This window comes from Streptomyces sp. NPDC107581 (assembly GCF_055657175.1).
On the sequence record NZ_JBVKBH010000031.1, the window covers coordinates 1 to 42181 of the forward strand.

The following is a 42181-nucleotide window of genomic DNA, read 5'->3' on the forward strand; positions in this document are numbered from 1 at the left end:
AGTTGGTGGTGCGTGGTGGGGTTGCGTATGGGAGGCGGCTGGTTCGTCCGTCGGGTGATCTGGTGCCGGTGGAGTGGCCGGTTGGGGTGGGGGCGAATGGTGCTGCTCGTTCGGTGTTGGTGACGGGTGGGACGGGTACGTTGGGTGCTCTGGTGGCCCGGCATCTGGTGGTGACGGGTCGTGCGGGTGGTGTGGTGCTGCTCAGCCGCTCCGGACCGGCATCCGCCGACGTGGCCGTTCTGGTGGCGGAGCTGGCCGAACTGGGCGTGTGGGTCCAGGTGGTCGCGTGCGACGTGGCCGACCGTGCCGCACTGTCCGCGGTGCTGCAGAGGATTCCGGCCGAGTCCCCGCTGGGCTCCGTCATCCACTCCGCAGGGGTCGTCGACGACGGAGTGATCCCCTCCCTGACGCCGGAGCGGCTCTCGGCGGTCATGCGGCCCAAGGTCGACGCGGCCTGGCACCTGCATGAACTCACCGCTCACATGGATCTCGAACGCTTCGTCACGTTCTCCTCGGCGGCGGCCACGTTCGGCGCGCCCGGCCAGGGCAACTACGTGGCAGCCAACTCCTTCCTCGACGCCCTCGCGGGATACCGGCAGGCGGCCGGCCTCGCCGGGCTGTCACTGCAACTCGGCGCGTGGGTGCACGAGTCGGGCATCGGCCGGAACCTGGGCGAACGGCTGCTCTCCCGCATCGACCGCTCGGGCTTCGTGACGATGGGTGCCGAAGAGGGCCTGGTCGTGTTCGACGCGGCACTGGCCCGGGACGAGGCACTTCTGGTGCCCGCCCGGCTGGACGTGGCGGGACTGCGCGCACAGGCCGCCCGCACCACGGACATTCCGCCGCTGTGGCGCGCGCTCGTCGGCGCCGGCGGCTCCGCCAGGCGTACGGCCGCCTCCGGAGCGGGCACCGCTGCGGGTGCCGGCGCGGCGGAGGCACTGCGGCGTCAGCTGGCGTCGGTGTCGGCCGCGGAGCGCGACCGGCTCCTGCTGGACCTGGTGCGCGCACATGTCGCCGCGGTCCTCGGGCACGCCTCCGCGGAGGCCATCGAGGCGACCCGGGCCTTCACCGACCTGGGCTTCGACTCGCTGACCTCGGTGGAACTGCGCAACCGCCTGAACACGGAGACCGGACTGCGGCTGCCGGCGACCCTGGTGTTCGACTACCCGACACCGGTGGCGCTGGCCGGGCTGCTGCGCTCGGAAGTGACGGGGGACCTGCCGGCGATCGCGGCACCCTCCGGTCCGGTGGTGACGGGCGTGGCGGACGAGCCGATCGCGATCGTGGGCATGGCCTGCCGGTTCCCGGGCGGTGCGGTCAGCCCGGAGGACCTGTGGCAGTTGCTGGCCTCGGGCTCGGACGCGATCGGCCCGTTCCCGCAGGACCGCGGCTGGAACCTCGAAGCGCTCTACGACCCGGACATGGAACGTACGGGAACGCTGTACACGCAGGCGGGCGGCTTCGTCCGCAACGCGAGCGGGTTCGACGCCGGGTTCTTCGGGATCAGCCCGCGTGAGGCGCTGGCGATGGACCCGCAGCAGCGGCTGCTGCTGGAGACGTCGTGGGAGGCGCTGGAGCGGGCCGGCATCGACCCGGCGACGCTGCGCGGCAGCCAGACCGGCGCCTTCGTCGGCGGCTCCACCTCCGGATACGGCATCGACGTGCCGTTGGACGGTGCGGGCGTCGCCGAGAGCCACCTGATGACCGGCACGGCGGCCAGCGTGATGTCGGGCCGGCTGTCGTACACCTTCGGCCTGGAGGGCCCGGCCGTCACGGTGGACACGGCCTGCTCCTCGGCGCTGGTGGCCCTGCACATGGCCTGCCAGGCGATCAGGTCCGGAGAGTGCTCGCTCGCGCTCGCCGGCGGTGTCGCGGTCACCGCCACCCCCGCCGTCTTCGTGGCCTTCTCCCAGGCGCGCGGCGTCTCCGTGGACGGACGCTGCAAGTCGTTCGCCGCGTCGGCCGACGGTTCGGGCTTCGCCGAGGGCGCGGGCATGCTCGTCGTGGAGCGGCTGTCCGACGCCCGGCGCAACGGCCACAAGGTACTGGCGGTGATCCCCGGCTCGGCGATCAACCAGGACGGTGCCTCCAACGGCCTGACCGCGCCCAACGGTCCCTCCCAGCAGCGGGTGATCCGCGCCGCGCTGGCGAGCGCCGGGGTGCGCGCCGACGAGGTCGACGTGGTCGAGGCCCATGGTTCCGCGACCACCCTCGGCGACCCGATCGAGGCTCAGGCCCTGATCGCGACCTACGGCCAGGAGCGCCCCGACGGCCGGCCGCTGTGGCTCGGCTCGGTGAAGTCGAACATCGGGCACACCCAGACGGCCGCCGGCGCGGCCGGGATCATCAAGATGGTGCTGGCGCTGCAGAACGAGCAGCTGCCGCAGACGCTGCACGTGGAAGAGCCCACGCCGCACGTGGACTGGTCGGCCGGTGAGGTGCGGCTGCTGACCGAGCCGGTGCCGTGGCCCACCGGGGAGCGGGTGCGGCGCGCGGGTGTGTCGGCGTTCGGGATGAGCGGCACCAATGTGCACATCATCCTGGAGGAGGCCCCGGCCGCCGACACCGAGGAGGCAGACACCCCGGCGGAACCCGCTGACGCGACGGCGTCGGAAGGCGCCCCCGCCGTGATCGAGGCCGACGGTGTGAGCGCATGGCTGGTGTCGGGCCGTACGGCCGAGGGGCTGGCGGCCCAGGCGGAGCGGCTGCGCGAGTGGAGCGCGACACGCCCTGGGCTCGACCCTGCCGAAGTGGCGTGGTCGTTGGCGGCGACGCGGTCGGTGTTCGAGCACCGGGCCGTGGTGATCGGCGGCGACCGTGGGGAGTTGGTGACCGGTCTGGAGGGTCTGGCGGCCGGGACGCCCGCGCCGTCGGTGGTCTCCGGGGTTGCGCGTTCCGGTGCGCGGACGGTGTTCGTGTTCGCGGGTCAGGGGACGCAGTGGGTCGGTATGGGCCGGGAGTTGGCCTTGTCGAGTCCGGTGTTCGCGGCGCGCCTGGCGGAGTGCGGGGCGGCGCTGGCGCCGTTTGTGCCGTGGTCGTTGTCCGATGTTATGTCGGGTGTTGAGGGTGCTGCGGGGCTGGATCGTGCGGATGTGGTGCAGCCGGTGTTGTGGGCGGTGATGGTGTCGCTTGCGGCGGTGTGGGAGGCCGCCGGTGTCAGCCCGGATGCGGTCGTCGGCCACTCGCAGGGTGAGATCGCGGCGGCGACGGTGGCGGGGATGCTGTCCCTTGAGGATGGTGCCCGGGTGGTGGCGGTGCGCTCGCGTGCGTTGTCGGGTCTGTCGGCGCAGGGGTCGATGGTGTCGGTGGTGATGCCGTCGCAGTCGGCGCGGGAGCTTGCCGGGCAGTGGGGCGAGCGCCTGTCGGTGGCTGCGGTCAACGGTCCGGCGGCGGTGGTGGTGTCCGGTGAGCCGGAAGCCTTGGGTGAGTTCGAGCGGGAGCTGGCGAAGCGGAAGGTGTTGCGCTGGCGTATTCCGGAGACGGACTTCGTGGCGCACTCTCCGGCGGTGGAGCCGCTGGCGGCGGTGCTGGAGGAGGAGCTGGCCGGGATCGCCCCGCGGGCGGGCCGGGTGCCGATGGCCTCCACGGTGACCGGTGAGTGGGTGTCGGGCACCGAGGTGGACGCCGGGTACTGGTTCGCGAACCTGCGCCGCATGGTCCGTTTCGAGGAGGCTGTACGGAGCCTGCTTTCCGGGGGCTTCGGGGCGTTCGTGGAGGTCTCGCCGCATCCGGTGCTGACCGCCGCGGTGATGGAGACCGCCGAGGACGCGGGCGTCACGGATGTGCTGACGGTGGGGACGCTGGAGCGGGACAACGGCGGTGCCGCACGGCTGGTCACCTCGCTCGCGCAGGCGTACGCCGGCGGGCTGGGCGTGGACTGGAAGACCGTCCTGCCCACCGCAGACTGGGTCGACCTGCCGACCTACGCCTTCCAGCAGCAGCGGTACTGGCTGCAGGCCGCCGCCCCCACCGCGCCCGCACTGGGCGGCGACGGGGCGAGCACGGCTGCCGAGGCCGAGTTCTGGGCCGCCGTCGAGGGCGGCGACCTGGCCCGGATCGCGGACACGCTGGCCATCGAGGACCAGAAGCAGCTCAGCGAGGTGCTGCCGGCGCTGGCCTCCTGGCGGCGCCGCGAACAGGACCGGTCGGCGACGGCGGGCCTGCGCTACCGCGTGGGCTGGGCGCCGGTCGCCGAGCCCGGAACCGCACGGCTGTCGGGACAGTGGCTGGTCGTGATCCCCGCCGGGTCGGCCGGAGCCGAGGTGACACAGGGCTGCTTGGCGGCGCTGACCTCGCGCGGCGCCGGATCCGCGGTCGTCGAGATACCGGCCGCAACCCTGGACCGCACCGACGTGGCCACGCTGCTCGGGCAAGCGCTGCAGAGCGCCGGCGCGGAACCCGACGCGGTGTCCGGCGTGGTGTCACTGCTGGCGCTGGACGAGACGCCGTTGCCGGACCACCCGGTGGTGACCGGGGGCCTGGCCGCGACGCTGGCTCTGGTGCAGGGCCTGGGCGACGCCGGGATCGGCGCACCGCTGTGGATCCTCACCCAGGGCGCCGTCGCCGCAGGGCCCGGCGAGGTGCTGACCAGCCCGCTGCAGGCACAGGTCTGGGGCTTCGGACGCGTCGTCCCCCTGGAATACCCCGACCGCTGGGGCGGGTTGATCGACCTGCCCGCCGAACTGGACGAACGCACCGGCGCACAGCTGGTGGCCGTGCTCGCCGGCTGCGACGAGAACGCGGTCGTCATCAGGCCCGCCGGGCTCCAGGGCCGCAGGCTGATCCGCGCCCCGCAGCCCACGGCGAACGGGACCTGGCGGCCCGAGCACACGAGCGCGCTGATCACCGGCGGCACCGGAGCGCTCGCCGGGCACGTGGCACGCTGGCTGGCCGGACGCGGCGCGGACCGCCTGGTGCTGACCAGCCGCTCCGGGCCCGGTGCCCGGGGCGTCGCGGCGCAGGCCGCCGAACTGGCTGCCCAGGGCACCCGCGTGGACGTGGTGGCCTGTGACGTCAGCGACCGTTCCGGCCTCGCCGGGCTGGTCGACTGGACCGGTACGAGCGGTCCGGCGCTGTCCGCGGTGGTGCACACCGCGGGCGTCCTGGACGACGGCGTGATCGACCATCTCTCGCCGAAGCGGCTCGAGACGGTGCTGGCGGCCAAGGCGGCGAGCGCCGCCCACCTGGACGAGCTGACCGCGGACCTGGACCTGGACGCCTTCGTGCTGTTCTCCTCCGTGGTGGCCACCACGGGCGGCCCGGGCCAGGCCAACTACGGTGCGGCGAACGCCTACCTGGACGCCCTCGCCGAGAACCGGCGCAGCCGCGGACTGGCCGCGCTCGCCGTGGCCTGGGGCCCCTGGTCGGGCGGCGGCGTGGCCGAGGGCAACGAGGCCGCACGGCAGCGACTGGCCCGCAACCCGTGGGAAGGGATGATGGATCCGGACCTGGCGGTCCGGGCCCTGGCCGAGGCGCTCGACAGCCCCGACACCGTGCTGACGGTGACGAACATCGACTGGTCGATCATCCTGTCCCAGCCGCAGGCGGCGGCAGGCCTGCTGCAGGTGCCGCTGATGCGGGACCTGCCGGAGATCCACCAGCTGGCCGCGCTGCTCACGGACGTCTCGGTCGCACCGGCCGAAGGCGATCTGGCACGCCGGCTGGCCGGGACGGGCCGGGCCGAGCAGCACCGGATCCTGACCGAACTGGTCCAGGCCAAGGCCGCCCAGGTGCTGGGCTACTCCTCGCCCGAGGAGGTCGAGGCCGGCCGCGCCTTCAGCGAACTGGGCTTCGACTCCCTGACCGCCGTCGAGCTGCGCAACGACCTCAGCTCGGCCACCGACCTGCGCCTGCCCGCGACCCTGCTGTTCGACTACCCCAGCCCGGCCGCCCTGAGCGAGTACCTCCAGACGGAGCTGCTGGGCACCCTGCCCGACGACACCGCGGCCCCGACGGCGGCCCCGGCCCCGTCCGTCGCCGACGAGCCGATCGCGATCGTCGGCATGAGCTGCCGCTACCCCGGCGGCGTGGTCGACCCCGACGGACTGTGGTCGCTGCTGACCTCCGGCGGGGACGCGATCTCCGGCTTCCCGGAGGACCGCGACTGGGACCTGGAGGCCCTCAGCGACCCCTCGGGCGAGGGATACACCTCGTACGTGCAGGCCGGCGGGTTCATCCAGGACATGAGCGGCTTCGACGCCGGATTCTTCGGGATCAGCCCGCGCGAGGCGCTGGCGATGGACCCGCAGCAGCGGCTGCTGCTGGAGGTGTCCTGGGAGGCCCTGGAGCGGGCCGGCATCGACCCGGAGTCGCTGCGCGGCAGCACGACCGGCGTGTTCGCCGGCGGGTACGCGTCCGGGTACGGCTACGGCGTGGACGTCGAAGGCGCCGCCCACCTCATCACCGGCAACGCGACCAGTGTGCTGTCCGGCCGGGTGTCCTACGCGCTGGGCCTCGAGGGTCCGGCGGTGACGGTGGACACGGCCTGCTCGTCGTCCCTGGTCGCCCTGCACCTGGCCGCGCAGGCGCTGCGGTCCGGCGAGTGCTCGATGGCGCTGGCCGGCGGTATCACGATCCTGGTGACCCCGGACGGCTTCGTCGGCTTCAGCGAGCAGAGCGGCCTGGCGATGGACGGACGCTGCAAGGCGTTCTCCGCGCAGGCCGACGGCATGGGCTTCGCCGAAGGCGCGGGCATGGTGGTCGTGGAGCGGCTGTCCGACGCGCTGCGCAACGGCCACAAGGTGCTGGCGGTGGTGCGCGGCAGCGCAGTGAACCAGGACGGCGCGTCCAACGGTCTCACCGCCCCGAACGGCCCCTCGCAGCAGCGGGTCATCCGCGCCGCCCTGGCCAACGCCGGAGTGGGCGCGGACCAGGTCGACGTCGTCGAGGCGCACGGCACCGGCACGAAACTGGGCGACCCGATCGAGGCGCAGGCGCTGCTCGCCACCTACGGCCGACAGCGGCCCGAGGCCCGCCCGCTGATGCTGGGCTCGGTGAAGTCCAACATCGGCCACACCCAGGCCGCCGCCGGCGTGGCCGGTGTGATCAAGATGGTGCTGGCGCTCCAGCACCAGCACCTGCCCAAGACCCTGCACGTGGACGAGCCCTCGCCGCACGTCGACTGGACCGCCGGCGACGTCCGGCTGCTGACGGAACCGGCACCGTGGCCCGCCAACGGCCACCCGCGCCGCGCCGGCGTCTCCTCGTTCGGCCTGAGCGGCACCAACGCGCACATCATCCTCGAGGAAGCCCCGGCCGCCGAGGCCGGCCCGCTGGAGAACGACGGCCGGGGCGACGCCACCGACGAGGGCGCGCCCACCGGGGCCGACACCCCGACAATGGTCGAGGCCGAGGGTGTGAGGGCGTGGCTGGTGTCGGGCCGTTCCGCCACCGGTCTGACGGGGCAGGCGGACCGGTTGCGCGAGTGGGTGAGCACGCGTCCGGAGCTGGAGTCCGCGGATGTGGCGTGGTCGCTGGCGGTGACGCGCTCGGCGTTCGAGCACCGGGCGGTTGTGGTCGCCGATGCCCGCGGTGAGCTGGTGTCGGGCCTGGAGAGTCTGGCGGCGGGTGTTCCTGCGGGTTCGGTGGTGTCGGGGGTGGCCCGGTCCGGTGGTCGGGTGGCGTTCGCCTTCGCTGGTCAGGGTTCGCAGTGGCTGGGCATGGGGTGTGAACTCGCCCGGGTCAGCCCGGTGTTCGCGGAGCGGCTGGCGGAGTGTGAGAAGGCGCTGGCTCCGTATGTGCCGTGGTCGCTGTCCGATGTCCTGGCCGGTGCGGAGGGTGCTCCCGCGCTGGAGGCGGCGGATGTGGTGCAGCCCGCGCTGTGGGCGGTGATGGTGTCGCTTGCGGCAGTGTGGGAGGCCGCGGGCGTGACTCCGGATGCGGTGGTCGGTCATTCGCAGGGTGAGATCGCGGCGGCGACGGTCGCGGGGATGCTCAGCGTCGAGGACGGCGCCCGTGTGGTGGCTCTGCGCTCGCGGTCGTTGAAGGTGCTGGCCGGTGCGGGCGGAATGCTCTCGGTGAGCCAGTCGGCCACGGCGGTCGAGGAGCGGCTCCCGCGTTGGGGTGAGCGTCTGTCGCTGGCGGCGGTGAACGGCCCTTCCGCTGTGGTGGTCTCCGGTGAGCCGGAGGCGTTGAAGGAGTTGCAGGCGGAGCTGGAGGCCGAGGGCGTTCGTGCCCGGATGGTCGCGGTGGACTACGCCTCGCACTCGGCTCAGGTGGACCGGCTGGAGACGGAGATCGTCTCTGTCCTGGCGGGGATAGCTCCGCGTCAGGGCCGGGTGCCGATGGTCTCCGCGATGACGGGCGAGACCCTGTCCGGGCCCGAGCTGGATGCCCAGTACTGGTACGGGAGCCTGCGGGCCTCGGTGCACTTCGACCGGGCGGTGCGGATCCTGGCCGGTCAGGGGCACCAGGTGTTCGTCGAGGTCACTCCGCACCCGGTGCTGATGGGTGCGATGAACGACACCCTCGAAGAGGTCGCGCAGGGCTCCGGCTCGGGTGCGGTGGCCGCCGCTGTGTGCGGGACGCTGCGGCGGGACGACGGTGGTGCGCAGCGCCTGGTCACCTCGCTGGCCGAGGCGTTCGTGAACGGTGTGGCGGTGGACTGGACCGCGGTGCTGCCGAGCGCCGATCGGGTCGAGCTGCCGACCTACGCCTTCCAGCACGAGCGGTACTGGCCGCGTCCGGCCAAACCGGCCCTCGGCGGGGACGCCGTGTCGCTGGGCCTGGGTACGGTGGATCACCCGCTGCTGGGTGCGGCGGTGGAGCTGGCCGGCGGCGCCGGGCTGGTGTGCACGGGCCGGCTGTCGCTGCGTACGCATCCGTGGCTGGCGGACCACGCGGTCGGTGGTGTGGTGCTGCTGCCGGGTACCGGTTTCGTTGAGCTGGCGGTGCGTGCGGGTGACCAGGTCGGGTGTGGTCTGCTGGAGGAGCTGACGCTGCAGGCGCCGCTGGTGCTGCCCGCCGACGGCGGTGTCCAGGTGCAGGTCGTGGTTGCTGCGGCCGACGGTGACGGGCGCCGGACGGTCGAGGTGTTCTCCCGTCCCGACGGCACCCGGCAGGAATGGGTCCAGCACGCCGGCGGCATGGTCGCCCCCACCGGGCCGACCGCAGCCGCGGCGGAGGACCTGTCCGTCTGGCCGCCGCGCGACGCCACGGCGGTGGACATCAGCGGCATGTACGACGCCCTCGCAGGGGCGTACGGCTACGGTCCGGCATTCCAGGGCCTGCGAGCGGTGTGGCGCCGTGGCGAGGATCTCTTCGCCGAGGTGGCACTGCCCGAGGTCGTGGCCGAGGACGCGGGAGCGTTCGGCCTGCATCCGGCGCTGCTCGACGCGGTGTTGCACGCCAGCGTCCTGGTCGGTGGGGCCGTGGAGGGTGAGCCGGGTCAGGTGCGGCTGCCGTTCGCGTGGACGGGTGTGGAGCTGCATGCCGGTGGTGCCTCGGTGCTGCGGGCGAAGCTGCGCCGCGATGGTCAGGGCAGTCTGACGGTGACGGCGGCGGATGCCACGGGTGCTCCGGTGGTGTCGGTGGCCTCGCTGATCACGCGCCCGGTGACCGCGGACCAACTCCAGGCCGCCGACACCGGAGTTGCGGACTCCCTGTTCACCGTCGAGTGGGCCCCGATCGCCGAGGCGCCGGTCCCGGTGGGGGAGTGGGCGCTGGTCGGTGCCGACCGCTTGGGTCTGGTGGAGGCTCTGGACGTGGCCGGGGTGCCGGTGCGTTCCTTCGCCGGCCTGGCGGAGGTTGCGGTCGCTGCCGAGGCGGGCGAGTTGGACCCGCGGGTGGTGCTGGTCTGCGCCGGTGGTGAGGGTTCCGGTGGTGATGTGGCGGAGGCCGCTCGGCGGGCGGTCGGCGAGGCTCTGGGCCTGGCCCAGGAGTGGCTGAGCGAAGAGCGTCTGGAATCGGCCCAGTTGATGGTCGTCACCCGGGGTGGTGTGGCCGCCTCGGCCGGCGAGCGGGTGGCCGATCTGGCCGCGGCCGCGGTGTGGGGTCTGCTGCGTTCGGCGCAATCGGAGAACCCGGGCCGGCTGGTCCTGGCCGACCTGCCCGCCACCGGCACCGACGACCAGGCGGCTGCCGTCCTGCCGACGGCGCTCGCCGCCGGGGAGCCGGAGCTGGCCGTCCGGGCCAAGGTGGCTTATGGGCGGCGTCTGACGCGTCCGTCGGGTGAGCTGGTGGTGCCTGAGGGGTTGTGGCGGCTGGAGCCGGATGCGGGCGGGTCGTTGGAGGGTCTGGCGTTGGTGGAGGCGCCGGGGGCCGGTGGTCCGTTGGCGGCGGGGCAGGTGCGGGTGGCGGTCCGGGCGGCCGGGCTGAACTTCCGGGATGTGCTGATCGCGCTGGACATGTATCCGGGTGGCGGTCTGATGGGCAGTGAGGTCGCCGGTACGGTGATCGAGGCCGGTCCGGATGTGAGTGGTCTGGCGGTCGGTGACCGGGTGATGGGTGTTGCCGCGGGCGGGTTCGGGCCGGTGGTTGTCACCGACGCACGCCAGGTGGTGCGCATCCCGGACGGCTGGTCCTGTGCCGAGGCCGCGTCCGTGCCGTCCGCCTTCATGACGGCCTGGTACGCGCTGGTCGAGCTGGCCGGTGCGCGTGCCGGTCAGAAGGTGTTGATCCATGCTGCTGCCGGTGGTGTGGGTATGGCCGCGGTGCAGATTGCGCGGCATCTGGGTCTGGAGGTGTTCGCGACGGCGAGTGCGGCCAAGTGGCCGGTGCTGGCCGGGATGGGGCTGGACGAGGCGCACATCTCGTCGTCGCGTGGTGCCGGGTTCGAGGCGGAGTTCCTGGCCGCCACGGGCGGTGCGGGTGTGGACATCGTGGTGAACTCGCTGGCGGGCGAGCTGACCGACGCCTCACTGCGGCTGCTGCCGAACGGCGGCGCCTTCATCGAAATGGGTCGCACCGACCTGCGGGACGCCGAGGCCCTGGCCACGGAGCACCCGGACGTCACCTACCGGCCGTTCCAGCTCGGTGAGGCCGGGGCCGGGCGGTTGGGGGAGATGCTCGGGCGGATCGTGGAGCTGATGGCGGCCGGTGGGCTGTCGCGGCTTCCGGTGCGGGCGTGGGACGTGCGGCGGGCGCGGGAGGCGTTCCGTTTCATGTCGCAGGCCCGGCACACGGGCAAGCTGGTCCTGACGGTTCCCGCCGTTCCCGCCGTTCCTTCTGTTCCTTCTGTTCCTGTCGTCTCCCGACCGGTCGGTTCGGGGCCGGTGGGGCGGTCGGCGCTGGTGACGGGTGGTACGGGCACGCTGGGTGGTCTCGTGGCCCGGCACCTGGCCGAGACGGGCCGTGCCGACCGGCTGGTGCTGACCGGCCGTTCGGGCCCGGCTGCGCCGAACGTGGCTGCTCAGGCAGCCGAGTTGGCGACGCTTGGCGCGTGGGTGCAGATCGTCGCCTGCGACGCCGCGGACCGCGACTCCCTGGCGGGCGTGGTGGCGGGGGTTCCCGAGGAGGCCCCGCTGACGACGGTGGTGCACACGGCGGGTGTCCTGGACGACGGGACGATCGCGTCGTTGACGCCGGAGCGGGTGGCGACGGTGATGCGGCCCAAGGCCGACGGCGCCTGGAACCTGCACGAGCTGACCCGGCACCTGGACCTGGAGCACTTCGTGCTCTTCTCCTCGGCGGCGGCGACGTTCGGGTCACCCGGCCAGGGCAACTACGTCGCGGCCAACGCCTTCCTCGACGCCCTTGCCGCCGACCGTCGAGCGGCCGGTCTGCCGGGCACGTCCCTGGCCTGGGGCCTGTGGGCCGAGGTCAGCGCCCTGACCGGGCAGCTCACCGACGCCGAACGCGCCCGTATCAACCGGGGCGGCGTCACCGCGCTGAGCGCCGATGACGGTCTGGCTCTGCTGGACCTGGCGCTGACGCGCGACGAGGCGGTGCTGGTCCCGGCCCGGCTGGACCTGGCGGGGTTGCGGGCCCAGGCGGCTCGCAGCACGGAGATCCCGTCGCTGTGGCGGGCGCTGGTCAGCGGTGGCCCGGGCCGTCGCACGGCCGCCTCGGCCGGTGCCGGTGCCGACTCCCTGCACCAGCAGCTGGCCGGGCTGTCGGCGCAGGACCGGGAGCGGAAGCTCACCGACCTGGTCCGCACCCATGTGGCCGCGGTCCTCGGACACGCCTCCTCCGCCGCGATCGAGGCGGGCCGGGCCTTCACCGACCTGGGCTTCGACTCGCTCACCGCGGTGGAACTGCGCAACCGTCTCAACGGCGTGACCGGCCTGCGCCTGCCGGCCACCCTCGTCTTCGACTACCCCAACCCCTCGGAACTGGCCGTGTTCCTGCAGGAAAAGCTGCTGCCGGAGATCGGCGAACGCAGCGAGACAGACCCTGGTGAGGCGAAACTCCGGAAGGCGCTCGCGGCCGTTCCGCTGTCCAGGTTCCGTGAGGCCGGGCTCATGGAGGTACTCATGCAGCTCGCCGATGTCCATGACGACGCCCTCGTGAACGAGAAGGGCGAAGAGGCCGAGGACATCGACGCGTTGGATGCCGAAAGCCTCATTCGCCTGGCCTTGGACAGCGAGACGGAGTGAAGTTGATGATGCTCGATGCGTGGAGGCAGCGATGACCGGACAGGCTGACAAGCTCCTTGAAGCTCTGCGCGCCTCCGTGAAGGAAACCGAGCGGCTGCGGCAGCGCAACCGCCAGCTCGTCTCGGCATCATCGGCGCCGTTGGCGATCGTGGGCCTGAGCTGCCGTTACCCGGGCGGGGTGACGACTCCCGAAGAACTGTGGGAGCTGCTGGCCGCGGGCGGCGACGCGATCTCCGGCTTCCCGACGGACCGGGGCTGGGACACCGAGGGCGTGTACGACCCGGACCCGGACAACCAGGGAACGTCCTATGTGCTCGAAGGCGCGTTCCTGAAGGACGCGGCGAGTTTTGACGCCGGGTTCTTCGGGATCAGCCCGCGTGAGGCGCTGGCGATGGACCCGCAGCAGCGGCTGCTGCTGGAGACGTCGTGGGAGGCGCTGGAGCGGGCCGGAATCGACCCGGCAGCTCTCCGGGGCTCGCAGACCGGTGTGTTCGTCGGCGTCGCCCCCTCGGACTACGTCGCACACCAGTCCCTGCAGAACATGGAGGGCCTCGACTGGCATCTGATGACCGGTGGTGCGGCCAGTGTGATGTCGGGCCGCGTCTCCTACCTGCTGGGGCTGCAGGGACCCGCGGTGTCCATCGACACGGCGTGCTCGTCGTCGCTGGTGGCACTGCACCTGGCCTGCCAGGCGGTCCGTTCCGGCGAGTGCTCGCTGGCCCTGGCCGGCGGCGTCACGGTCATGGCCTCTCCCATGGGGTTCATCGGATTCTCCCGGCAACGCGGTCTGGCCGAGGACGGGCGTTGCAAGGCCTTCTCGGCCGCGGCGGACGGCATGGGCATGGGCGAGGGCGCGGGCATGGTGGTCGTGGAGCGGCTGTCCGACGCGCTGCGCAACGGCCACAAGGTGCTGGCGCTCGTGCGCGGCAGCGCCGCGAACCAGGACGGCGCCTCCAACGGCATGACCGCCCCGAACGGCCCCTCGCAGCAGCGGGTCATCCGGGCGGCGCTGGCCGGCGCCCGCCTGTCGGCGGCCGATGTGGACGTGGTCGAGGCGCACGGCACCGGTACGACGCTGGGCGACCCGATCGAGGCCCAGGCGCTGCTCACCACCTACGGCCAGGACCGGCCCGAGGACCGGCCGCTGTGGCTCGGTTCGGTGAAGTCCAACATCGGACACGCCCAGCAGGCGGCCGGCGTGGCCGGCGTCATCAAGATGGTGCTCGCCCTCCAGCACGAGCAGCTGCCGCAGACACTGCACGCGGACGAGCCCTCGCCGCACGTCGACTGGACGGCCGGCGACGTCAAGCTGCTGACCGAACCGGTGCCGTGGCCGTCGGGTGAGCGCACACGCCGTGCAGGTGTGTCCTCGTTCGGCCTGAGCGGCACCAATGTGCACCTCATCCTGGAGGAAGCCCCCGCCGAGCGGGGCGAGTCCAAGGACACCGCGCCCGAGACCGGCGACACCGAGGCCGCCGACGGCGACACCCCGGCGACGCCTCCGGTGGTGTCCGGGGCGGACGCGTGGCTGGTGTCGGGCCGTACGGCCGCGGGCCTGTCGGCTCAGGCGGGTCGGTTGCGTGAGTGGGTGGGTGCGCGTCCGGAGCTTGAGTCCGCGGATGTGGCGTGGTCGCTGGCGGTGACGCGGTCGCTGTTCGAGCACCGGGCGGTCGTGGTCGCCGATGCCCGCGATGAGCTGGTGTCGGGTCTGGAGAGCCTTGCCACGGGTGTTCCCGCGGGTTCGGTGGTGTCGGGGGTGGCCCGGTCAGGTGGTCGGGTGGCGTTCGCCTTCGCGGGGCAGGGTTCGCAGTGGCTGGGTATGGGACGTGAACTCGCGCAGGCCAGCGCGGTGTTCGCGGAGCGGCTGGCGGAGTGTGAAGCGGCCCTGGCGCCGCTCGTGCCGTGGTCGCTGTCCGATGTCCTTGCCGGTGCGGAGGGTGCTCCCGCGCTGGAGGCGGCGGATGTGGTGCAGCCCGCGCTGTGGGCGGTGATGGTGTCGCTGGCCGCGGTGTGGGAGGCCGCGGGCGTGACCCCGGATGCGGTCGTCGGTCACTCGCAGGGTGAGATCGCCGCTGCGACGGTCGCGGGGATGCTCAGCGTCGAGGACGGCGCCCGTGTGGTGGCCTTGCGCTCGCAGTCGTTGAAGGTCCTTGCCGGTGCCGGCGGGATGATGTCGGTCACCCAGTCCGCCACGGCGGTCGAAGAGCGCATCGCACGCTGGGGCGAGCGTCTGTCGCTGGCGGCGGTGAACGGGCCTTCCGCGGTGGTGGTCTCCGGTGAGCCGGAGGCGTTGAAGGAGTTGCAGGCGGAGCTGGAGGCGGAGGGTGTCCGCGCCCGGATGGTCGCGGTGGATTACGCCTCGCACTCGGCTCAGGTGGACCGGCTGGAGGAGGAGATCGTCTCCGTCCTGGCGGGGATAGCCCCCCGGCAGGGCCGCATGCCGATGGTGTCGGCCATGTCCGGGGAGGTGCTGTCCGGTCCGGAGCTGGATGCCGCGTACTGGTACGCGAGCCTGCGGGCGCCGGTCCACTTCGACCGCGCGGTACGGACCCTGGCCGGTCAGGGGCACCAGGTGTTCGTCGAAGTCACCCCGCACCCGGTGCTGATGGGTGCGATGAACGACACCCTCGAAGAGGTCGCGCAGGGTTCCGGTCCCGACGCGGTGGCCGCTGCCGTGTGCGGGACGCTGCGGCGCGACGACGGCGGCGCGACGCGGATCCTCACGTCCCTCGCGGAGGCCTTCGTCCACGGTGTGGCGGTGGACTGGACCGCGGTGCTGCCGAGCGCCGATCGGGTCGAGCTGCCGACGTACGCCTTCCAGCACGAGCGGTACTGGCCGCCGGAGGCGGGCCCGGCCGTGGGCGGGGACGCCGTGTCGTTGGGCCTGGGAGCCGTGGACCATCCGCTGCTGGGTGCGGCGGTGGAGCTGGCCGGCGGCGCCGGGCTGGTGTGTACGGGCCGGCTGTCGGTGCGTTCGCATCCGTGGCTGGCCGATCACATGGTCGGTGGTGTGGTGCTGCTGCCGGGTACCGGTTTCGTTGAGCTGGCGGTGCGTGCGGGTGACCAGGTCGGGTGTGGTCTGCTGGAGGAGCTGACGCTGCAGGCGCCGCTGGTGCTGCCCGCCGACGGCGGTGTCCAGGTGCAGGTCGTGGTTGCTGCGGCCGACGGTGACGGGCGCCGGACGGTCGAGGTGTTCTCCCGTCCGGACGAACCGGGCACGCAGCAGGCGTGGATCCAGCACGCGGGCGGTGTGATCGCCCCCGCCGGGCCGGTCGGTACGGCGGACGAGGACCTGTCCGTCTGGCCGCCGCGCGACGCCAAGGCGGTGGACATCAGCGGCATGTACGAGGCCCTGGCGGCGGCGTCGTACACCTATGGTCCGGTGTTCCAGGGGCTGCGGGCGGTGTGGCGCCGCGGCCAGGACGTCTTCGCCGAGGTCGCCCTGCCCGAGACGGTGGCACAGGAAGCCGGGGTGTTCGGGCTGCACCCGGCACTCCTCGACGCCGTGCTCCAGGCCGGTGCTCTCGCCAGTGCACCCGGTGGGGCCGTGGAGGGTGAGCCGGGTCAGGTGCGGCTGCCGTTCGCGTGGACGGGTGTGGAGCTGCATGCCGGTGGTGCCTCGGTGCTGCGGGCGAAGCTGCGCCGCGATGGTCAGGGCAGCCTGACGGTGACGGCGGCGGATGCCACGGGTGCTCCGGTGGTGTCGGTGGCCTCGCTGATCACGCGCCCGGTGACGGCGGACCAACTCCAGCCTGCGGACAGCGGAATTGCCGACGCGCTCTTTGCGGTGGACTGGGCTTCCGTCGCCGAGGCGCCGGTCCCGGTGGGGGAGTGGGCGCTGGTCGGTGCCGACCGCTTGGGTCTGGTCGAGGCTCTGGACGTGGCCGGGGTGCCGGTGCGTTCCTTCGCCGGCCTGGCGGAGGTTGCGGTCGCTGCCGAGGCGGGCGAGTTGGACCCGCGGGTGGTTCTGGTCTGCGCCGGTGGTGAGGGTTCCGGTGGTGATGTGGCGGAGGCCGCTCGGCGGGCGGTCGGCGAGGCCCTGGGCCTGGCCCAGGAGTGGCTGGCTGAGGAGCGTCTGGAATCGGCCCAGTTGATGGTTGTCACCCGGGGTGGTGTGGCCGCCTCGGCGGGCGAGGGTGTGGCCGATCTGGCGGCGGCCGCGGTGTGGGGTCTGCTGCGTTCGGCGCAGTCGGAGAACCCGGGCCGGCTGCTCCTGGCCGACCTGCCGGCCGGCGACACGGGTGCCCAGGCCTCGGTACTGCCGTCCGTGGTGGGCAGCGGGGAGCCGGAGCTGGCCGTCCGCGGCAAGGTGGCTTATGGGCGGCGTCTGACGCGTCCGTCGGGTGAGCTGGTGGTGCCTGAGGGGTTGTGGCGGCTGGAGCCGGATGCGGGCGGGTCGTTGGAGGGTCTGGCGTTGGTGGAGGCGCCGGGGGCCGGTGGTCCGTTGGCGGCGGGGCAGGTGCGGGTGGCGGTCCGGGCGGCCGGGCTGAACTTCCGGGATGTGCTGATCGCGCTGGACATGTATCCGGGTGGCGGTCTGATGGGCAGTGAGGTCGCCGGTACGGTGATCGAGGCCGGTCCGGATGTGAGTGGTCTGGCGGTCGGTGACCGGGTGATGGGTGTTGCCGCGGGCGGGTTCGGGCCGGTGGTCGTCACCGACGCACGCCAGGTGGTGCGCATCCCGGACGGCTGGTCGTTCGCGGACGCGGCCTCCGTGCCCGTGGCTTTCATGACGGCCTGGTACGCACTCGTGGACCTCGCCGGTGCGCGTGCCGGTCAGAAGGTGCTGGTCCATGCTGCTGCCGGTGGTGTGGGTATGGCTGCGGTGCAGATTGCGCGGCATCTGGGTCTGGAGGTGTTCGCGACGGCGAGTGCGGCCAAGTGGCCGGTGCTGGCCGGGATGGGGCTGGACGAGGCGCACATCTCGTCGTCGCGTGGTGCCGGGTTCGAGGCGGAGTTCCTGGCCGCCACGGGCGGTGCGGGTGTGGACATCGTGGTGAACTCGCTGGCCGGTGGGCTGACCGATGCCTCACTGCGGCTGCTGCCGAACGGCGGCGCCTTCATCGAGATGGGCAAGACGGATCCGCGCGATCCGGACATCCTGGCCGCGGAGCACCCGGGCGTCACCTACCGGCCGTTCGATCTCGGTGAGGCCGGGGCCGGGCGGTTGGGGGAGATGCTCGGGCGGATCGTGGAGCTGATGGCGGCCGGTGGGCTGTCGCGGCTTCCGGTGCGGGCGTGGGACGTGCGGCGGGCGCGGGAGGCGTTCCGTTTCATGTCGCAGGCCCGGCACACGGGCAAGCTGGTCCTGACGGTTCCCGCCGTTCCCGCCGTTCCTTCTGTTCCTTCTGTTCCTGTCGTCTCCGGGCCGGTCGGTTCGGGGCCGGTGGGGCGGTCGGCGCTGGTGACGGGTGGTACGGGCACGCTGGGTGGTCTGGTGGCCCGGCACCTGGCCGAGACGGGCCGTGCCGACGGGCTGGTGCTGACCGGCCGTTCGGGTCCGGCTGCGCCGAACGTGGCTGCTCTGGCAGCCGAGTTGGCGACGCTTGGCGCGTGGGTGCGGATCGTCGCCTGCGACGCCGCGGACCGCGACGCGCTCGCCACGGTCATGACGGCCGTCCCTGCCGAGGCCCCGCTGACGACGGTCGTACACACCGCGGGTGTCCTGGACGACGGGACGATCGCGTCGCTGACGCCGGAGCGGGTGGCGACGGTGATGCGGCCCAAGGCCGACGGCGCCTGGAACCTGCACGAGCTGACCCGGCACCTGGACCTGGAGCACTTCGTACTCTTCTCCTCGGCCGCGTCCGCATTCGGCGCGCCCGGCCAGGGTAACTACGTGGCGGCCAACGCGTTCCTCGACGCGCTGGCGGCCGAGCGTCGTGCGGCCGGTCTGCCGGGCACGTCGCTGGCCTGGGGCCTGTGGGCCGAGGTCAGCGCCCTGACCGGGCAGCTCACCGATTCCGAGCGGGACCGGCTGTCCCGTGGCGGCGTCAGGGCGCTGAGCGCCGCCGAAGGCCTCGCTCTTCTGGACCTCGCGCTGACGCGCGACGAGGCGGTGCTGGTCCCGGCCCGGTTCGATCTGGCGGGGTTGCGGGCCCAGGCGGCTCGCAGCACGGAGATCCCGTCGCTGTGGCGGGCGTTGGTCAGCGGCGGTCCGGGCCGACGCACGGCCGCCTCGGCCGGTGGCGGTGCCGACTCGCTCCAGCAGCAGCTGGCCGGGCTGTCGGCGCAGGAGCGGGAGCGGAAGCTCACCGACCTGGTCCGCACCCATGTGGCCGCGGTCCTCGGACACGCCTCCCCCGACGCGATCGAACCGACCCGGGCCTTCACCGACCTGGGCTTCGACTCGCTCACCGCGGTGGAACTGCGCAACCGTCTCAACGGCGTGACCGGACTGCGCCTGCCGGCCACCCTCGTCTTCGACTACCCCAACCCCGTCGCGCTCGCCAGGCACCTCCGGGCCCGGCTCGTGGGCGACGGCGAGCAGGCCGTGGAGCTCCCGCCGGTCCGCACGGCGGAGGCGGTCTCCGACGAGCCGATCGCGATCGTCGGGATGGCCTGCCGGTTCCCCGGCGACGTGAACGACCCCGACACGTTCTGGCAGCTGCTCGCCACCGGAACGGACGCGATCTCCGGCTTCCCGGCCGATCGGGGCTGGGAAGCGGAGGGCCTCTACGACCCGGACCCCGACCACACGGGTGCCTTCCACGACCAGGCCGGTGGATTCGTCGCGGATGCCGGCGGGTTCGACCCCGGATTCTTCGGGATCAGCCCGCGTGAGGCGCTGGCGATGGACCCGCAGCAGCGGCTGCTGCTGGAGGTGTCGTGGGAGGCGCTGGAGCGGTCCGGTATCGACCCGGGCGCGCTGCGCGGCACCCAGACCGGTGTCTTCGTGGGCGGTTTCGCCTCGGGATACGCGCTCGGCGTCGCCAGCGGCAGCGAGGGCTCCGAAGGGCATCTGACGACAGGCTTCGCGACGAGTGTGATGTCGGGCCGGGTGTCGTACGCGCTGGGTCTCGAAGGTCCCGCGGTGACGGTGGACACGGCCTGCTCGTCGTCCCTGGTCGCCCTGCACCTGGCCACCCAGGCGATCCGTGCCGGGGAGTGCTCGATGGCGCTGGCCGGCGGGGCCACGGTCATCGCAAGCCCCGACGGGTTCGTGGGGATGAGCCAGCAGGGCGGCCTGGCGGCCGACGGACGCTGCAAGGCGTTCTCGGCCGAAGCGGACGGTATGGGCTTCGCCGAGGGCACCGGCATGGTGGTCGTGGAGCGGCTGTCCGACGCGCTGCGCAACGGGCACAAGGTGCTGGCGGTGGTGCGCGGGTCGGCGGTGAACCAGGACGGCGCGTCCAACGGTCTGACGGCCCCGAACGGCCCCTCGCAGCAGCGGGTGATCCGGGCGGCCCTGGCCAACGCCCGCCTGTCGGCCGCCGATGTGGACGTGGTCGAGGCGCACGGTACCGGTACGACGCTCGGCGACCCGATCGAGGCCCAGGCGCTGCTGGCGACCTACGGCCAGGACCGGCCCGAGGACCGGCCACTGCTGCTGGGCTCGGTGAAGTCCAACATCGGCCACACCCAGGCCGCCGCCGGGGTCGCGGGCGTGATCAAGATGGTGCTGGCGTTGCAGCACGGCGAGTTGCCCCGGACCCTGCACGTCGACGAGCCTTCGCCGCACGTCGACTGGACGGCCGGCGACGTGCGGCTGCTGGGCGAACCGGTGCCGTGGCCGGCCGGTGGGCGCACACGCCGTGCAGGCGTGTCCTCGTTCGGTATCAGCGGCACCAATGTCCACCTGCTCCTGGAGGAAGCCCCGCCGGAGGAAGCCGCGTTGGAGACCGCCGACGCCGAACCCGCCGACAGGATCGGCGAGTCGACAGATGCCCCCACGGTGGTCGAGGCCGACGGTGTGAGGGCGTGGCTGGTGTCGGGCCGTTCCGCCACCGGTCTGACGGGGCAGGCGGACCGGTTGCGCGAGTGGGTGGGTGCGCGTCCGGAGCTTGAGTCCGCGGATGTGGCGTGGTCGCTGGCGGTGACGCGCTCGGCGTTCGAGCACCGGGCGGTTGTGGTCGCCGATGCCCGCGGTGAGCTGGTGTCGGGTCTGGAGAGTCTGGCGGCGGGTGTTCCTGCGGGTTCGGTGGTGTCGGGGGTGGCCCGGTCCGGTGGTCGGGTGGCGTTCGCCTTCGCGGGGCAGGGTTCGCAGTGGCTGGGCATGGGCCAGGAGCTGGCCCGGGTCAGTCCGGTGTTCGCGGCACGGCTGGCGGAGTGCGAGAAGGCGCTCGCTCCGTATGTGGACTGGTCGCTGTCCGATGTCCTGGCCGGAGCGCCGGGTGCTCCCGCGCTGGAGGCGGCGGATGTCGTCCAGCCGGTGCTGTGGGCGGTGATGGTGTCGCTTGCGGCGGTGTGGGAGGCCGCGGGCGTGACCCCCGATGCGGTGGTCGGCCATTCGCAGGGTGAGATCGCGGCGGCGACGGTGGCGGGGATGCTGTCCTTGGAGGACGGCGCCCGGGTCGTGGCCCTGCGCTCGCGGTCGTTGAAGGTGTTGGCCGGTGCCGGCGGGATGATGTCGGTCACCCAGTCCGCGGCAGCCGTCGAGGAGCGCCTCCCGCGCTGGGGTGAGCGTCTGTCGCTGGCGGCGGTGAACGGACCGGCGGCCGTGGTGGTTTCCGGTGAACCGGAGGCGTTGAAGGAGTTGCAGGCGGAGCTGGAGGCCGAGGGTGTCCGGGCGCGGATGGTCGCGGTGGACTACGCCTCGCACTGTGCCCAGGTGGACCGGCTGGAGGAGGAGATCGTCTCCGTCCTGGCGGGGATAGCCCCGCGGCAGGGCCGGGTGCCGATGGTGTCGGCGATGACCGGGGAGGTGCTGTCCGGTCCGGAGCTGGATGCCGCGTACTGGTACGCGAGCCTGCGGGCGCCGGTCCACTTCGACCGTGCGGTGCGGTTCCTGGCCGGTCAGGGTCACCAGGTGTTCGTCGAAGTCACCCCGCACCCCGTGCTGATGGGTGCGATGAACGACACCCTCGAAGAGGTCGCCGAAGAAGCCGGTCCCGGTGTCGTTCCGGGCGCCGTGTGCGGGACGCTGCGGCGTGATGACGGTGGTGCACAGCGCCTGCTGACCTCGCTGGCCGAGGCGTTCGTGAACGGTGTGGCGGTGGACTGGGCGGTCGTACTGCCGTCCGCTGGCCGGGTCGAGCTGCCGACGTACGCCTTCCAGCACGAGTGGTACTGGCCGCGTCCGGCCACACCGGCCCTCGGCGGGGACGCGGTGTCGCTGGGTCTGGGTGCGGTGGACCATCCGCTGCTGGGTGCGGCGGTGGAGCTGGCCGGCGGCAGCGGGGTGGTGTGTACGGGCCGGCTGTCGGTGCGTTCGCATCCGTGGCTGGCCGATCACATGGTCGGTGGTGTGGTGCTGCTGCCGGGTACCGGTTTCGTGGAGCTGGCGGTACGTGCGGGTGACCAGGTCGGCTGCGGTCTGCTGGAGGAACTGACGCTGCAGGCACCGCTGGTGCTGCCCGCCGACGGCGGTGTCCAGGTGCAGGTCGTGGTTGCTGCGGCCGACGGTGACGGGCGCCGGACGGTCGAGGTGTTCTCCCGTCCCGACGGCACCCGGCAGGAATGGGTCCAGCACGCCGGTGGTGTGGTGGCCCCGGCCGGCGCGCCGGTCCAGGCGGAGGAGGATCTCTCGGTGTGGCCGCCGCGGGAGGCGACGGCGGTGGACATCGACGGCATGTACGAGGCCCTGGCCGCCGCGTCGTACGGCTACGGTCCGGCGTTCCAGGGCCTGCGGGCGGTGTGGCGCCGCGGCGAGGACGTGTTCGCCGAGGTCGCGCTGCCCGAGGCCGCCGCGCAGGATGCGGGGACGTTCGGACTGCATCCGGCGCTGCTCGACGCGGTGCTCCAGGCCGGTGCTCTCGCCGGTGCACCCGGTGGGGCCGAGGAGGGTGAGCCGGGTCAGGTGCGGCTGCCGTTCGCGTGGACGGGTGTGGAACTGCACGCCGGTGGGGCCTCGGTGCTGCGGGCGAAGCTGCGCCGTGACGGTCAGGGCAGTCTGACGGTGACGGCGGCGGATGCCACGGGTGCTCCGGTGGTGTCGGTGGCCTCGTTGATCACCCGCCGGGTGACGGCGGACCAGCTCCAGGCCGCCGATGGTGCAGTGGCGGAGGCGCTGTTCGCGGTCGAGTGGGCCCCGATCGCCGAGGCGCCGGTCCCGGCCGGTGCCTGGGCCGTGGTCGGTGCGGACCGGTTCGGTGTGGCCGACGGGCTGAACGTGGCCGGGGTGCCGGTGCGTTCCTTCGCCGAGCTGGCGGAGGTTGCGGTCGCTGCCGAGGCGGGCGAGTTGGACCCGCGGGTGGTGCTGGTCTGCGCCGGTGGTGAGGGTTCCGGTGGTGATGTGGCGGAGGCCGCTCGGCGGGCGGTCGGCGAGGCTCTGGGTCTGGCCCAGGAGTGGCTGAGCGAAGAGCGTCTGGAATCGGCCCAGTTGATGGTTGTCACCCGGGGTGGTGTGGCGGCGTCGGCGGGTGAGGGTGTGGCCGATCTGGCGGCGGCCGCGGTGTGGGGTCTGCTGCGTTCGGCGCAGTCGGAGAACCCGGGCCGGCTGGTCCTGGTCGATCTGCCGGTCGGCGACACGGGTGCCCAGGCCTCGGTACTGCCGTCCGTGGTGGGCAGCGGAGAGCCGGAGCTGGCCGTCCGCGGCAAGGTCGCCTACGGACGGCGCCTGACCCGTCCGGCCCGTCCTGCGACGGCAGTTGAACAGCCGTCGGGCCCGCGGCAGGCACGGTCGGCTCTGGTCACCGGCGGCACGGGCACCCTGGGCGGACTGGTGGCCCGGCACCTGGTGACCACCGGGCGGGCCGACGGCCTGGTGCTGACCAGCCGTACGGGTCCGGCCGCCGCCGGGGTGGCCGTACTGGCCGCCGAGTTGGCGGAACTGGGCGCGTCGGTCGACGTGGTCGCCTGTGATGTCGCGGACCGGGACGCCCTGGCCGCGCTCCTCGGGACGATCCCGGCCGAGCGGCCCCTCGGATCCGTCGTCCACGCCGCCGGCGTCCTCGACGACGGGGTGATCGCGAAGCTGACCCCGGAGCGGGTGGCGGCGGTGATGCGGCCGAAGGCCGACGCCGCCTGGCATCTGCACGAACTCACCCGGGACATGGGCCTGGAGCACTTCGTCCTGTTCTCCTCGGCGGCGGCGACGTTCGGTGTACCCGGCCAGGGCAACTACGTGGCGGCCAACGCGTTCCTCGACGCGCTGGCGGCCGAGCGCCGTGCGGCCGGTCTGCCGGGGACGTCGCTGGCCTGGGGCCTGTGGGCCGAGGTCAGCGCCCTGACCGGGCAGCTCTCCGACGCCGAACGGGACCGGATGACCCGGAGCGGGACCACCGCGTTGAGCGCGTCCGAGGGCCTGGCCCTGCTGGACCTGGCGCTGGCCCGCGACGAGGCGGTGCTGGTCCCGGCCCGGCTGGACCTGGCGGGGCTGCGGGCCCAGGCGGCCCGCGGGGCCGGGATACCGGCGCTGTGGCGGGCGCTGGCCGGGGGACCGGCCCGGCGGACCGCCGCCTCCGGCGAGGCGGGCGCGGACTCGCTGCGCCAGCAGCTCGCCGCGCTGCCCGCCGCGGACGGCGACCAGTTGCTGCTGAACCTGGTGCGCGCACACGTCGCCGCGGTGCTGGGCCACGCCTCCGCCGACGCCATCGAGCCGGGCCGGGCCTTCACCGACCTCGGCTTCGACTCGCTCACCGCCGTCCAGCTGCGCAACCGGGTCAGCACGGCCACGGGGCTGCGGCTGCCCGCCACCCTCGTCTTCGACTACCCCAACCCGATCGCGCTCGCCGCGCACCTGCGCGGCCGGCTCGGCGGGGTGCCCGCCGAGGGCGCGGCCGTTCCGGTCGCCGTCGGGGCCGCGGCCCACGACGAGCCGATCGCGATCGTGGGGATGAGCTGCCGGTTCCCGGGCGGCGTGAGCGGTCCCGAGGACCTCTGGAACATGCTCGCCGACGGACAGGACGCGATCTCCGGGTTCCCCGCCGATCGCGGCTGGGACCTGGAGGCCCTGTACGACGCGGACGCCGCTCACACGGGGACCTCGTACACGCAGGCGGGCGGGTTCGTCGCGGACGCCAGCGAGTTCGACGCCGGGTTCTTCGGGATCAGCCCGCGCGAGGCGCTGGCCATGGACCCGCAGCAGCGGCTGCTGCTGGAGCTGTCCTGGGAGGCCTTCGAGAGGGCCGGGATCGACCCCGTCTCGCTGCGCGGCAGCCAGACCGGCGCGTTCGTGGGCGGATACACGTCCGGGTACGAGATGAGCGTGCTCGCGGAGGGCGGTTCCGAGGTCGAGGGACACCTGATGACCGGGATCGCGACCAGCATCCTGTCCGGCCGTCTCGCATACACGTTCGGTCTGGAGGGGCCGACGATGACGGTCGACACGGCCTGTTCGTCGGCGCTGGTGGCCCTGCACCTGGCAGCGCAGGCACTGCGGTCCGGCGAGTGCTCGATGGCGCTGGCCGGCGGTGTGACGATCATGGCCACCCCCGGGACGTTCGTCGAGTTCTCCCGGCAGCGCGGGCTCGCGCCGAACGGAAGGTGCAAGGCGTTCGCCGCCTCGGCGGACGGCACCGGCTTCGCCGAGGGCGCGGGCATGCTCGTGGTGGAGCGGCTGTCCGACGCACAACGCAACGGCCACCATGTCCTGGCCGTGCTGCGCGGCAGCGCGATCAACCAGGACGGCGCGTCGAACGGTCTGACCGCGCCGAACGGCCCCTCGCAGCAGCGGGTGATCCGCGCCGCGCTGGCGAACGCCGGGGTCCGCGCGGACGAGGTCGACGTGGTCGAGGCGCACGGTACGGGTACGACGCTGGGCGACCCGATCGAGGCGCAGGCGCTGCTGGCCACGTACGGTCAGGGGCGGCCGGAGGACCGGCCGTTGTGGCTGGGCTCGGTGAAGTCGAACATCGGGCACACCCAGGCGGCCGCCGGTGTGGCGGGGGTCATCAAGATGGTCCTCGCCCTGCAGCACGGCCGGCTGCCGGCGACGCTGCACGTGGACGAACCCACGCCGCACGTGGACTGGTCGGCCGGCGAAGTGCGGCTGGCGACCGAGCCGGTGCCGTGGCCGGCCGGCGGTCGGCCACGGCGGGCGGGCGTGTCCTCCTTCGGGATCAGCGGCACCAACGCGCACGTCATCGTGGAAGAGGCCCCGGTGACCGCGGCGGCAGAGGCTCCCGCGGGGCCGCCGGCCGCCCCGGCGGCAGTGCCGTGGGTGCTGTCCGGGCGGACCCCCGAGGCGCTGCGGGCCCAGGCCGGGCGGCTGCGGGAACTCCTCGTCGACCGGCCGGACGTGGACCCGGCGGACGTGGCGTTCTCGCTGGCCACGACGCGCACGGTGTTCGACCGCCGGGCGGTCGTGCTCGGCGAGGACCGGGACGGCCTGCTCGCCGGGCTGGCCCTGGTCGCCGCGGACGTCCAGACCGGGGACGTGCTGACCGGCACCGCGGGGGCGGACCAGAAGGCGGTCTTCGTCTTCCCGGGCACCCCCGGCGACGGGTCCGGCTGGCTCGGCTCCGCCGCGGAACTGCTGGACCAGGCACCCGTGTTCGCCGCCCGGATGGCCGAGTGCGAACAGGCCCTGGCCCCGTACGTGGACTGGAAGCTCACCGAGGTGGTGCGCGAAGCGACGGACGGTCCGGAGCCCGACCGCCCCGACGTCCTCCAGCCGGTCCTGTGGGCGGTGATGGTGTCGCTCGCCGCGCTGTGGCGCTCGGCGGGCGTGCACCCGGCGGCGGTCGCCGGCCACGCCGTGGGCGAGATCGCGGCCGCGCAGGTGGCCGGCGCGCTGTCGCCGGCCGACGCGGCCAGGATCGTGGCGCTGACCGGCCGGACGCCGGCCGGGACCGGGCCGAGCCGCGAGGAACTGGCCTCGATCCGGCCGCAGTCGGGAACGGTCCCGCTGTTCTCCACCCGGGACGCGGCCTGGATCGACGGCGCGGACCTGGACGCCGGCCACTGGTGCCGCGGCCCGCGGGACACGATGCCGGTGCAGGAACTGGTGGACGCCCTGCCCGAGGGCGGGTTCGGGGTGTACATCGAGGTCGGCCCGGAACCGGTACTGACCGCGGCCCTCGTGGGAGCGCTGGACGCCCAGGCCCGGCCGAACGGGTCCCCGGCCACGGTCACCGGCACACTGCGCCGCGGAGAGGCCGGTCTGCGGCCGTTCCTGGCCGCGCTGGCCGCCGTGCACGTCGGCGGGCCCGCGGTGGACTGGGCCGCGGTGCTGGGCGGCGGGCGCCAGGTCGACCTGCCCACCTACGCGTTCCAGCGGCAGCGGTACTGGCCGGCGGCGCCGGCCCCGAAGCCGGAGACGGCACCGGCCGCGGACGGCACGGCATCCCCGGGCGAACGGCAGTTCTGGACCGCCCTGGAACAAGGGGACATGGCCGCCCTGGCCGGAATGCTGGGTCTGGCCGAGCCGCTGCGGGAGGACATGCCGCTGGGCACGGTGCTGACGGAGCTCTCCGCATGGCGCCGGCGGGAACGCGAGCAGGCGCCGCTCGGCGACCTGCCGGGCGCCGACGGCGAGTCCGCGGCCGGTCCCGAGGCCCTGGGGTGGGTACAGCAGCTGGCCGGTCTCGCCCGGCCCGAGCAGCGGGAGCTGATGCTCGAACTGGTCCGCCAGGAGATCGCCGACATGCTCGGCTACCCGTCCGTCGACTCGGTCCACCCCGTCGGCGACGTCTTTGAGATGGGAATGACGTCTATGTCCGCTGTTCAACTGCGGGAAAGGATAAACGAGCAGACTGGGCTTAAACTGCCGGAGGGATTCGTCTACGACCTCTATATGCCGGAAGCCATCGCGGACTTCCTGCTGAACGAGCTGTCGACAGCGTCCTAGGAAGGCACCCCGGGGGATATGCAAGGGTTCCCCCGGAAGTCCGGATCATGCTAGCGTCCAACCGGTTTCGGTGGACTGTGATTACCCGCCCGACTCCGATGATTGGGATGAACAAGTGCCGAACGAAGGATCGTGGAGCGTCATCTCAGCTCCCACGTCGAACCGTCTTGTTCTCTGTGTCGATTTCCCTGCCGTCGGGCGGCGTGAGGCGGGGTTCGAGGACCTCGTGGCCACCATGGGATCAGCCTGGTCCGACTACGGGTTCGTACAGACCAGGCTCCCTTCCCTGAGCCCGTCCCAGCGTCCGGCCGGCGACTTCTACACCGAGCACTGGATGCGGGACGGGGACTGGGAGAAGTACGAGGTGGTGGCCGTGCTCGGCTACTGTCTCGGCGGCGTCTACGCGGCGGAGATCGCACAGCGCCTGACCCGGTCGCAGGGCACCGCGCCCAAGGTGATCCTCTTCGACGGGCAGGTCACCGACATCCAGCTGCTCGCCGCCGAAATCAACAAGATGGTCGGCCTGGCCGGTCCGGTCTTCTCCGAGGAAGAGGGGGAACGGGCCCGCGAGAGGGCCGCCGAGATCGTCGAAACCCCCTCGATCGGCCTGGCCGACGCCGCCATCGAGATCGTCGGACTCTATCGTGAGATAGCGGCCACCGCGTTCAAGCGGATCGGACTCGCCGATGCCCGCAGGGACGAGGTCGTCCAGCTTTTCGAGACGTATATGGCGTGGCTTTCCGCAGCCGTGGATATCGACCCCGGGCCGGTCTGGAAGCATTCCCTCGCCATTACCTCATCGGATTACGCCACCCTGGAGAAGAACGGGGCGGCAACAGCCGTCAACGCCAGCAAGATGCTCGGCCGGAGGATCCCGCTGGAGGTCAGCCACGCCGACCTCTTGCGCGCCGACGCCACGGTTCGCACCCTGCTCGACCACGCCGAATTCTGATCGTGATGAACCCTGACTTGGGCGGGCCCGTCCGGTCCCCGGGACCGGCCACCGCGAGAACAGCGACCACCAGCAAAGAAAAGGCCCTGTGGCTGATGGAGGAGTTGGTCCCGGAGACCGGGATCAACAACCTGGGCCTCGCCCTCCAGGTGAGCGGCCGGCTCCGGCCGGACGTGCTGAAGGCGGCCCTGGCCATCGTGCTCAGCCGCTACGACGTACTGCGGACGGTGTTCCACGCGACCGGTGCGGAACTGCTCAAGGAGGTCGTCCCCGCAGGCGCGTTCAGGACGGAGATCGAGCCCCTCGACCTGTCGGGTGAATCGCTGGAGAAGGACCTGACCGCGTTCGTCGACCGGCCCTTCAGGCTCGACGGCCGCCCCCTGGTCAGAGTCGGGCTCGCCGCCCACCCGGACGGCGACGTCCTCTGCGTGGGCGTGCACCACCTGACCTTCGACATGATCTCCGCCGCCCTGTTCCTGCGGACGTTCATCCCCGTCTACGACGCGATCGCGGCCGGCCGGCCCGTACCGGCACAGGCCACCGCACAGACCCCGGCACTCGCCGAACCCGAGCCGCAGCCCGCCGATCTGGCCTACTGGCGCGAGACCCTGCAGGGATTCACGCCGGGCGCCCTCGACCTGTGGTGCAGCAGACCGCGCAGCCGCCAGCCGCTGATGACCGGTGAGATAGCGCGCCACACACTCTCCCCCGAGGCGCAGCACGCCGTGCTGCAGTTGCAGCGCGTCGCCAGAACCCCGCTCGCCGCCGTGATGCTGGCCGCCTACACCGCCCTTCTCGCGTCGCACGGCGCCGGCCCCGACATCGTCGTAGGCTCCCCGGTCGACGTCCGCGGGACGAACACCTCCGCCATCGGATACCACGTCAACGTCGTCCCGGTCCGGATCCGGGTCGACCTGGCCGAGGGCTTCCGCGTGCTCGCGCGCCGCGCCCGGGACGCCTTCCTCGGTGCGATGGCGCACGCCAACACCTCCGTCGACGAGCTGACCGGGGAACTCCCCGAGGTCGGCTCGTCCTGGCAGACCGCGCTCTTCCGGCATCTGTTCAACTTCCTGCCCGGGGCGGCCGTGGACGAGCTGTCGCTCGACGGCATGCCGGCCCGGCTGCTGACGGTCGAGAACCCCTACAGCAAGTTCGACCTCGAACTGGTCGGCTCGCCCTCCGAGGCGGAGATATCGTTCCGGTACTCCTCCGAGACCCTGGCCCGCGCCGATGTCGAGGCGCTGCTGCGCCGCTTCGACGCCCTGCTGGTCGCGGCCGCACACGACCCGGACCGGCCGCTCGGCGAGACGGCGGGCTGGAGCGAGACCGACCGCCGCACAGTCGACGGGGCCAACGACACCGCGGCCCCGGCCGAACAGCCCACGGTCCCGGCCCTGTTCCGGTCATGGGTGGAGAGCACACCGCAGGCCCGGGCCGTGGCCGACGGCGAACACAGCGCCACCTACCGGCAGGTGGACGAGACCGCGTCCGCGATCCGCGCCCTGCTGGCCGGCGCCGGCATCGGCGCGGGCGACGTGGTGGCACTGGCCGTGCCCCGTCGCGAGGCGGCCGCGGCCGTCCTCGGTGTGTGGCGGGCCGGCGCCGTCTGCCTGCCGCTGGACTCCGGGCACGCCCCGTCCTGGCTGGTCCGGCAGCTCACCCGCTCCCGGGCCAGGGCCGTCCTCACCGGGACCGGCGTGCTACTGCCCGCCGACGCGGAACTGCCCCCCGTCCTGCCTCTGGACACCGCCCCGGCGCCCGCTCCCGCCGCGCCGGACGACTCCGTCGAACCCTCGGCGCCCGCCTGCCTGATCCACACCTGCGACGACGACGGACAGCCGGTCGCCACCGTCCTGAGCCACGCGGGAATCGCCGACACGGTCCGCCACTTCGCCGCCGAACTCTCCCTCCGGCCCGGCACGGGCGTCCTGACGCTCGCCGCGCCCGCCACGGTCGGTTCGCTCCTCGACCTGTGCCTGGCGCTGAGCGCGGGTGGCCGGGCCGTGATCGCCCCCGAGGAGGCCCGCGCGGGCGGACCCGCCCTCCGCGAGGCCGCCGACCGCCATGACGCGACCGTGGTCACCGTCCCGCCCGGCACCCCGGCCCGCATCCTGGAAGACCTGGCCGGCCGGCTGCAGGGCCTGACCGTCCTCGCCCAGGGCGAGGAGATGTCCCGCGCGACCGCACAGCGGCTCCTCGCCGCCGGCTGCCGGCTGCACTGCGCCTACGGCACCCCGGAGACCACCGGCTGGGCCGTGTCGGGCCGGGTGGACGCCCCCGACGCCGTGACCCGGGGACGGCCCGTCACCGGCACGCAGGCCTTCGTCGCCGCGCCCGACGGCCGGGAACTGCCCGTCGGCCTGCGCGGAGAGCTCCGCATCGCCGGGACCGGGCCGGCCCTCGGCGGCCCGGACGACCCCGCGTTCCCGACGCACGAGCGCTACGGACGCCACCACCGCACCGGGGAACTCGCCCGCTGGCGACCCGACGGAACCATCGAGTGGCTCGGCCCGATCAGCCGTCAGGTCGTCACCGGCGACGGCCCGGTCCGCCTCGGCGACATCGAGGCGGTCCTGCTCGACCACCACGCCGTGACCGCGGCCGCGGCCCTCGCCGTGACACAGCCCGACGCCGAACCCGTCGTCCTCGCCTTCGCCGAAACGGCCGAGTCAGCCGAGACGACCGGGACCGCCGAGTCAGCAGGGACGACCGGGTCCGCCGGGACGGCCAAGACGGCCGAGTCAGTTGGGACGACCGGGACCGCCGGGACGGCCGAGTCAGCCGAGACGACCGGGACCGCCGACGGCGCCGACGGACTCGGCCGGCGCCTGCTGGCCCACGCACGGGCCGGCCTCGCCACACCCGCCGTCCTGCGACAGGTCGTCCCCCTGGACGCACTGCCCAGGACCCCCGACGGCCGTACCGACCGGGACGCCCTCGCACGGCTCGCCGAGAAGGCACTCGAACAGGACCCCGGCCGGCAGGACCCCGCAGCGGACGACGCACTCGTCCGCGACCTCGTCGAGATGTGGGGGCAGCTCCTGGGCACCGAGGCGACCGCCCACACCAACTTCTTCGAAGCGGGCGGTCACTCACTGCTCGCCGCCGTGCTGGCACAGAAGATCGAAGAACTCACCGGCACGTCCCTCGGGCTCACCGAGGTGTTCGAGCATCCGACTCCCGCAGCGCTCGCCGCGAGGGTGCGCGCGTGACATGCGAGGCAGGGCAGGCCGCGTCGCCATGACGGGGCCTGCCGTCAGGAAACGGCTCACGTAACCGCAGGGAAGAATCTATGAGCACTGCTTTTGAGGAGCACCGCCTCGCCGTCTTCGGCGCCGGCGTGATGGGCACGAACATCTCGACGCTCGCCATCGGCCACGGCGTCCCGGTCGTGCTGCTGGACGTCGACGAGTCCGTGCTGGACCAGGCACGCCAGACCATCAAGCAGAAGCTGCGGCACGCCCAGCTCATGGGCGTGCTGCCGGCGGACCGTCCGCAGGGCACGCTGACCACCACCGTGTCCGTCGGCGACATCGCCGACGCCACCACGGTCATCGAGGCCGTCACCGAGGTCGCCGAGGTCAAGGAGAAGGTCCTCAGCGCGGCCTCCGGGATCGTCCGGCCCGGCACGACCCTGATCTCCAACACCTCCTGCATCCCGATCGACGAGATGGCCTCCTGGGTCGCGCGCCCCGAGGAACTCGTCGGCGTGCACTTCATGAACCCCTCCTACATGATCAAGATGGTCGAGGTCATCCGCGGCCCGCGCACGGCCCCCGCCGTCCTGGAAGCGGCCACCGGACTGCTCACCGCCCTCGGCCGCGAGTCCCTCGTCATCCAGGACTCCGCCGGCTTCGTGATCAACCGGCTGCTGCACCCGCTGATCAACACCGCGGCCATGCTCGTCCAGGAGGGCGTCGCATCCGTGGAGACCGTGGACGGCCTGCTGGAAGGCTGCCTCGGGCACTCCACCGGCCCGCTGCGCACCGGCGACCTCATCGGCCTGGACAACCTGGTCGACTCCCTCAACGTGCTCTACGAGCGCCGCGGCGACGAGAGCTGCCGCCCCTGTGACCTCCTGCTCGCCAAGGTGCAGGACGGCCACCTCGGCCGGAAGACCGGACGAGGCTTCTACGACTACGGAAAGGTCGCGTCATGACCGTCGAAGAGGAAACCTCTCCCCTCACCGCCGAGACCCTCGAGAAGGAACTCCTCGACTTCCTCGCGGAGCGCATCAAGACCACCGTCGAGGTGGACCAGGACCTCTTCTCGTCCGGCCTCGTCTCCTCCATGTTCGCGATGCAGCTCGTCGTCCACCTCGAGGAGGCGTACGACATCGCCATCGTCGGCGGGGACCTCAAGCTCGACAACTTCCGCACCGTCCAGACCATGACCGGCCTGGTGCTGCGACTGCGGGACACATCGGAATCGGCCGAGAATGCCTGAGCGTCCGGCCGACGAGCGCGCCGTCATCGGCGAGCTCGTCGGCAGCCGGGCGGCCGCCTGGGACGTCGCCGGCGAGCTGCCCCTGGACGTCCTGCGCAAGCTCGGCGCCCAGGGCCTGCTGTGTGCCCAGGTCCCGGCCTCCTACGGCGGGCCCGGACTGAGCAGCCAGGACAACGGTGAACTCACCGCCTACGCGGGCAGCCTGTGCAGCTCCCTGCGCTCCGTCATGACCTCGCAGGGCATCGTCGCCTGGACGATCCAGCGGTTCGGCGACCGCGCCCAGCGACGCACCTTCCTCGCCGAGCTGACCAGCGGGAAGCTCACGGCGGTCGGCTTCAGCGAGCCGGGGGCCGGCAGCGACCTGGCCGCCATGCAGACCCGGATCCGGCCCGACGGGGACGGCTTCGTCGTCGACGGCGAGAAGAAGTGGGTCACCGGCACCCGCTACGCCGACTTCGTCCTGATCGTGGGCCGCCACGGCGACGGCGACGGCGCCGCCGCGGCGGTGGTCCCCGTGGACACGCCCGGCGTGCACATCGAGCTGGTGCCCCACCCGATGGGCTGCCGGGCCGCCGGACACGCCAACATCCGCCTCGACAACGTCCGCCTCCCCGCCTCCCACGTACTGGGCGGCGGCGGGCAGCCCCTGTCGATGCTGTTCACCACGGCGCTCTCCTACGGCCGCATGTCGATCGCCTGGGGCTGCGTCGGCATCCTGCGAGCCTGCCTGGACGCGGCGGGCAACCACGCCAGGCACCGCACCCAGGGTGACGTTGCCCTCGCCGAACACCAGCTCGTCCGCGGACACCTGGCCGACATGCTCGTCGCCGAACAGGTCTCCCTGCGCGCCTGCGAACACGCCAGCAGGTGCTGGGACTCCGCCTCCCCGGACATGGGCGTCATGGCCGTCCTGGCCAAGCACGTCAGCGCCGGCCACGCCGCCCGGAGCGCGGCCACCGCCGTCCAGCTGCTCGGCTCGGCCGGCGCCGAGGACGGCCACGTGGTGGCCCGCGCCTTCCGTGACGCGAAGCTCATGGAACTCATCGAAGGCAGCAACGAGATCTGCCAGTTGATCCTGGCGGACCACGCCCTGTCGATTTCCGACCGACACAAGACCCTTGACGAGAGTGAAGCTGGTGGGAGGACCCGTGGCTGACAAGCCAACCCTCGTGAAGTGCCTGGTCTGGGACCTGGACAACACCGTCTGGGACGGCACGCTGCTGGAGGACCCCGACGTCGAGCTGTTCCCCGGAATCCGCGACGTCATCGTCGAACTCGACTCCAGGGGCATCCTGCACTCGGTCTCCAGCAAGAACGACCACGACCTCGCCTGGCCGCACCTCGAAAAACTCGGCCTTGCCGAGTACTTCGTCCACCCCCGGATCGGCTGGGGACCCAAGTCCGACTCGGTCAAGGAGATAGCGGAGCGCCTCAACTTCGCGCAGACCACCATCGCCTTCATCGACGACCTGCCCACCGAGCGCGCCGAAGTGAACTTCCACGCGCCCGACGTCCGCTGCTATGCGGCCGACCGCGCGACCTCCCTGACCGGCCTGCCCGAGTTCAGCCCCGAGATCGTCACCGTCGACGCCCGCCGCCGCCGCGAGATGTACCAGGCCAGTTTCCGCCGGGACGCCGAGAAGGACACCTTCAAGGGCCCCGACGAGGACTTCCTGCGCACCCTCGACCTCGTGATGGAGATCAAGCGCGCGGACGAGGAGGACCTCTCCCGGGTCGAGGAACTGACCCTGCGGACCAGCCAGATGAACGCGACCGGGGTGCACTACTCCGACGCCGCGCTGCGCGCCCTGCTGGCCGACCCGGACCACGACGTCCTCACCGTCACCCTCACCGACCGGTTCGGGCCGCACGGCGCCGTGGGCGTGATCCTCCTGGAGCGCCACCCCGGCCTGTGGCACCTGAAGCTCCTCGCGACCTCGTGCCGCGTGGTGACCTTCGGAGCCGGCGCGGTCATCCTCAACTGGCTGATCGACCAGGCGGCCAGGTCCGACGCCCACCTCGTGGCCGACTTCCGGCCCACCGACCGCAACCGCATGATGGACATCGCCTACCGGTTCGCCGGCTTCACCGACGAGTCCTGCGCCTGCCTGACCTCGCTGCCCGCGCCCGGCGATGCGGGCGTCCAGCGGCTGCACCTGCTCGCCACCCCGCGCGAGGCGCCCACCACGATGCGGCTCACCTCGCCCGAACTGGCCGAGGCCGCCGGCGACCAGGACGCCGTCGCGCACCGGTAAGGGACGCGAGGTTCCGCAACCGGCCGGGATATGGCGCACCGCTCAACCGAAGCGGCATCACGGTTGAACACGTGGTCCACCGGGTGGACCAGCCCATATCCTGGCCGTCGCCGGCTCCGGCGCGCCCTTTTGCGCAGCCGGCACTTTCCTTGGCGGAAGACTCTTTACCAGGTATCTCACTCGACCTCAGGAATGCCGAGGGAATTGTGAACGAGACTCATGCGCCGGCCCCGACGGAACTCGCCGTAGAGGGCACCGAACCTCTGGCGATCGTCGGCATGAGCTGCCGATACCCTGGCGGAGTCCGCTCACCCGAGGGCCTGTGGAAACTCCTGTCCGACCAACGGGACGCCATTGCCGGCTTCCCCACGGACCGGAACTGGAATCTCGAATCCCTCTACGGTGAGAACCCGGAGAGCCCCGGCAAGACATATCTCACCCGCGGCGGATTCCTTGAGGACGCCGCCGGTTTCGACGCAAGCTTTTTCGGCATCCCGCCGCGCGAGGCGCTGGCGATGGAGCCCCAGCAGCGCCTGCTGCTCGAAGCCTCCTGGGAGGCCCTGGAGCGCGCCGCCATCACCCCCGCCGCGATCCGGGGCACCAGGACCGGCGTGTTCGTCGGCGCCGAGCCCCGGGAGTACGGCCCCAGGCTGCAGGAGGCACCGGAGAGCGTTAAGGGCTACCTGCTCACCGGCACGACGACCAGCGTGATGTCCGGCCGGATCTCCTACCTGCTCGGACTGCACGGGCCCTCCATCACGGTCGACACCTCCGCGTCCAGCTCCCTGGTCGCCATCCACCTCGCCGCACAGGCCCTGCGGCACGGCGAGTGCTCGCTGGCCCTGGCGGGCGGCGTCTCCGTGATGGCCACACCCGGCAACTTCGTCGCGTTCAGCGGGCTGCGGGCGCTGTCCCCCGACGGCGTGTGCAAGCCCTTCTCGGCCTCCGCCGACGGAACCGTGTGGTCGGAAGGCGTCGGTCTGATCGTCCTGGAACGCCTGTCCGACGCCGTACGCAACGGCCACTCCGTCCTGGCCGTACTGCGCGGATCGGCGATCAACTCCGACGGCACCAGCGACGGCCTGACCGCCCCGAACGGCCAGGCCCAGCAGGCCGTCATCCGCCGCGCCCTGGCCAACGCCGGCCTCACCTCGGCGGACGTGGACGCGGTCGAGGCACACGGCACGGGCACCCGGCTCGGCGACCCGATCGAGGCACAGGCGCTGCTCGCGACCTACGGCCAGGAGCGCCCTCAGGACCGGCCGCTGTGGCTGGGCTCGGTGAAGTCGAACCTCGGACACACCCAGGCGGCCGCCGGTGTCGCCGGTGTCATCAAGATGGTGCTCGCCCTGCAGCACGGCCGGCTCCCGGCCACGCTGCACGCGGACGAGCCGTCGCCGCACGTGGACTGGACGGCCGGCGACGTGCGGCTGCTGTCGGAACCGAAGCCGTGGCCGGCCGGAGAACGCACCCGCCGCGCCGGTGTGTCCGCGTTCGGGATCAGCGGGACCAATGTCCACGTCATCGTGGAGGAGGCCCCGGCCACCGGGTCCGCCGGCACGGGTGCCGCCGCCACGTCACCCGTGCTGCCGGGCGCCGCCGCCTCGGTGGTGTCGGGCCGTTCCGCGCAGGGGCTCACGGCACAGTCCCAGCGGCTGCGCGAATGGATGACGGCACGGCCGGAGCTGGAACCGGCGGACGTCGCCTGGTCACTGGCGACGACACGATCGGCGTTCGAACACCGCGCCGTGGTGATGAGCGGCGACCGCACGGAACTGGCCGCCGCACTGCAGCAGTTGGCCGAGGACACGCCCGCGGCGACGGTGGTGTCGGGTGTGGCCCGCCCCGGCGCGCGCGTGGGTCTGGTCTTCGCGGGCCAGGGCTCGCAATGGGCCGGCATGGGCCGGGCGCTCCACGCGGGCAGCCCGGTCTTCGCCGAGACTTTCGACCGGGCATGCGCGCTGCTGGAGCCGGAGTCGGGCATCTCCGTCCGGGACGTCGTCCTGGGCGCCGACGGTGTAGACGGCGACATGGCGAACCAGACGCTCTACGCACAGACCGGCCTGTTCGCGTTCGAGATCGGCGTGGCGGCGGTGCTGAAGGCCGCCGGAGTCGTGGCCGACGCGGTGGTGGGCCACTCCGTGGGTGAGATCGCCGCGGCACATGTGGCCGGCGTGCTGTCGTTGGAGGACGCCTGCCGGCTGGTGGCGGCGCGTGCCCGGCTGATGCAGGCGCTGCCCGCCGGTGGGGCGATGGCGGCGGTCAACGCGTCCGAGGCCGAGGTGCTCGCCGCTCTGGCCGACGTGCCCGGAGTGTCGATCGCCGCCGTCAACGGCCCGCAGTCCGTCGTCGTCTCCGGTGAGACGGACGCGGTCGAGCACGTGGTGGAGATGTGGCGGGAGCGGGGCCGCCGGGTCCGGCGGCTGCGCGTGTCGCACGCCTTCCACTCCCCGGCGATGGACCCCGTCCTCGACGAACTCCACGCCGTGGCCGCCGGATTGCGGCACCGGGAGCCGCAGGCGGTGTGGGCGGGCGCGCTGACCGGCGAGGTGCTCACGGAGTGCGAGGCCGACTACTGGCCCGCGCAGGCACGACAGGCGGTGCGCTTCGCCGACGCCGTCGCCGCCCTCGCGGCGCAGGGCGTGTCGGTGTTCATCGAGGTCGGCCCCGACGGGTCGCTGTCGACCCTGGGACCGGACGCGGTGGCCGGCACCGCGGCGGAGGAAGCCGTGTTCGTCCCGCTGCAGCGACGCGACGAGCAGGGCGTGACCGCTCTCGTGGCAGGACTGGCACGCGCCTACGTCCAAGGCGTGCCCGTCGACTGGAGCAAGGTGCTGCCGGCCGGCCGGCAGGCGGAACTGCCGACGTACGCCTTCCAGCACGAGCGCTTCTGGCTCGACAGCGGTGCGCCGTCGGACATCATGGAACTCCCGCAGCCCACCGCCGGCCCGGCCGTACCACCCCCGCTCGACGCGGGCGCGGCCACCGGAGTGCTGCGGCAGCTCGCGGGACGACCGCGCTCCGAGCAGGACCAGATGGTCCTGGACCTGATCCAGACGCACGCCGCGGCCGTCCTCGGACACAGCTCACCCCAGGCGATCGATCCCGGACACACCTTCAAGGAAATCGGGTTCGACTCGGTGACCGGGGTCGAGCTGCGCAACAGACTGACGGCCGCGGTCGCCATGCGGCTGCCCACCACCCTGACCTTCGACCACCCCACCCCGGCGGAACTGGCCGAGTTCCTGCGGACACAGGCACTGGGACACCCGGACCCGGCACAGACCCCGGCCCGAGCAGCCGCAACGACCGACGAACCCATCGCCATCGTGGCGATGAGCTGCAGGCTCCCCGGCGACGTACGCTCCCCGGAACAGCTGTGGGACCTGCTGAGCGAAGGCGGGGACGCGGTCGGGCAACTCCCCACCGACCGGGGCTGGGACCTGTCGCAGCTGTACGACCCCGACGCCGCGCGGCCCGGCACCTTCTACGCCCGCGGAGGAGGATTCATCTCGGGAGCGGGCGAGTTCGACGCCGCGTTCTTCGGGATCAGCCCGCGCGAGGCACTGGCGATGGACCCGCAGCAGCGGCTGCTGCTGGAGATCTCCTGGGAGGCCTTCGAACGGGCGGGCATCGACCCGAGGCAGCTGCGCGGCTCGGCGACCGGGGTCTTCGTGGGCGCCGCCTCCTCCGGCTACGGTGCCAACGCGCCCGAAGCACTCGAGGGCCATCTGCAGTCGGGCATCGCCCCCAGCGTCATATCGGGCCGGGTCGCCTACACGCTCGGACTCGAGGGACCGGCCCTGACGGTGGACACGGCGTGCTCCTCGTCCCTGGTGGCACTGCACCTGGCAAGCCAGGCACTGCGCTCCGGCGAATGCTCACTCGCACTCGCGGGGGGCATCACCGTGCACGCCACCCCGTCCTGGCTCGTGTGGTTCAGCCGGCAGCAGGGCCTGGCCGCCGACGGACGCTGCAAGGCCTACTCGGAGCAGGCCGACGGCATGGGCATGGCCGAGGGAGCCGGCGTCGTCCTGCTCGAACGGCTGTCGGACGCCAGACGACTCGGACACCAGGTGCTGGCCGTGGTGTCCGGCAGCGCGGTCAACCAGGACGGCGCCTCCAACGGACTGACCGCGCCGAACGGCCCCGCGCAGCAACGAGTCATCCGTGCCGCCCTGGACAGCGCCGGTCTCGCCGCGGACGACGTGGACGTGGTCGAGGGCCACGGCACCGGCACCCGGCTGGGCGACCCGATCGAGGCGCAGGCCCTGCTGGCGACATACGGCCAAGGACGCCCTGAGGACCGCCCGTTGTGGCTGGGCTCGGTCAAGTCCAACATCGGACACGCCCAGTGGGCCGCGGGCGTGGCCGGCATCATCAAAATGGTGCTGGCGCTCCAGCACCAGGAACTTCCCCCCACCCTGCACGCCCAGGAACCGTCCTCGCACGTGGACTGGGACGCCGGAGCGGTCCGCCTGGCGACCGAGGCCGTGCCGTGGCCGCAGACCGCGCGCCCCCGGCGCGCGGGCGTGTCCTCGTTCGGCATCAGCGGCACGAACGCGCACGTGATCATCGAGCAGCCGCTCACCGAAGACACGCCCGCCCCCCGCGCCGCCCCGGCCGACGGTGTCCCGTCGGTGGCTCTGCCGGTGGTGCCGTGGGTGGTGTCGGGTCGGTCGGTGGCGGGTCTTGCGGGTCAGGCGGAGCGCTTGGCGGGGTTCGTCGGGCAGCGTCCGGACGTGGACCTGGTGGACGTGGGCTGGTCGTTGGCGGCCTCTCGTGGTGCGTTGGAGCATCGTGCGGTCGTTGTGGGGGCGGATGTTGGTGAACTGGCGGCCGGTTTGGGGGCGTTGGCCGAGGGCCGTGAGGTTCCGGGGGTGGTGTCCGGGGCTGTGAGTGGTGCGGGCAAGGTCGGGTTCGTCTTCACGGGGCAGGGTGCGCAGCGCCTGGGGATGGGTCAGGGGCTGTATGAGGCGTTCCCGGTGTTTGCCGAGGCCTTCGATGCGGTGTGTGCGGGGCTGAGTGGGCATCTGGAGGGCTCGCTGGCGGCGGTGATTCGCGGTGAGGGCGATGAGTCTTGGCCGGGTGGGGGCCGGATCGACGAGACGGTGTGGGCGCAGGCGGGGTTGTTCGCCGTTGAGGTGGCACTGTTCCGGCTCCTGGAGTCGTGGGGTGTGGGTCCGCAGGTGGTGGCGGGTCATTCGATCGGTGAGCTGGCTGCGGCGCATGTGGCCGGGGTGTGGTCGCTGGAGGATGCGTGTGCGGTGGTGGCCGCGCGTGGCCGGCTGATGCAGGAGCTGCCCGCTGGTGGGGCGATGGTGGCGGTCGAGGCGACCGAGGATCAGGTCGTCGAGGCGCTTGCGGGTCGGTCGGGTGTGGGGGTTGCGGCGGTCAATGGTCCTCGGGCTGTGGTGATTTCCGGTGTTGAGGACGACGTTCTGGCGGCGGCTGAGGTGTTGGCGGGGGGTGGGGCGCGTACTAAGCGTTTGACGGTGTCGCATGCGTTCCATTCGCCTTTGATGGAGCCGATGCTGGAGCGCTTCGCCGCGGTCGTCGGTGCGGTCGAGTACCAGGTGCCGAAGGTGACGTTTGTGTCGGCGTTGACCGGGTGTGTGGTGAGTGATGAGGTGACTGACCCGTCGTACTGGGTGCGGCATGTGCGTGAGGCCGTTCGCTTCTTCGATGCTGCAGGGGCGTTGCGCGACGCCGGTGTGCAGACCTTTGTGGAGATCGGTCCGGACGGGGTGCTGTCGGGCATGGGTCCGCAGACGCGTGCGGAGGCTGTTGGTGAGGTGGCTGCTGCCGAGGTGTGGCTGCCGGTGTTGCGTCGTGGTCGGGATGAGCCTCGGGCGTTGCTCACGGCGCTGGCGAAGGTGTTCGTGCGGGGCGTGGCGGTCGGCTGGGACAAGGTGTTCACGGGGACGGGTGCGCGGCGGGTCGACCTGCCGACGTATGCCTTCCAGCGACAGCACTACTGGCTGACCCCGGCTGTGGGCAGCCGCGCCGAGGACCTCGGCCTGGAGACCCCCGGCCACCCGCTGCTGGGTGCGGCGGTGACGTTGCCGGCGAGCGGCGGCCTGGTGCTGACGGGCCGCTTGTCCCTGGCCGGGCAGTCATGGCTGGCCGATCACGTGGTGGCCGGACAGGTCGTCGTGCCCGGAGCCGCGCTGATCGAGATGGCGATGCGCGCGGCCGATGAGGCCGGCTGCGCACAGGTCGAGGAACTGGTCATCGAGTCGCCCTTGGTGCTGTCGCCCCAGGGCGCAGTGCGGGTCCAGGTGACGGTGGACGGTCCGGACGAGTCCGGCCGGCGAACGGTCGGCATCTACGCCCAGGCCGAGGACGCGGCGCCCGAGGGCGAGTGGACGCGGCACGCGGCGGGCGTGCTGGCGCCCGCTCCCGCGGATGTCGATGCCGGTGCCGACAGTGGCTTGGCGCAGTGGCCTCCGGCCGGTGCCGATGCCGTGGACCTGGCGGGCTTCTATCCGGCGCTGTCCGAGAGTGGCCTCGCCTACGGCCCGGTGTTCCAGGGGATGCGTGCGGCCTGGCGGCGTGGTGAGGAGTTGTTCGCCGAGGTCGCGTTGCCGGACGACGTGGACGCAGCCGATTTCGGGGTGCACCCTGCCCTGCTGGACGCTGCCCTGCACGTGATCGTGGGTACGGGTGAACGCCGCGACAAGCTGGAGGTTCCGTTCTCCTGGCGGCACGTCGACCTGCACGCGACCGGCGCGTCCGTGGCCCGGGTCCGGGTGACCCCGGAGCGCACCGGTGAGGGCGTGACGCTGACCCTGGCCGATGGGTCCGGTGGGTTGATCGCGTCGGTGGGTTCGTTGGTTCTGCGGCCGTTTGTGGCTGCTGCTGAGGTGTCGGCTCGTGATGGGTTGTTCGGGGTGGAGTGGGTTGCTGCTTCGGGTGTGGTGGTGGGTGTTGGTGGTGTGGGTGTTGGTGATGTGGGTGGTCGGTGGGTGGTGGTGGGTGAGGCTGGTGGGCTGAGTGTGCCGGGTGCTGTGGTGTTTGGGGAGTTGGGTGGGTTGGTGGCTGCGGTGGAGGCGGGTGGGGTTGTTCCTGAGGTTGTGGTGGTGAGGGTGGGGGCGGTTTTGGG

Annotated in this window: 9 protein-coding genes; all 9 read left to right on the top strand. The window is 72.6% G+C overall.

All coding sequences use genetic code 11. The features are described 5' to 3' along the window. Window positions 1-12533 (top strand): type I polyketide synthase (locus ACZ7P3_RS41050; RefSeq protein WP_472089775.1); only part of this gene is annotated, 12533 nt, incomplete at its 5' end. 31 nt (window positions 12534-12564) lie between these two features. Continuing rightward, window positions 12565-27423, top strand: coding sequence for an SDR family NAD(P)-dependent oxidoreductase (locus ACZ7P3_RS41055; RefSeq protein WP_472089777.1), 14859 nt, complete (start codon window positions 12565-12567; stop codon window positions 27421-27423). 235 nt (window positions 27424-27658) lie between these two features. Further along, on the top strand, window positions 27659-28375 hold the full coding sequence (locus tag ACZ7P3_RS41060; RefSeq protein WP_472089778.1) for a hypothetical protein: 717 nt from the start codon (window positions 27659-27661) through the stop codon (window positions 28373-28375). A gap of 5 nt (window positions 28376-28380) precedes the next feature. Then, a complete protein-coding gene (locus ACZ7P3_RS41065) occupies window positions 28381-31587 on the top strand; it encodes a condensation domain-containing protein (protein WP_472089779.1) in 3207 nt (1068 codons plus the stop codon). Between the two features lie 80 nt (window positions 31588-31667). Then, window positions 31668-32534, top strand: a complete 867-nt coding sequence (locus ACZ7P3_RS41070; RefSeq protein WP_472089781.1) for a 3-hydroxyacyl-CoA dehydrogenase family protein — start codon at window positions 31668-31670, stop codon at window positions 32532-32534. Further along, window positions 32531-32821 (top strand): acyl carrier protein, encoded by a 291-nt coding sequence (locus tag ACZ7P3_RS41075; protein WP_472089782.1) that lies wholly within the window; start codon window positions 32531-32533, stop codon window positions 32819-32821. The genes ACZ7P3_RS41070 and ACZ7P3_RS41075 overlap by 4 nt, the downstream gene beginning before the upstream one ends. Beyond that, a complete protein-coding gene (locus ACZ7P3_RS41080; RefSeq protein ID WP_472089783.1) occupies window positions 32814-33977 on the top strand; it encodes an acyl-CoA dehydrogenase family protein in 1164 nt (387 codons plus the stop codon). Before ACZ7P3_RS41075 ends, ACZ7P3_RS41080 begins: the two co-directional genes overlap by 8 nt. Continuing rightward, window positions 33970-35076, top strand: coding sequence for an HAD-IIIC family phosphatase (locus tag ACZ7P3_RS41085; RefSeq protein WP_472089785.1), 1107 nt, complete (start codon window positions 33970-33972; stop codon window positions 35074-35076). Before ACZ7P3_RS41080 ends, ACZ7P3_RS41085 begins: the two co-directional genes overlap by 8 nt. Window positions 35077-35282: 206 nt before the next feature. Beyond that, window positions 35283-42181: type I polyketide synthase (locus ACZ7P3_RS41090; RefSeq protein WP_472089786.1), on the top strand; the 6899-nt coding region annotated here is incomplete at its 3' end.

Coding starts and splice junctions, on each gene's coding strand:
- ACZ7P3_RS41055 (WP_472089777.1), top strand. CDS start 12,565: ATGACCGGACAGGCTGACAAGCTCCTTGAAGCTCTGCGCGCCTCCGTG.
- ACZ7P3_RS41060 (WP_472089778.1), top strand. CDS start 27,659: ATGGGATCAGCCTGGTCCGACTACGGGTTCGTACAGACCAGGCTCCCT.
- ACZ7P3_RS41065 (WP_472089779.1), top strand. CDS start 28,381: ATGAACCCTGACTTGGGCGGGCCCGTCCGGTCCCCGGGACCGGCCACC.
- ACZ7P3_RS41070 (WP_472089781.1), top strand. CDS start 31,668: ATGAGCACTGCTTTTGAGGAGCACCGCCTCGCCGTCTTCGGCGCCGGC.
- ACZ7P3_RS41075 (WP_472089782.1), top strand. CDS start 32,531: ATGACCGTCGAAGAGGAAACCTCTCCCCTCACCGCCGAGACCCTCGAG.
- ACZ7P3_RS41080 (WP_472089783.1), top strand. CDS start 32,814: ATGCCTGAGCGTCCGGCCGACGAGCGCGCCGTCATCGGCGAGCTCGTC.